At 37.1% G+C, this 57,671-nt stretch carries 46 protein-coding genes and 1 tRNA gene (1 of these 47 running past the window's edge); 30 read left to right on the forward strand and 17 right to left on the reverse strand.

Annotated elements, in window-relative coordinates:
- Positions 1-669 precede the first annotated feature (669 nt).
- The 6 genes from ABIL69_03980 to nrdD all read left to right on the forward strand — a co-directional run bounded on the left by ABIL69_03980 (position 670) and on the right by nrdD (position 7,080).
- Positions 670-1,092: a hydrogenase iron-sulfur subunit gene (locus ABIL69_03980; GenBank protein ID MEO0123144.1), complete on the forward strand. Its 423-nt coding sequence runs from the start codon at positions 670-672 to the stop codon at positions 1,090-1,092.
- Entirely contained in the window at positions 1,092-2,057 is a 966-nt protein-coding gene (locus ABIL69_03985; GenBank protein MEO0123145.1) for an oxidoreductase, read from the forward strand. The genes ABIL69_03980 and ABIL69_03985 overlap by 1 nt, the downstream gene beginning before the upstream one ends.
- 1 nt (position 2,058) lies before the next feature.
- Entirely contained in the window at positions 2,059-3,519 is a 1,461-nt protein-coding gene (locus ABIL69_03990; GenBank protein ID MEO0123146.1) for a Ni/Fe hydrogenase subunit alpha, read from the forward strand.
- Between the two features lie 132 nt (positions 3,520-3,651).
- On the forward strand, positions 3,652-4,095 hold the full coding sequence (locus ABIL69_03995; protein ID MEO0123147.1) for a hydrogenase maturation protease: 444 nt from the start codon (positions 3,652-3,654) through the stop codon (positions 4,093-4,095).
- A gap of 106 nt (positions 4,096-4,201) precedes the next feature.
- Positions 4,202-4,675, forward strand: coding sequence for a transcriptional regulator NrdR (gene nrdR, locus ABIL69_04000; GenBank protein MEO0123148.1), 474 nt, complete (start codon positions 4,202-4,204; stop codon positions 4,673-4,675).
- Complete coding sequence (gene nrdD, locus ABIL69_04005) at positions 4,657-7,080, forward strand: anaerobic ribonucleoside-triphosphate reductase (GenBank protein ID MEO0123149.1); 2,424 nt, start codon at positions 4,657-4,659, stop codon at positions 7,078-7,080. The genes nrdR and nrdD overlap by 19 nt, the downstream gene beginning before the upstream one ends.
- On the opposite strand, the gene lspA is transcribed toward nrdD, so the two are convergent.
- The 9 genes from lspA to ABIL69_04050 form a co-directional block, all read right to left on the reverse strand.
- On the reverse strand, positions 7,070-7,573 hold the full coding sequence (gene lspA / locus ABIL69_04010) for a signal peptidase II (protein MEO0123150.1): 504 nt from the start codon (positions 7,571-7,573) through the stop codon (positions 7,070-7,072). The two genes, nrdD and lspA, sit on opposite strands and share 11 nt — an antisense overlap.
- A complete protein-coding gene (locus tag ABIL69_04015) occupies positions 7,539-7,907 on the reverse strand; it encodes a TraR/DksA C4-type zinc finger protein (GenBank protein ID MEO0123151.1) in 369 nt (122 codons plus the stop codon). The genes lspA and ABIL69_04015 overlap by 35 nt, the downstream gene beginning before the upstream one ends.
- Positions 7,900-8,607: a tetratricopeptide repeat protein gene (locus ABIL69_04020; GenBank protein MEO0123152.1), complete on the reverse strand. Its 708-nt coding sequence runs from the start codon at positions 8,605-8,607 to the stop codon at positions 7,900-7,902. Before ABIL69_04020 ends, ABIL69_04015 begins: the two co-directional genes overlap by 8 nt.
- A 144-nt stretch (positions 8,608-8,751) precedes the next feature.
- Complete coding sequence (locus tag ABIL69_04025) at positions 8,752-9,195, reverse strand: cytidine/deoxycytidylate deaminase family protein (GenBank protein ID MEO0123153.1); 444 nt, start codon at positions 9,193-9,195, stop codon at positions 8,752-8,754.
- A gap of 80 nt (positions 9,196-9,275) precedes the next feature.
- Positions 9,276-11,696, reverse strand: coding sequence for a DNA gyrase subunit A (gene gyrA / locus ABIL69_04030; protein MEO0123154.1), 2,421 nt, complete (start codon positions 11,694-11,696; stop codon positions 9,276-9,278).
- Between the two features lie 51 nt (positions 11,697-11,747).
- A complete protein-coding gene (locus ABIL69_04035) occupies positions 11,748-13,403 on the reverse strand; it encodes an adenylate/guanylate cyclase domain-containing protein (protein MEO0123155.1) in 1,656 nt (551 codons plus the stop codon).
- A complete protein-coding gene (locus ABIL69_04040; GenBank protein ID MEO0123156.1) occupies positions 13,403-14,290 on the reverse strand; it encodes a carboxypeptidase-like regulatory domain-containing protein in 888 nt (295 codons plus the stop codon). The genes ABIL69_04035 and ABIL69_04040 overlap by 1 nt, the downstream gene beginning before the upstream one ends.
- A 24-nt stretch (positions 14,291-14,314) precedes the next feature.
- Positions 14,315-15,154 (reverse strand): tetratricopeptide repeat protein, encoded by an 840-nt coding sequence (locus tag ABIL69_04045; protein MEO0123157.1) that lies wholly within the window; start codon positions 15,152-15,154, stop codon positions 14,315-14,317.
- Positions 15,155-15,176: 22 nt separating this feature from the next.
- Positions 15,177-17,081, reverse strand: coding sequence for a protein kinase (locus ABIL69_04050; GenBank protein MEO0123158.1), 1,905 nt, complete (start codon positions 17,079-17,081; stop codon positions 15,177-15,179).
- 90 nt (positions 17,082-17,171) lie between these two features.
- Here ABIL69_04050 and ABIL69_04055 point away from each other — a divergent pair, with 90 nt between their 5' ends.
- On the forward strand, positions 17,172-19,232 hold the full coding sequence (locus ABIL69_04055; protein ID MEO0123159.1) for a GreA/GreB family elongation factor: 2,061 nt from the start codon (positions 17,172-17,174) through the stop codon (positions 19,230-19,232).
- A 2-nt stretch (positions 19,233-19,234) separates the two neighbouring features.
- Here ABIL69_04055 and ABIL69_04060 read toward each other — a convergent pair.
- A tRNA-Glu gene (locus tag ABIL69_04060) sits at positions 19,235-19,310 on the reverse strand.
- A gap of 116 nt (positions 19,311-19,426) precedes the next feature.
- Between ABIL69_04060 and ABIL69_04065 the strand changes: the two genes are divergently transcribed.
- The 3 genes from ABIL69_04065 to ABIL69_04075 all read left to right on the forward strand — a co-directional run bounded on the left by ABIL69_04065 (position 19,427) and on the right by ABIL69_04075 (position 23,685).
- Entirely contained in the window at positions 19,427-19,684 is a 258-nt protein-coding gene (locus tag ABIL69_04065; GenBank protein ID MEO0123160.1) for a hypothetical protein, read from the forward strand.
- 222 nt (positions 19,685-19,906) lie between these two features.
- The gene (locus tag ABIL69_04070) at positions 19,907-21,334 is read left to right on the forward strand and encodes a glycosyltransferase family 39 protein (GenBank protein MEO0123161.1); all 1,428 of its coding nucleotides are present in this window, start codon (positions 19,907-19,909) and stop codon (positions 21,332-21,334) included.
- Entirely contained in the window at positions 21,334-23,685 is a 2,352-nt protein-coding gene (locus ABIL69_04075; protein MEO0123162.1) for a hypothetical protein, read from the forward strand. The genes ABIL69_04070 and ABIL69_04075 overlap by 1 nt, the downstream gene beginning before the upstream one ends.
- On the opposite strand, the gene ABIL69_04080 is transcribed toward ABIL69_04075, so the two are convergent.
- Together ABIL69_04080 and ABIL69_04085 are read right to left on the reverse strand one after the other, a co-directional pair.
- A complete protein-coding gene (locus ABIL69_04080; GenBank protein ID MEO0123163.1) occupies positions 23,674-24,318 on the reverse strand; it encodes a hypothetical protein in 645 nt (214 codons plus the stop codon). The genes ABIL69_04075 and ABIL69_04080 overlap by 12 nt on opposite strands.
- A gap of 1 nt (position 24,319) precedes the next feature.
- Positions 24,320-25,633, reverse strand: a complete 1,314-nt coding sequence (locus ABIL69_04085) for a sugar transferase (GenBank protein ID MEO0123164.1) — start codon at positions 25,631-25,633, stop codon at positions 24,320-24,322.
- Between the two features lie 121 nt (positions 25,634-25,754).
- Here ABIL69_04085 and ABIL69_04090 point away from each other — a divergent pair, with 121 nt between their 5' ends.
- The 20 genes from ABIL69_04090 (at position 25,755) to ABIL69_04185 (ending at position 48,832) form a co-directional block, all read left to right on the forward strand.
- A complete protein-coding gene (locus tag ABIL69_04090) occupies positions 25,755-26,492 on the forward strand; it encodes a geranylgeranylglyceryl/heptaprenylglyceryl phosphate synthase (protein ID MEO0123165.1) in 738 nt (245 codons plus the stop codon).
- A gap of 47 nt (positions 26,493-26,539) precedes the next feature.
- Positions 26,540-27,829, forward strand: a complete 1,290-nt coding sequence (gene purD, locus ABIL69_04095) for a phosphoribosylamine--glycine ligase (protein ID MEO0123166.1) — start codon at positions 26,540-26,542, stop codon at positions 27,827-27,829.
- Between the two features lie 9 nt (positions 27,830-27,838).
- On the forward strand, positions 27,839-28,912 hold the full coding sequence (locus ABIL69_04100; GenBank protein ID MEO0123167.1) for an L-threonylcarbamoyladenylate synthase: 1,074 nt from the start codon (positions 27,839-27,841) through the stop codon (positions 28,910-28,912).
- Entirely contained in the window at positions 28,909-30,384 is a 1,476-nt protein-coding gene (gene thyX, locus ABIL69_04105; GenBank protein ID MEO0123168.1) for an FAD-dependent thymidylate synthase, read from the forward strand. Before ABIL69_04100 ends, thyX begins: the two co-directional genes overlap by 4 nt.
- A 15-nt stretch (positions 30,385-30,399) precedes the next feature.
- The gene (gene recJ, locus ABIL69_04110) at positions 30,400-32,097 is read left to right on the forward strand and encodes a single-stranded-DNA-specific exonuclease RecJ (GenBank protein MEO0123169.1); all 1,698 of its coding nucleotides are present in this window, start codon (positions 30,400-30,402) and stop codon (positions 32,095-32,097) included.
- On the forward strand, positions 32,081-32,707 hold the full coding sequence (locus ABIL69_04115) for a polyphenol oxidase family protein (protein MEO0123170.1): 627 nt from the start codon (positions 32,081-32,083) through the stop codon (positions 32,705-32,707). The genes recJ and ABIL69_04115 overlap by 17 nt, the downstream gene beginning before the upstream one ends.
- A 231-nt stretch (positions 32,708-32,938) precedes the next feature.
- Positions 32,939-34,639: a glutamate-cysteine ligase family protein gene (locus ABIL69_04120; protein ID MEO0123171.1), complete on the forward strand. Its 1,701-nt coding sequence runs from the start codon at positions 32,939-32,941 to the stop codon at positions 34,637-34,639.
- Between the two features lie 11 nt (positions 34,640-34,650).
- Positions 34,651-36,042, forward strand: a complete 1,392-nt coding sequence (locus ABIL69_04125; protein ID MEO0123172.1) for an aminotransferase class I/II-fold pyridoxal phosphate-dependent enzyme — start codon at positions 34,651-34,653, stop codon at positions 36,040-36,042.
- Positions 36,039-37,214, forward strand: a complete 1,176-nt coding sequence (locus tag ABIL69_04130; GenBank protein MEO0123173.1) for a M20/M25/M40 family metallo-hydrolase — start codon at positions 36,039-36,041, stop codon at positions 37,212-37,214. Before ABIL69_04125 ends, ABIL69_04130 begins: the two co-directional genes overlap by 4 nt.
- A 133-nt stretch (positions 37,215-37,347) precedes the next feature.
- Positions 37,348-37,752, forward strand: coding sequence for an EamA family transporter (locus ABIL69_04135; GenBank protein ID MEO0123174.1), 405 nt, complete (start codon positions 37,348-37,350; stop codon positions 37,750-37,752).
- Positions 37,749-38,894 (forward strand): putative sugar nucleotidyl transferase, encoded by a 1,146-nt coding sequence (locus ABIL69_04140; GenBank protein MEO0123175.1) that lies wholly within the window; start codon positions 37,749-37,751, stop codon positions 38,892-38,894. The genes ABIL69_04135 and ABIL69_04140 overlap by 4 nt, the downstream gene beginning before the upstream one ends.
- Positions 38,891-39,820, forward strand: a complete 930-nt coding sequence (locus ABIL69_04145; GenBank protein MEO0123176.1) for an ROK family protein — start codon at positions 38,891-38,893, stop codon at positions 39,818-39,820. The genes ABIL69_04140 and ABIL69_04145 overlap by 4 nt, the downstream gene beginning before the upstream one ends.
- Positions 39,821-39,920: 100 nt before the next feature.
- Positions 39,921-41,573: a FlgD immunoglobulin-like domain containing protein gene (locus tag ABIL69_04150; protein ID MEO0123177.1), complete on the forward strand. Its 1,653-nt coding sequence runs from the start codon at positions 39,921-39,923 to the stop codon at positions 41,571-41,573.
- Positions 41,567-42,994 (forward strand): PorV/PorQ family protein, encoded by a 1,428-nt coding sequence (locus ABIL69_04155; GenBank protein MEO0123178.1) that lies wholly within the window; start codon positions 41,567-41,569, stop codon positions 42,992-42,994. The genes ABIL69_04150 and ABIL69_04155 overlap by 7 nt, the downstream gene beginning before the upstream one ends.
- 2 nt (positions 42,995-42,996) lie before the next feature.
- Positions 42,997-45,450, forward strand: a complete 2,454-nt coding sequence (locus ABIL69_04160; GenBank protein MEO0123179.1) for a tetratricopeptide repeat protein — start codon at positions 42,997-42,999, stop codon at positions 45,448-45,450.
- Between the two features lie 89 nt (positions 45,451-45,539).
- Positions 45,540-46,250 (forward strand): MotA/TolQ/ExbB proton channel family protein, encoded by a 711-nt coding sequence (locus tag ABIL69_04165; protein MEO0123180.1) that lies wholly within the window; start codon positions 45,540-45,542, stop codon positions 46,248-46,250.
- Positions 46,251-46,253: 3 nt separating this feature from the next.
- The gene (locus tag ABIL69_04170; GenBank protein ID MEO0123181.1) at positions 46,254-46,667 is read left to right on the forward strand and encodes a biopolymer transporter ExbD; all 414 of its coding nucleotides are present in this window, start codon (positions 46,254-46,256) and stop codon (positions 46,665-46,667) included.
- Positions 46,664-47,053 carry a biopolymer transporter ExbD gene (locus tag ABIL69_04175; GenBank protein ID MEO0123182.1) on the forward strand — a complete coding sequence of 130 codons (390 nt, stop codon included), beginning with the start codon at positions 46,664-46,666 and terminating at the stop codon, positions 47,051-47,053. Before ABIL69_04170 ends, ABIL69_04175 begins: the two co-directional genes overlap by 4 nt.
- 2 nt (positions 47,054-47,055) lie before the next feature.
- Entirely contained in the window at positions 47,056-47,961 is a 906-nt protein-coding gene (locus tag ABIL69_04180) for a TonB family protein (GenBank protein ID MEO0123183.1), read from the forward strand.
- A 13-nt stretch (positions 47,962-47,974) separates the two neighbouring features.
- A complete protein-coding gene (locus tag ABIL69_04185; GenBank protein MEO0123184.1) occupies positions 47,975-48,832 on the forward strand; it encodes a hypothetical protein in 858 nt (285 codons plus the stop codon).
- 3 nt (positions 48,833-48,835) lie between these two features.
- Here ABIL69_04185 and ABIL69_04190 read toward each other — a convergent pair whose 3' ends face one another.
- The 5 genes from ABIL69_04190 to ABIL69_04210 form a co-directional block, all read right to left on the reverse strand.
- Positions 48,836-53,548 carry an alpha-2-macroglobulin family protein gene (locus ABIL69_04190; protein ID MEO0123185.1) on the reverse strand — a complete coding sequence of 1,571 codons (4,713 nt, stop codon included), beginning with the start codon at positions 53,546-53,548 and terminating at the stop codon, positions 48,836-48,838.
- Positions 53,549-53,601: 53 nt separating this feature from the next.
- Positions 53,602-54,903 carry an EAL domain-containing protein gene (locus tag ABIL69_04195; protein MEO0123186.1) on the reverse strand — a complete coding sequence of 434 codons (1,302 nt, stop codon included), beginning with the start codon at positions 54,901-54,903 and terminating at the stop codon, positions 53,602-53,604.
- On the reverse strand, positions 54,900-55,286 hold the full coding sequence (locus tag ABIL69_04200) for a response regulator (GenBank protein ID MEO0123187.1): 387 nt from the start codon (positions 55,284-55,286) through the stop codon (positions 54,900-54,902). The genes ABIL69_04195 and ABIL69_04200 overlap by 4 nt, the downstream gene beginning before the upstream one ends.
- 1 nt (position 55,287) lies before the next feature.
- Complete coding sequence (locus ABIL69_04205; GenBank protein MEO0123188.1) at positions 55,288-56,676, reverse strand: HAMP domain-containing sensor histidine kinase; 1,389 nt, start codon at positions 56,674-56,676, stop codon at positions 55,288-55,290.
- Positions 56,677-56,753: 77 nt separating this feature from the next.
- Positions 56,754-57,671, reverse strand: the 3' portion of a protein-coding gene (locus tag ABIL69_04210) for an ABC transporter substrate-binding protein (protein ID MEO0123189.1). It continues 558 nt past the right edge of the window; 918 of the gene's 1,476 nt are visible here — the last part of the coding sequence; the start codon falls outside the window, past its right edge; the stop codon is at positions 56,754-56,756.

A 57,671-nucleotide genomic window follows, 5' to 3' on the forward strand; every position in this document is an offset into this window, starting at 1 on the left:
CAATGTCATGCCGAATCTATTTCGGCATCTCATGCCATTTTCCGTATTCCAATTTTCATCGGGACAATGCTCGAAAAATCATAAAACTTTTTAAGACCCTGAAATAAATTCAGTGTGACAGAGTATTGTAGGGCAAACCTTTAGGTTTGCTTATTTTTGTTGCAAGGCTCAAGCCTTGCCCTACATTTAACAAAACCACTAACCAAACCCTATCTTATTTCCAATCCCAAACCCCACATCATACTGCCCCAAGCGATAGCGATAATTATGTTCGTGGGTGGATAGTTTTATGGTTGGAATTAATGCGTAAGCCTTTTATAAAATTCTTACGAATTAAATACACTCCCATGGTATCCCTTGATTTCCCTTTATATCCCCTAACTCGGACAAAACCGAAACCAAATAAGATATCAATATAAAATCCTCTGTTTCGTTTGTCGGTTGCGAAAAGCGCTTCGTCCGTCGTTGGTCGTGAAACGAAACCGACTTTCTAAGCCGTTACGCATTTCGCAACCGTTTTCCGAGTTTCAATTTACCCCACCCCTTTCCCTTTATATCCCCGGATAACGCATGCTTTAATTGCTGTATGCTTGAATATCATATCAGTCTTATCCAAAATTTTTGCTTGACTTTTTCTATAAATTAAATAAAATTGTCCTTAGGAGAAATATTATGAATGAAAATTTTGAACCAAAAATCATTGGATTTATGTGTAAATGGTGTACATATGCGGCAGCGGATCTTGCAGGCGTTAGCAGACTCCAGTATCCACCTAATATAGTTCCAATAAGATTGATGTGCTCGGGCGGGCTGGAACCTTCTTTTATATTAAAGGCATTACAAGAAGGTGCGGATGGTGTTTTCATTGGTGGTTGCCATTTTGGAGATTGCCATTATCAGACTGGTAATTACCAAACCAATAAGCGTATCGCCATTTTACAAAAACTTCTTGAAGAGATGGGTATAGATAAACGGAGAGTACGCTTGGAATGGATATCTGCGGCTGAGGGGACAAAATTTGCACGTACAATAAAAGAATTTGTTGAGGATATCAAAAAGTTAGGTCCCAATCCTCTAAAAAAGGAGGCGTAATGGCAAAACCTAAAGTTGCCTTATACTGGTGTGCCTCTTGTGGCGGATGCGAAGAGGCGGTTGTTGATCTTGCTGAAGATATATTAAAAGTAGTTGATGCAGTTGATATAATCCTCTGGCCTGTAGCAATGGATTTCAAATATAAAGATATTGAAGCAATGCCGGATAAATCCATTCTTGTTAGTTTTATCAATGGTTCGGTCCGAAATTCAGAACAGGAGCACATCGTTAAACTTTTGAGACAGAAGTCTCAACTCGTCGTTGCCTTCGGTGCCTGTGCCCACCTCGGTGGTATCCCGGGATTGGCAAATGTCGCTAACAGAAAAGAGATTTTTGAAACTGCATACAAATTGACCCACACAACGGTCAATCCTAATAATGTCTATCCACAACCAGTTACAGAAATCCCGCAGGGGAAATTGACCCTCCCTGAATTCTATGATACAGTGAAATCCCTTGATCAAACAATAGATGTTGATTACTATCTTCCAGGTTGCGCGCCGCCGCCAGATTTAATAATGAAAGGGGTTTTAACCCTGTTGTCGGGGAACCTACCGCCCAAAGGAACAGTGATCGCCTCCGAAAAATCTTTGTGTGAAACCTGTCCGAGAAATAAAACAAAACCAGACAAGATGGTCATAAAAGAGATAAAAAGAATCCATGAAGTCATTGCTGACCCTGAAAAATGTTTTCTTGCTGAAGGGATAATCTGTGTTGGACCGGCAACCCGCGGTGGCTGTGGTGAAAGATGTATCAATGCAAATATTCCCTGCCGGGGATGTTTTGGTCCAACAAAGGAAGTGATTGACCAGGGTGCAAAATTCTTATCTGCCCTTGCCTCAATCATTGATGCGAATACCGAAGAAGAGGCTAAGAAGATAACAGAACAAATCATTGACCCCATAGGCCTTTTCTATATGTATTCTCTGCCCACTTCAATTTTGCGCAGAAAGCAGGGGGTGTAGTATGTATAAAGAAATTACAATTGACCCAATAACAAGATTAGAAGGACACGGTAAGATAGATATATTCCTTGATGATGCTGGGAATGTTGCCCATGCCTGTCTCCAGATTCCAGAATTACGCGGCTACGAAAGATTTGCGATTGGAAGACTTGCTGAAGAGATGCCGAGAATCACCGAGACAATTTGCGGGGTCTGTCCAACTGCCCATCATATGTGTTCAACCAAGGCACTCGATGATTTATACGGAGTAGAACCACCACCTGCTGCAAGAAAGATTAGGGAATTTCAGTATAATACATTTATGTTTGAAGACCATAATCTCCATTTTTATTTCCTCGGTGGTCCGGATTTTATTGTTGGACCTGACGCGCCTGCAGGACAGCGTAATGTGCTTGGTGTTATTGCAAAGGTTGGATTGGAAATCGGCAAAAAGGTGATTGATATAAGAAAACGGACAAGAAATATTATTCAAACACTTGGTGGCAGGGTTGTCCATCCGGTCAATGGACTTCCCGGCGGTGTCTCCAAGGGTATCACAAAAGAACAGCAGGAAGAATGGAAGAAGATTGCCGAAGATGCAGTGGAGTTCGCCAAGTTCACACTAAAGGCATTTGATGATATTGTCTTAAAGAATAAAGCCTATGTTGATCTGATCGTCGGCGATATCTACAAGCACAAGACTTACTATATGGGACTCGTTGATGACAATAACAGAGTAAATTTCTATGATGGTTGGATTCGTGTCGTTGACCCGGATGGAAAAGAATTTGCAAAATTCAAGGTAAGGGATTATCTCAACCACATTGCCGAAGGAGTTGAATCCTGGACTTATATTAAATTCCCTTATCTAAAGAATGTGGGCTGGAAAGGATTTGTTGATGGCAAGGACAGTGGGGTTTACAGGGTTGCACCTCTGGGCAGGCTCAATGCATCAGATGGAATGGCTACACCCATTGCCCAGGAACACTATGAAAAATTCTATGCAACTTTGGGTGGAAAACCGGTTCATAATACACTTGCAACGCACTGGGCAAGGGTCATTGAAGCGATGCAGGCTGCAGAAAAAATGGTAGAGTTGATAAATGACCCAGAGATAGTTGACCCAAAGATCAGGAATATGGATTTCAAGACTCCAAAGGTAGGAATCGGTGTGATTGAGGCACCAAGAGGAACGCTTTACCACCATTATGAAACCGACGAAAAAGGAAGATTGACCAAAGCAAACTTAATAGTTGCAACAGTCAATAACTCCGCGGCAATCAATATGTCCATTGAAAAGGCAGCAAGAAATTTGATTAAAAATGGTGTTGTAAATGATGGCTTATTGAATATGATTGAAATGGCATTCCGTGCCTATGACCCATGTTTTGCCTGTGCCACGCATAATCTACCGGGACAGGTGCCAATTGAGATAAATATCCATAATAAAGATGGTGAGGTTATCAGAACGATAAAAAACTAACCGATTGATATTTTTATAATCTCCCTAAGTCCCCCTTTTTCAAGGGGGACTTTGTTTTGGTTATTTTGTCGTGTTCTTTGATTGTCTGGTAAATCTCTTGATTATATAAACTTTTGGAATATAATTACCAAGATGAAAAAATTGCTTTTAGGACTTGGTAATGAATATTGTGGCAATGATGCTTTGGGTATAATCATTGCTCAAAGATTAAAAGACATTTTTCCTGATTATGAACTAAAGACCGGTGCCTTCAGTGGCATTGATTTTCTTGAGGCAATAGAAGGTTTCGATGAAGTAATTGTAATTGATAGTTTTTTAAAACCTGATTTACCACCGGGCAGTTTAATAGAATTAAGACTTGAAGATTTTGCGGGGTTAAAAAGTTTTTCTTATTTACACAGCTTGAATTTTGCTAATGCTGTTGAACTCGGTAGACAATTAAATATTAAATTGCCCGAAAAAATAAAAATTTTTGGCATTGTTGTTGATAAAAAAGGAACGATTGGAGAAGAAATAAGTGTTGGATTAAAAAAAAATTTGGATAAAATAATGCATAGCCTTAAGTCAAAAATTTAACTTTTAACTTCCCTCTTGACATAATTGAAATTATGGATATAATGGGTGCGTGGCTCTATATGTAGTGTTTTTTATTGGTAGGGATACCATATAAAAGAAGGAGATTATGAAGTGTCCGAGATGTGGTCACAATCGTGATAAAGTACTTGAAACAAGAGGTTCGCAGGCAGGTTCTGTAACAAGAAGGAGAAGGGAATGTCTAAAATGCCATTTTCGTTTTACCACCTATGAAACAGTTGAAAGAATGCCGTTGGTTATTATAAAACGAGATGGCACAAGGGAACCTTATGATCGTTCAAAACTTTTGGGTGGTATTGCGCTTGCCTGTCGAAAAAGACCCATCTCAGCACAAAAGATTGAATCTATCGTTAACGAAATAGAAGATTCTCTTTCAGACCGTTATAAAATGGAGGTGAAATCTTCAGAGATTGGGCAGATGGTTTTAGACCGTTTATTAAAAATAGATGAGGTTGCTTATGTAAGATTTGCATCCGTTTACAAAAAATTTAAAAATATAGACTATTTTGCTCAAGAATTACAAAAATTAAAAAAGGAGCGAAGATGGAAGAAAAAGCATTAAGACTCAGCCTTGGTGAGGATATTCCTAAGGAAAAAATTTTTCAATATGTTATAAAAAGGGATGGAAAGGTTGTTCCGTTTGACAAATCAAAGATTGCCAATGCAATATTCAAGGCGGCAAGGGCAGTAGGTGGAGAAAATAGAAAGATTGCGGAGGCATTAGCGGATGAGGTGGTTTTATTCCTTTATACAATAAAGGGGGATAAACCACCGACAGTAGAAGAAATTCAGGATGCAGTTGAAAAAGTTCTAATTGAAAATGGTAATGCCCGAACTGCAAAGGCATTTATTTTATATAGGAAACAAAGAGAAATATTAAGAAAGAAAAGATTATTAGAAAAAAAACCCGAAGAACGGGAAACTACAGATTATGCATTATTTGTGCGTACTTCGGATGATGATTTTATATCCTGGGACCGTTCCAAGATAGTTGATGCTTTATTAAATGAAACAAATATTGACCGTGATACTGCGGAAAAGATTGCCCGGGAGACTGAAGAAACGATATTAAATTCAAATGTTGAGTTACTATCTTCAGCCCTTATAAGAGAAATTGTAAATATGAAACTCATTGAACACGGGCTTGAGCATGCCCGTTTGCGCCATATGCGTCTCGGTGTGCCACTATATGATGCAGAAAAGATTATTCTTTATGCAAACCGTGAAAATGCCAATATTCCCCATAATCCGGAAGCAACGAATATGACCCTTGCCGAAACGATAAAAAAACAATATATGCTGTCTCAGATATTCAGCCGTGAGGTCGCCGATGCCCATATAAGGGGTGATATTCATCTTCATGATTTGGGGTTTGGGGACCGTCCTTATTGCTCAGGACAATCCCTTGAATATGTAAAAAAATTCGGTTTGAATTTGCCGAATGCATTATCAATTGCAAAACCCGCGAAACACCCTGATACACTTCTTGCCCATATGGTGAAATTCTCGGCAGCACTCCAGGGACATTTTGCCGGTGCTATTGGCTGGGATGCAGTAAATATATTCTTCGCTCCTTTTTTAATTGGAATGTCTGACAAAGAAATCCATCAGGTCGCCCAGATGATGGTCTTTGAATATTCCCAGCAATCGGTAGCCCGCGGCGGACAGGCAATATTCTCAGATTTAAATATTTACTGGGAAATCCCAAAGCACTTTAGAGAGGTTGATGCCATTGGTCCTGGTGGTCAATATACCGGAAAGAAATATATTGATTATCAGACTGAAGCACAAAAATTTGCCTGGGCATTATTTGATATATATCTTGATGGAGATGGAACCGGTAGACCATTCTTCTTCCCCAAGCCACTTGTCCATATTACCGAAGATTTTTTCCGCACCCCTGGATGGCAGGATTTTCTAAATCACATTGCCGAAGTTTCTTCAAAACGTGGTAATACCTATTATGTCTTTGACCGTGGTGAAACCGCAAAGATTTCAGAATGTTGTAGATTATCATTTAAACTGGAACAAAGCGACATAGATGACGCCAAAACACCGTGGAAAATGCGTTATACAGCATTACAGAATGTCACTCTAAATCTTCCCCGTGCAGCATATTTCGCAAAAGGTAATGATGAATTATTATTCAAAAAGATTGACCAGTTGCTTGATTACGCAGTTAAGGCACATATTCAGAAAAAGTTATTTATTGAAAAATTGATAAATCTCAAGGACGAAGGACCGCTTGCCCTTTTAACAATGGAACAGGATGGCGAACCCTATCTTCGTCTGCACCGAGCAACTTTTCTCATTGGCCTTTTAGGATTAAACGAACTCGTTCAGTATCATACCGGTAAAGAAATGCATGAAGATATAGAGAGCTTAAAATTTGGATTAAAAGTTATATCTTATATGTATCATAAAGTAAAGGAACTTTCTAAGCAATATAATATGCGGTTTGTTATGGAACAGACACCTGCTGAGTCTGCTGCCCACCGTATGGCGCGTCTTGACCTTGAGCATTTCCCCAATGAAGCACTATCTGTTGTCAAAGGCGACATTAAAACGAATTCCGTATATTATACAAACTCAACTTATCTGAATATCGGTATGGCTATTGATCCGATTGAGCGCGTAAAGGTTGAAGGGAAATTCCATGATATGATTGAGGCTGGCGCATTGACCCATGTCTGGTTGGGCGAGTCACAACCACCAAAAGAATCTATTGCAAATTTTGTAGTAAAGACATTTAACAATACGCGCAATGCCCAGATTGCATTCTCTCCAGAATTTACAACCTGCAATTCTTGTTTCCGAACATCGCGGGGGCTGGCGGAATCTTGTCCATTATGCGGGAGCAAAAAGATTGACCATATCACAAGGGTAACCGGTTATTTCAGTAAAGTATCGGGTTGGAATAAAGGTAAGAAAGCTGAGTTAAAAGACCGATTTAGATCTAAGTTTTAGGATTCTTACTGCGGTTCCAGAAAAGTTCGTTTATAATCAATAAAATAGCACTTACTACGACAAATGCATCTGCAAGATTATAGGTAAACCATCTCAGGTTACCTATGCCCATATCAATGAAATCTATTACATATTTCAATCTGATGCGGTCGGCAATATTACCAATGGCACCACCTACAATTAATCCAAAAAGGACAACTCGGAATTTTGAATTCTGTGAAAGTCCCAAGATTGTGAATATTATAATACCAATCATATGGAATAAATAATATAAGTACGGAGGACCAAAAGAGATGCTGAAAACACCATAGGGATTATACGCGAGATTGAATCTAAGGATTGAGCCGATTACTTCATACGGTGGATCAAATGGTGTTAAATAATTTACGACTAATATTTTTGAAATCTGGTCTAAAAATAATGCAAGAACGACCGGGATTAAAAAATATTTAATATTTTTACTTCGCGGTGCATTTGATACAGAATCTTGCATAGGGGACTATCTTTAAACGTCTTTTCTCAATCAATTTTCCGCATTTTTCACAAATACCATAACGGCCCTGGACAATCTTTCTCAATGCATGGTCAATATTAAATAATGTCTCTCTTTGACGGGTAATATTTAAAGAAGATAACTCCCTCTTTTCTGTTTCTGTTCCCTGATCAGCCATATGGTTTGCATACGCTGAAAGGTCACCCGATGCCTCAGTCTGGGTAGTAGAAATCTGTCCAGTTCCATAATCTATCCCCTTCAATATTTTTTCTCGCTCCTTGAGTAATATCTTTTCAAATTCTTTTAATTCTGACTTTTTGAATTTTTTAACCATTCTTTTTCTCCTTTAGCATATTTAAATATGCCTTTGCCTTGATATTCGTAGGATCTATCTTCAAAACCTCTTCCCACTCTTTTTTTGCATTATCGTGTTTACGCTGCTGATAATAGCATAAACCCAAAAGAACTCTTGCCTCAAGATATTTTTTGTTACGATTTAATATATCGTGGAGCAATTTTTCTGCTGCTTTATGGTCACCAAGCTGGTTATAGGTTTTAGCCAGTTTCAATTTGATATCAAGAAAGTTTGGGCTAACTTCCATTGCCCTCTGGTATTCATCTCTTGCCTTTTTATATTCCTGTAATTCATAATAGGTATCACCGAGCTGCATATAGGTATTGGCAAGTTTGATCTTTAACTGAGGCGAATATCCTTTTTCCTTTGTTTCAAGGGCGGCTGCTTTCTCAAATGACTTTATAGCCTCATCAAACTGACATTGCTCATTATAGACAATCGCCATATTTACATATGCCTCAATGTATTCAGGATTGATTTCTATTGCCTTTTTAAAACTTTCAATCGCATATTTGTAATTTCCGGCGAGCGAATAAGCAAGCCCAAGGGCATTATGGACATCAGGATAATTGGGATATGCTGAAGCCACCTTTCTGAGACCTTCAATTGCCTCCCTAACCTGTCCTTTTTCATAAGCCTGGAGGGCGTCGCTGTATATCTTTGCCATTGCCTGGTCCATGGTGAATTATATTTATAAATTAATAGATGTCAATATGCCAATTAAAAAGTTTCTTTCCTAACACAATAAATCCAAAAATTATAATAAATTTTTTCATTCCAAATACTACATTTATTTAATGAATTAAATCACCAAAATTTGCTTTTATTTCTTAAGCTTACTGAATTTTATGCCGGATTGTTTGAGCATTTGAATCGCCAATTTATCCGGGTATGGCTCTTTGAATATTATCTTTTTGATCTTTGCATTTATCAACATCTTTGTGCAGATAAAACAGGGCTGATGCGTAGTATAGATTGTAGAACCTTCAATGTTTACCCCAAAATTTGCTGCCTGGATAATTGCATTCTGTTCAGCATGGACACCACGGCATAATTCGTGTCTTTCACCTGATGCAATACCCATCTTCCCGCGCAAGCACCCTACCTCTTCACAATGGGCAATCCCGCTCGGTGCACCATTATAGCCGGTTGCAAGGATTCTCTTATCTTTCACAATGACCGCCCCCACCTGCCTGCGTAAACAGGTGGAACGTTTTGCGACAAGTTCTGCAATCGCCATAAAATATTCATCCCAGGATTGCCTCATAGAATCCCGTAAATCGTCATACGGTTTCGCAGCCCGTTTCGTTGATCGTCTTCGTTTCACGGTATGCGTTGCACGCCTGGCTATACCTCAGCCTTTATCCTTGCAACTGAAGCGACCTTATCGCCCTTTTCAAGACTGATGATTTTTACGCCCTTTGCTGCCCTTCCCATTACCCTTATCGCATTCACTGGGGTCCTTATGCCTTTACCACTCTTGGTCATTGCAATCAAATCATCTTCGTCATTAACATTTACTGCACCCGCAACCTTTCCAGTCTTTTCATCAATTGTCATTGCCCGAACACCCTTACCACCTCTTCCTTTCTCATTCACATCAGCAAATTTTATCCTCTTTCCAAGCCCATTTTCACCAATAATTAGCATATCCTCTTCTTCACGGGCGATATTAAAACTCACAACCTCATCACCCTTTTCAAGTTTCATTCCCCTGACACCGCTTGCATTCCTTCCCATCGGTCTTATCTTCTTTTCAGAAAATCTCAGCGTCTGGCCATCCCGTGTCGTCAATAATACAGAATCCTTTCCGGTTGTGAGTTCCGCAGCGATCAATTTATCGTCTTCTTCTAATTTTATTGCAATAATCCCTTTCTTCCTGACATTCTCATACTCATCAAGCGCGGTCTTTTTCACTTTGCCAAATTTTGTCGTCATAAAGATAAAGAATTTATTTGAAAATTCTTTTATACCAAGACAGGCGGTGACCTTCTCACCCTCACCCATTTCAATCAAATTTGCAATTGACCTGCCTTTTGAAAATGGACCTGCCTCAGGAATTTCATATACCTTTGTCGCATATACCTTTCCCGTATCGGTAAAGAATAAAAGGGTATCGGTGGTCTTTGAAATCAACAATTGATTTGCAAAATCCTCTTCTCCGGTCTCAACAAGTTTTCTCCCCTGTCCCCCACGGGTCTGATTGCGATAAGTTGTGATAGGCTGTCTCTTTATATATCCACGCTGGGTAAGGGTAATAACCATATCCTCTTCCGCGATCAGGTCTTCAATCGTGAGTTCTTCAGGCTCCATTTCTGTAATCGTGGTCCTGCGGCTATCCTGATACTTTGCGGCAAGGTCGTTCAATTCTTTTTTTATTACACCATATACCCCTTTTGGTGATGAAAGAATTGATTTCAATCGAGCAATTTCTTTTATTAATCCTAAGTATTCTTTTTCCAGTGCCTCTTTCTCAAGATTGGTCAATCGGGCAAGCCGCATATCAAGTATTGCCTGCGCCTGAACCTCGGTGAGTGAAAATCTCTTCATCAATCTTTCTTTTGCAGTCTTTACATCTGCAGATTTTTTAATAATATTTACTACCTCATCTATATTCTCTATCGCAATCTTCAATCCTTCAAGGATATGTGCCTTTTTCTCTGCCTCGGCAAGTTCAAACTTTGTCCTGCGGGTTATGACCTCAAAACGGAAATCAAGGAAATACCTTAGTGCCTGTTTTAGAGTGATAGTCTTAGGAACTCCATCAACCAATGCAAGAATTTGAATGCTATATGTTGTTTGTAAATTTGTATATTTATAGAGATTATTCAAAACAATTTCAGGATTGGCATCCCTTTTTAATTCAACAACGACCCTTATCCCATCCTTATCTGATTCATCCCTTAAGTCCGAAATGTCTTCAATCTTTTTCTCTTTGACCAGTTGCGCCATCTTTTCAAGGAGTGCTGCCTTGTTTACCTGATACGGAATCTCCATTATCACAATCGCCTGTTTTCCACCCTTTAAATCTTCAACCTTTATCTTTCCCCTTACAAAGATTCTACCCCTGCCGGTTAAATATGCATCTTCAATACCCTTTTTTCCAGCGATGATTCCACCGGTTGGGAAATCCGGTCCCGGAATGTATTTTAAAAGTTTTTTATCTTCTATCTCAGGGTCATCTATCATTGCGTTTAGCGCATTAATAACTTCACCAAGATTATGGGGTGGGATATTCGTTGCCATTCCGACTGCAATACCTGAAGCACCATTACACAGTAGATTTGGAAAACCAGCAGGCAGGACGACAGGTTCCTTTAACCTGCCGTCAAAATTCGGAATAAAATCTACCGTATCTTTTTCTAAGTCTCTTAAAAGTTCTTCGGCAATCGGTGTAAAACGAACTTCGGTATAACGATATGCCGCTGCTGCATCACCATCTATTGAACCAAAATTACCCTGGCCATCAACCAAGGGATAGCGCATTGAAAAATCCTGTGCCATTCTGACCAGGGCATCGTATATTGCCATATCACCGTGGGGGTGGTATTTACCAAGCACATCACCGATCACCGTAGCACTCTTTTTATGGGCACGGTTTGAAGCAAGCCCTGCCTCATTCATTGCATATAGAATCCGGCGCTGGACTGGTTTTAAGCCATCGCGAGCATCGGGCAAAGCCCGACCCACAATGACGCTCATTGCGTAATCAAGATAACTTGATTTTATCTCTTCTTCGATATATACGGTATTTATGCGTTCTTCCATATTTAATTATACCCAGAAAACGCACCGAGTCAAGGTTTAACGAGGTTTAATTCACACCAACCCAATAAGTTCAAAAATTTCAACGGGCTGACTTATATTCTTTAATTTGACGGGTGATAATGGAGCAACCTTTACATTTCCTTTTACCAGTTCATAGGTGTTTCTACTGATTAAAATCTGACCCGGCTTTGCAATATCTTCAAGCCTTGATGCAATATTCACTGCGGTAGAAACGACTGTGTATTCAAGCCTTTTTTCGCTTCCAATATTACCGGCAATAACCTCACCGGTATTAATCCCGATTCCGATTTCAAATGATGCAACATCTTTTATATTTAGTTTTTCCTTCCATCTCTTCTTTAATTCTTCAACCCTGCTCTTCATTCCTAAGGCACACTTTATCGCCCTCAGTGGGTCATCGGGATGGACAACCGGTGCACCAAATATCGCCATTACACAATCTCCGATATATTTATCAAGGGTCCCTTCATGTACAAATACCTCTTCGGTCATACTGCTCAAAAAATCATTCAAAATCTCAAGTGCAATAACCGTATCAATCCTTTCGGTAAGCGATGTATAACCACGGATATCACAAAAAAGAATTGTAGCGATGCAGTGCTCACCGCCCGGTTTTATTGCCTTTTCTTCAGCAATAATTTTTTTTACAACTTCGGGCGAGAAGAATCTCTGTAATCTTTCCGTAATCCTTTCTTCTTTTTTTATCTTCTCATATAACTGGGCATTTTCAATCGCTATCGCTGCCTGACTCGCAAAAGACTCAATGAACTGAATATCATCTTCAGAAAATCTATTTAAACCAACTGGATTATCAAGATAAATAACGCCGAGGATATCTTTTTCTTTTGTGAGAAGCGGGGCACATATGACCGAACCAATGGCATAGGTGATAACACTCTCCTGGGTCTTGAATCTATTATCTTTTGTTGCATCCTCAGTTGTAATAATATTCTTGGTTTTGAAGGATTCAAGAGCAATGCCCTGGCTGATTCCAGAAGATTTTTTAGGATCAATCTCACCACCCATATTCCTTGCAACCTTGGTCTTAAGGGCATTAGATTTTTCATCATACAACATTATAAATCCCCTTTTTGCCTGGATTATTCTTAATGCGAGGTCCATCAAGAGATTCAAAAGGACATTCAGATCAAAGACAAAATTTATAACCTTGCCTACTTCACACAGGGTTGAAGCAATTTCCCTTGATTTTTCAGCCTCAACGAGATTCTGTTGGTACAAATCTACTGTCTGTTTTATTTCATCTGTAATTTTTAATAATTTGTCCTTTTTTTCACCCTTTGCAATAAGCGTCTTTAATTCTTCTAATTTTTTATCAATACCAACAAAATCCCCGAATCTTCTTTTTACAGTCTTTCGTTCAGGAATAGGACCGAGTCGCTTTTCGTCAACAAATGTAATCAAGACATTCCCCAGTTGTATCTCATCACCATAATCTAATTTCTTTTCGGTTATTCGAATCCCATTTACATAGGTCCCATAGCGACTCTTCTGGTCTCTGATTATGTATGTTTCTCCTTTTTTGACCACCTCAGCATGATGTCTTGAGACAAAAATATCATCAAGGACTATGTCATTATCTTCGCGTCTGCCTATCGTGAAAAATTCCTTTTCTAATTTTACTACCTGGGTCTCTTCATTACTTTTATGGATTAAAAATGTTGCCACTATCTGCAGATAATTACATCATCAAAGTTTACTGATATCGGGGGTGCCGTTTCTCGGCTTATAAATAGCCCAACCTTGCCTTGAGAGAATTCTGTATCGCTCTTTTCAATCTTTAAATCGCCATCAAAGTATATTTTAAATTCGCTGCCGATTGCATCAACCCACAATTCATACCACTGGTTTTGATTGATAAATAATGGGTAATAATCAAGAGGAATTGGATTTCCATTCTTTATTTTAGCAAAAATCAAAGCCTTTCTTGATACAGAAACAGAATAATAGTTTATAGTATCCTTCATCCTTAAAATAACACCTGCATAACTGAATGTATCCACCGGGGTTAGAAACTTGAAATTTAATCCGATTGAGAAATCAGAAACCGTTTTAGCATAGTTAGATATTCCAATCTGGCTGAAGCAATTATATGCGTTTGGTTGAGATGGGGCAGTGCTGTCATTAACCACCCGCCAGTTGCCATAAAGTCTCTTAAAGTCTGTTGGCTCGACAGTACCGGTATCTTCTTCATCAAAGGTATATTTCACTGCGTTGAAGTAAAGTTCAACTGTATCAGAAGAACCTGCAGGAAGGCTCTCCGGTGAATATTCGGTGGGAATAAAATTACGGGCAAAGGCAATTAATTTATAGATTCCCGGGTTAACATTTGTAAATTCATACCAACCTGCGGAATTCGATGATGTTATCGAATATATAGAATCATCCATAGTCAGCAGTTTTACCTCTGCACCAGAAATTTTACCATCTGCAGAACTAACATAACCAGCCAAATATGCCTTATTTGGGTTATCTGGGTCGTATGGATTATCCCTCGGTGGTTTTAAACAACCGGCGAATAGGGTAATCATTGCAATAACTATAATTTTCTTCATTTTATCCCCCTTAATTTAAAAAATTTATTTTATCTTAAAATTGTATCCAACGTCCAATTCTTCACCATTAAATCTACAGTAAATTCTATTATTATCTTCTATCATCGAGGATCTGATTCCAGGTTTTGAAGTTATAACATCATAAATATTATAACCATAAAATCCAAGATAACCGAGCCAGCAGATTGCAGAGATATTGTACCATGCCCTGTATTCTTTATAAGCGCGGTCCATTTCATCTTCATTGCCTGGCTCAATCTTAAGATAATTTTCGTGTTTTACATTTTGAATTGAAGTCGCAATAAGCGTGGTGGGAAAAAGAATTGCCGTGGTGATGAGCATTATCTTTCCCTTTGAATCTTCACCTTTATACATCTGTCCCCAGCCCGGGAGGCAGCAGCTGCGTAATAGTGCGCCAGAGGTACTCACACTCTTTGGTTTTACAACTGGCTCAACCGGTTTAGGTGGGGTGGGTTGAACCGGTTGAGGAACAGGTGTAATAGCGATCATTTCAGCCTTTGCTTCTTCAAATACTTTTATGATTTTCGGTGAGACAGTAGCAGGGTCTAATTCTAACTTAGGGTCAAGACTGAGTGCCTTTTTAAATTGTTCTTTTGCCTTTTCTTTATCACCAAATGCAACATAACTGAATCCAAGATATTTGTATGCCTCAACCTGTTCATTTTTGTTTAACTGTTTAAGATACTGAAGTGCACCTTCCAATTGTTTGATTGCATTCTCATATTCACCATTATTATAATATAATTTTGCACTGTCCAGCATTCTTAACAAAGAATCTCCAGTCACCTGCTGTCCAAAACAAATGCCAGATAAAATAGCAAAGAGAATAAGTTTTTTGAACATAAACTCTCCTTTCTAAAACTTTTTATTTTTTCTCAAGTTCAATATCCTTTTTCAAAACCTGATTCGGCTTGATCGTAATAACTTCTTCATAGGTCTTACATAAAGGATTTATCAATTTTAATCTATGCTGTCCAGCAGATAATTTAATCGGCTGTGCAATCGGTGTTGTTTCATAGAATTTGCCATCTATATAGACATCTGCCCAGGGTTTAACAACGAGTTTTAAAGCTCCTTCAAGTGGTTCAAGCCGCACATTTAAATCAATGGTTTCGTTCGGAGCGAATTTAATATTTCTCTGCCATATTTTAAAATTTGGATTCTCAAGGCGTATATTATGAACCCCTGAACTGACAGTTAAATTACCGGCAATGGGTGTAGTTTCAATATACTTGCCATCAATATATATTTTTGCCCAGGGTTCAACCTTCACTTTTAAATAACTCGTTCCCTGAACCGGAGGCAATGGCTTTTTGTTGGCCGGATTTTTAACTTCAATTACAGTATCTTGTTTTGCAATTTCAGTTATTAGCGTTATGTCAAGTCTTACTGTGTCATTGCCCTTGATTTCAAACTTCTGAACAAATGGTTTATAACCTTCTTTTTTTAATTCAATTTGATGCTCTCCGACCTTTAAACTTTCCAACTCTGCAGGGGTTATCTTCCCTGTGCTATCATCATCAAGGATTATTAAAGCTCCATAAGGTATCGTATTGACTATTGCGAGACCCTTCAATTCTTTCACTGGAATATTTCTAAAAGAATGGAATATAAAATAAACTATTAGTGCGATAACGATTAACCCCAAAAATAGTCCTGTAAAAACAGGTGTCATTCTTGTCGGTTTTTTCTCTTTAATCTTCTTAGATGATGGTATCCTCTCTTTCTTTTTCTTTAATTCTTCAAGATAACCCTTTGCCCTTTTGTCATTGGGATCTAACAATATAACTTTTTCAAATTCTGCAATTGCGTCATCAATTTTTTCATAGCCAGAATTCATAAAATATATACCACGCTCAAAATGGCGCTCTTTTCTTTTTTCCAGTAAAATTTTAATTTTTTCTTCCGGAGCAGATACAAAATCACCGATATCCTTACGGACCACTTCAATCCTTGACCGCCTCATATGAATAGTAATGTCCTCAGAGAATTCTTCAATATTCTGGTATCTTTTATCCGGGTCTTTTTCCAGAACCCGCTCAATAATTGTGCTCAATTCTTTTGAAATCAAAGGATTTGCCTCAAATGCCTTGGGCGGGGTTACTGTAAGAATCTCATGGATAACCGAAGAATAATTTTCACCCTTGAACGGCTTTGCACCTGTGAGCATTTCATAAAAAACAACCCCCAGGGAAAAGATATCCGAGCGGTTGTCCACCTTTTTTCCTGCCGCCTGTTCAGGAGACATATATGCAGGTGTTCCAACTATCGCACCGGTAACAGTGATAGTGGTCAAATCCTGTGCCTGGGCGAGTCCAAAATCTGCAATCTTAACACATCCATCATAACCGATAAGGATATTTGCTGGTTTCATATCCCGGTGCACAATTCCTTTTTGGTGGGCGTATCCAAGGCCCTTTGCAATCTCAAGGATAATACCAAGGGCAATTTCTTGAGGAATAAATTTTACCTGATTCAATAAATCCTTAAGACTCTTACCATCTACATACTCCATTGCAATGAAATAAACTTCTTCTTCCTGTCCAAAATCAATGATATTTACAATATTCTCATGCTGTAAATTTGCCGCAGCCTTTGCCTCTCTTTCAAAACGGATTATAAAATCTTTATCCTGAGCAAGATGGCCATGAAGAATTTTTACAGCAACAATCCGATCAAGGGTTGTTTGGTTTGCTTTATATATTGCCGCCATGCCACCGGTAGCGATGAGTTCTTTTATCTCAAAATTTCTTATTCTGCGGGCTATCATAGAAATCAAAATATTATATAGAAATATTATATTTAGTCAAGAAAAGATTAAATCCCTTGCCCATTTCAATTTTTTAAATATAATATCCCGATGATTGAGAAAGCAAAAAAGTTGATTGAAGAAAAAAATTTTTCAGAACTTGAAAACCTCTGGATGGAGATGCTTGATGATAAAAGCATTCCCATAAAAGATTTTTTAAGTATTGCTGATGGACTAAAGTCAATAAAGGAAACATCCAGAGGATTTATGCTTCTTGAAATCCTTGCCTGCCACCTTATTAACCAGAATGATATTCACGGGGCGATAGAGGTATATAAACATATGCCTTATTTCACCGAAGATGATAATATTATTAGAAGGACACTCGTTGATTTATATAAAAAAAGATATGGGGATAACGACCGAATTGAAAGATATATTGAGCTATCTCGGATTGAAAAAGGTGAACATCTTTTCAGGTGTCTCGAGCGGCTTGACGAATTCTTAAAATACGACATCGGCAGGGTGTTCTATTTCGAAAAATATGGAATTGGTGAGGTCGTGGCGATGAATCCCGAGAAGAAAGAACTTGTTCTGGATTTTCAGAAGCAAAAGGGCTATTTTGTAAAATTTGATGTAGCCAATAAACTATTAATACCCGCACCCGAAGGTCATTATCTTTATAGGAAGTTTAAAAATATAGAAGAATTAAAAATATACGCTAAGGAAGATCCATACGGACTGGTTATTTATCTATTAAAGAGCTTTAAAGAACCATTGAGTTCAAGCGAGATCAAAAATCATTTAAGAGATGTAATAACAGAAGATGAAATTGATAAATTCTGGGAAAAAGTAAGAAAGAAATTAGAGAAAAATGAGCATATAAAAATAGAGTTAAAAAAAGGACAGAAGACCTATCATTTTATTGAAGGTCTTAATAAAAAAGAAGCATATATTGAAACTTTCAAAAAGGCAAATATTGATGAGAAATATTTACTCACTGAAAAATGCGCCCGCGAGAATCCTGAAATATTTAGCGAAATGATTGATCTGCTTATTACATTCGCTAATGAAAATTACCAAAAAGAACCAGCATTGGCGCTTGATATTCTGTATCTCTGCAATGAATATAGAAAAAGCGGAATTAATTATACGATTGATGACCTACTGCGGATTAAGGGCATTAAGGAATTACTATTAGATTTGAAAGATTATGACCATAAAATAAAATTTCTTGACGAAGTCAAAAAGCGCGAACCACAGGACTGGCAAAAAATATTTCAACAGATACTCACAGACTCTGATGATACGAAACTTATTGAGGAGATTGAAGGACAATTAACAGCCTCAGGATTTGAACTAAGGGATTTTTATAAGTCAGTAATTTTAATGCCCCAAAAATTTCCTGGAATTTTTTTATACATATTGAAGAAAATTGCAAACGGTGCTTTTAAGGAATTCACGGACTCAAAATATATGTCACGCTTGATAAATAGCCTTGAACATATCAAGGGGGCAAAACAGCTATTTATTAAATCTTTTCCTTTGGAAAAATTTGATGAAATTATAAAGACCGGAGAGATTAATGAAATTCTGAAGATAAAAGATTCCCTTATTAAATCAAGTGCACTCAAGGATTATGAAAAGAACGATTATTTAAGAATCATCAATTACCATTTTCCTCAACTATTTGAGAAAAAAGAAGATTACATATATACGACACAGGAGTCACTTATTCGCAAAAAAAACGAACTTGAGCACTTGCTGAACGTTGAAATACCCGAGAATAAAAAAGAGATAAGCAGGGCAAGAGAATATGGGGATCTTAGCGAAAATTTTGAATATAAGGCAGCCAAGGAAAGACAGGATCAATTATACCAGAGACTAAGAACGCTTGAATCCGAACTTCAGAAGGCAAAATTAATTGATTTCAATAATATTGACATATCAAAAGTCGGTATTGGGACAAAAGTAATCCTGAAAAATCTTCAGGGAGACAATATCCTTGAATATACAATCCTCGGTCCCTGGGATTCTGATCTTTCAAAAAATGTCATATCCTATGAATCTCCACTGGCAAAGGAAATGTTATTAGAAAAAAAGATAGGTGATAGGATAAATCTGGAAGATAAAATCTACGAAATAATCAGAATTGAAATCGCAAAAAATTAAACTGGCGCCAACGGGATTCGAACCCGTAGTCTTCGCCTTGAGAGGGCGATGTCCTGAACCAAGTTAGACGATGGCGCCGTGCGGAATTATATATAAATTATTGACTATTGTCAATGAAATATTTATCAGATATTAAGACTTTCTTTTTCTTGACAAAACTTTCATAATGAATACAATTAAAGAAAGGAGCCAAAATGGAGAAATTGATTGGTAGGGTTACCCATTTTTTTAATAAAATCGGCGTGGCGGTTATTGAAATAACTGATGACGAATTGAATGTTGGCGACACTATACACATAAAGGGTCATACGACTGATTTTAAACAAGTTGTAAACTCTATGCAAATTGAACATAAGCCGGTTGAAAAGGCAAAAAAGGGCGAGAGCATAGGCATGAAGGTCGATTCAACTGTTCATGAGAAAGACCAGGTTTATAAGATAATACCCGAATAGGACAAATATATATAATAAATCCATAAGTTATAAATCATCCAGAGTATTAAAAATTTTTTAGTGGGTTTTCGGTTGCGAAATGCGATACTTCTGGAAAATTGATTTCGTTTTAGAGACAAACGATAGACGCATCGCTTTTCCAAAACCGACAGGCAATAGCGCATATCCGTGAATAGAAATAATATATTGATTTTTGTAGCCTTAATCGCTATTCTTCCCCGTTTGTTCCGAATTTTCTATCCTTATGCCTGGTTTGAAGATTCTGTATATTTATACCATGCATTTGCCTTCAAATCAGGATTAAAACCATTCATCCAGACACTCTGTGTCCAACCACCAACGATTGAATACCTGCTTGCTGGATTATATAGTATCTTTGGAGTTTCTTATCGGGTTGCCGAAATTCTAACCGCAATAATTGTATTAATTTCAACAGTTTTACTTTTTGATATCGCCCGCAGGCTTTTTGATAAATATATCGCTCTATTCGTTATCGCTATTTTTAGCTTTTCTTCTCTGCTTTTTCGCTATCATATTTTTGAAAGAGAGCTCTTCACACTTTTCATTGCAATATTAGTAATGTGGTTCATTGTTTGCAGGGATTCTAAACCATTGAACTGGTTTTTTATCGGCCTCCTTGCAGGTATTGGAGCAAGCATTAAATTATCAGGATTATTTATTCTGCCCGCGGCAGTAATATATTGGGTGGTTGAAAAAAAATTTAAAGCCATACTATATCTCTTATCAGGGTTTCTAATCATTACTATTGGTCTCTATGGCTATTTTTTGATTACCTACAAAAACCCTGCTTTTTATCAAATTTTTCATTTTCATTTTTTTAAAGGTTATGACACTGCAATCAGTTTAAGGTTTTTTGACCCATTTTTGATAAGTTTGAATTATATGTGGATTTTAGGTGCAAGTGGCATTATTTTATGCTTTTTCTTTGCTAACAAATTTCTTATTTTTCCGCTGGCAATATTCTTTGAATACTCATTATTCTTTCTTTTCATAAGTTCAACTTGCTGGCCACATAATATGATTGATTTATTGTTGCCACTGGCAATCGCTAATGGATTAACCATTTATTGTTTAAAAAATATTTCCTTAAGAAAGAAGAAAAATATGATACAATTAATTATTATTATATTCCTGTCAGGTTTTTTTATATATGCCGGAAGTTTAAATCCTCTTTATTATCAGGGATTGGGTTATATCCCGCGCAATGAAGTAAGAAAATGTGCAGAGATTATTGAATCCAAAACACCACCCAATAGGCCGGTTCATATCTCAAATTATCTTGCGGTTGAATCACAGCGATTAAAGCTCATAGATTATGAAGAATGTATCGGTCCGTATCGGCTGATGTTGAAAATTATACAAGATAAAAATGACCCGACAGTAAAAAATATTAGATTTCATAGTTGGGGACATTTGATTGAAGAGACTCTGATATTATGGCGATATGAAATTGACGAAGCGGTAAGGAAAAAGCACATTTCCTGCGTTATCTGGGATAAGATATTTCCAGAATGGTCGTTAATGTATAAGTTGGATAAATACCTTGAAACCGAAACCAAGTTTTTATCTGGCTCAGGTTATAAGGTCATATATGATAGCCCGTATTATACAATATGGATAAACGAATAATGAATTTAAGAAATATTTTTGTCTTAATCATATTATTGATAATTTATGCAATCTCAATTCAATATCGGATACGCTTGAGTAAAAATCCTGAATATTATGACCCTGAAGACCCCACTGCCTTTTACTGGACCGAAAATGCATTACAGTACCATTATGCAGAACTTATTGGTGATGGTAAACCAATTCCTGCCTTTGACCCAAAACTACAGGCACCCGAGGGTGTAAAAGTTTTTGAAAATCTCACAATCTTAATGGAATATCCCTGTGGCTGGTTATATAGATTTTTGAAACTAAAAGAAAGAAGTATTCTTTTTCATACCTGGGCGATAATATTTATTGCCGGTTGTGCAAGTTTAAGTATATTTGCAGTTTATTTTCTCAGTAGAGCAATAGGCATAAACCATTTTTATTCAATAATGGCGGGTTTATTATTTAATTTCTCCCTTGTTGCAGTGGGTCGTTCAACATTTGGCTTTCTTAATGAAGACTTCGCCCTGCCCTTTATTATATTTGGAATTGCTGGATATTTTTATGCATTAAATAATCCGAAGAATAAAGTCTTTTTTTCAATTTTATCTGGCGTATGTTTCCTTATCAGTCTTTGTTCATGGCATTTCTCAAGATTTGTTTTTCTTACGTTTATTCTTATATCAATCTTTAACATCTGGATATTTGAAAAAAACTCAAAGATAAAAGAAAATTCCATTGTGCTTCTTTATACACTTCTGATACCCTTCTTAGGAAGTTTCTTCATACCTGTATTAAAGAGCAGACTTTATTTCATTTCAGTCCCATTTGCATTGGGTTTCGGAGCGATATCAGGTATTTTTCTCTTTGCAGTAAAATCCGAGAAACCTTTAACATATTCACTAAAGGGCTGGTATTCAGTCATAATCGGTTTGCTATTTCTTATTGCGAGTGTAATAATATCAAAAAGTTTAAATATTGAGGCTGAATATACTCATGTCTGGTCTTTGATTATAAACAAGATCAAATTTTTCGGGATTAAACCTACGAATCCGGAACTCCTTGATTATCCTGCAAGGTCATTATGGATTGAGGCATTTAATAGCCCTCATCCTGTGAGTCTATTCAAAAATCTATTTCCTATTATTATCCCTGCAGTATTTGGTTTTATCTATTTGATAAAAAACAGATTTTCGGAATCAGTCATCAGGCAATTTATTTTTTTATGCATAATATTTTTCTTAAGTTATATTATGATTGAAAGGATGGGAATAGTAAACAACTATTTCGTTTCAATCCTCGGTGTAATAATCGGAATGATAAGATTAAAGAAAAACCAGAAATTTTATAAATATCTTATACCCTCGGTCATTATGCTAATATTTCTATTTAATTTTCATCAGGGATATAATCTTCACAATCCAACCGGATATATAAAATTACTCCGCAAAATATTTGGTGATGAAACCAAAACAGAGATATACAACTGGCGGTTGAATAACATTGAAGTTGTTAGATTTATAAAATACAAAACTACTGACGATGCAATATTCTTATCTTCATTTGGTGTGGGACCACTTATCTTTACTTATGCCCATCGCGCCATTGTCCTCCAGCCAAAATTTGAAGTAAAAAATTGTCAGAAGCGCGTAAGAGAATTTTTTGAATCCATTTACAGTGCAGAAAATGATTTTTATAATTTCTGTAAAAAATATAAAGTCAATTACTTTTTATATGACATAAAAATTCTACTTGATAAATCAGGTGATGGAGGTCGCTGGATCGCAGGGAAAATTAAGATTAAGCCAAATTCTGTTGCTTTTCTTATGCATTTCTTCCCTGAAGAATTAAAACATTTTGAATTAATATATCAAAATAACTTTTATCGGTTGTACCGGGTTATTGGCGAAAATGAATCCAAAACTTTTATTAATTTTGCTTACCAGCCAGTTTATGACCTAAAGGCTTTCGGACAGCAAACAAAAGAAATAGAATTTTTTGATGACCGATATACCAATGAGGTCATTGAAAGAATTAGAAAGGCAAAATCTTTATTACAGCAGGCAAATGCAATTTTAATAAAGGATCCGGAAAAGGCATACCAGTTGATGGAAAAATCAATTACTTTGTATCCCTCTTTAATTGGTTCTGCCACAACATTTGGAATAGCCAGTGCCCTGACCGGCAGAATTGAAATGGGTTTAACCTTATGCAAAAAAGAAGTAGAAATAAATCCTTTATTCCCACTTGGACACTACAACCTTGCTTATTGTCTTTATCTCAATAATGATCTTACTGGAGCAATCAAAGAATTAAAAGAAACCCTGAAATTAGAACCTAATTTTTCTCCTGCCCTTGAGATGTTAAAGCAACTACAATATTGAAATTTTAGCATTAACACCCAGTCCGAATTGATTGACCATATATTTTGTTCCTTCATTATTACCCCAGAGCCAGTTAACTTCTGGAATAAATTCTATATCTCTACCAATTTTTAATCCTAAACAATGACCAAAATGGGATATATATCTGGGCGGTCTATCAGTATGCTCCTGGCGGTCGCGATAGTGCATTGAATAGATAAATTTCGGTGTATATAAGAATCTGATATTTTTAATTAAATGTTTTTCTAATAAGAAATAACCATAAAAATCATAGACATAATCGGTTATATAACCTATCCTTGTGCCTTTCATATATCCAAAACCAAATTTAAAAGCACTCCAAATCGGTGTATCTGTTATCTGGTATTTTATTGCAATAAGTCCGGCAGTTGGATATGAGTATTTTAATTCAAATTCTAATTTCTTTATAACACCGGACTTTGCCCAGAGATCAAATCTCCTTTCATCATAGGCAATTGTATCATTGGTACTGCTGTAAATACAATAATTGTCAATTCCAAAGCCAATACTATATTCAGCAGGGTTCAAACATTCTGCTTTATCAAATGTAGAATAACTCTGAGACCAGGTAAAGGGTAAATTCTGACTTATGATATACAAAATCAAAATCATTTCAATGTGCTCCCTGTCTTTTTAGTACCGTAAGAACTGTTTTCAAAAATATTTTTAAATCCATTCTTAATGAAATATTATTTATGTATTCAAGGTCATATTCAAGTTTTTTCTTCACATCTTCAATCGTGCGGTCGTAAGAATATTTTACCTGAGCAAGTCCAGTAATACCCGGATGGACTGTATGACGCAAAGGATAAAGGGATATTTGATTGACAAATTTTGATACGAAATGCGGTCTTTCAGGCCTTGGACCGACAAAACTCATATCTCCTTTAAGGACATTAATTAATTGCGGTAATTCATCCAACCTGAACGGCCTCATTATCTTTCCCATCCGAGTGATTCTTTTATCATCCTTTTTTGCCCAGACTGGTCCTGTATATTTTTCAGCATCTTTAATCATCGAACGGAATTTAATCAAAGAAAATTTCCTTCCTCTAAAACCTACCCTTTTTTGTGTATAGAAGACCGGCCCTGGAGAATCAATCTTTATCAAAAATGCAATCACTCCTATTAAAGGAGACAAAATTATTAATGCAATTGATGCCAGCAATATGTCAGTTAGTCTCTTTAAAAATCTATCCCAGGCAGAAAGTGGATGGAATATTATCTGAAGAAGATTTGAATCTGGAACTTTTTTTATGAGAAAATGTTGATACACAATGGGATAAAGTTTTGGGGAAACAAAGATATCATAATTACTCTCTGTGAACTGAGATATCAACTGTAAAATATCCACCTGCGTATGCCCATTGCTTTCAATCACAATCCCCTCTATTCGGTTTTCTTTAAAAATTTTTCGGGGAACATCCGCGGTCATTTCTGAAAATTTTATCTCTTTTACCTTGGAAAACCCATGATATTCACAATCTGATAAACCATCGCCATTTTTAAAGAGAATAACCTTTTTGGGCATTTTCTTTACATATTCTCCAATCAAACCCCACAAAAGGAATCGCCATAGTATCAATGAAGAAAACATTATGCAATAAGCAGGTAAAAACCCTTTTGCCTTGAAGAAATCCACATTCATTAAATAGGCAAACGAAAGGAGTATTGCCATTCCCAATATAATTGATTTGAGCAGGCTAAAAAGGCCGTTTATTATCTGAATCTCTGAACGAGTTTTATATAAATCAAAAGACCGGAAAATGAATAGCCAGAAAAGCATAAGTGCAATGTTTGCTATAATAGCGTGTTCACTTGTGGCTGACTGATTTATTTCTGATGACTGCCACGCAATAAAAAATGACCCCAATAAAAGTAGAATATCACCTATGAGGGTTATTGATAATTCATATTTTCGTGCCATCTAACATCTTAGGCGCCGCTATCTAACCTCCCAATCATACTATCATTATATCCAAAATCTGAAAACTGTCAATAGGCAAAAATACCTTGATTTTTTCAAAAATTGGGTTATAATCTTATCAATGACAAAAAAAGAAGTTTGGAAGAAATTAATTAGCGTAAAACCTGGAATAATTGCGTTATTTGACCCAGACCGTATTCCAAACAAAGCTTTATCAAGGTTGACGAAATTTGTTTCTAATTGTGATGTAAATGCCATTCTTGTTGGAAGTTCTTTGTTAAAGAATGAAAATTTTGATGGATTTGTGTTGGGTGTAAAAAAAGAAGCCAAATGTCCGGTTATATTATTCCCGGGTGGTTCACATCAAATTTCAAGATACGCAGATGGCATATTCTTTCTTTCTCTTTTGAGTGGTCGTAATCCGGAATTTCTTATTGGAGAACATGTAAAATCTGTATTTTTAATAAAATCGTTCGGGCTTGAGGTAATTCCTGTTGGTTATATCTTGATTTCCTCGGGGGGTTATACTGCGGTAGAGTTTATTTCAAATACCCGTTCCATACCCAAAAATAAACCAGAGATAGTCGTTGCCCATGCCCTTGCTGGAGAATACCTTGGAATGAAAGCAATTTACCTTGAGGCAGGCAGTGGCGCAGATGAACCAGTATCTGAAAAAATAGTTAAAGAAGTGAAACAACAGATTTCTATTCCATTAATCGTTGGGGGCGGAATAAGAAAGGAGAGCGATGCAATGAAATTATTTGATGTGGGTGCGGATTTTATCGTACTCGGAAGTATTATAGAAAAGTCTCCATCAAAATTTAAAAAAATTGTTGATTTTGTTAAAAGTCGGCTATAATATAACTTTGCAATAAACAAACTATTATTTTTAAATAAAGGAGCAGTATGAATATTCTAATCATTGGTAGTGGCGGAAGGGAACATGCCCTCGCCTGGAAGATAAATAAATCAAAAAAAGTAAAAAATCTGTATGCAGCGCCGGGGAACCCGGGTATCGCAAAGATTGCAACCTGCGTAAACATACTTCCTACGGATATAAATGGGTTGATTCGTTTTGCGAAAGAAAAAAATATTGACCTTACAGTCGTTGGTCCGGAATTACCTCTATCTTTGGGTATCGTTGATGAATTCAACAGAAATGGTCTGAAGATCTTTGGACCCACCAAGGCTGCAAGCAAGATTGAAGCAGATAAATCCTTTGCCCGTGAATTTATGGCTCAATATGGGATTCCTTCTCCTAAATTTCAAATTTATGATAGTGCGCTGCAAGCACTTAAATATTTAAAAACGACCAACACCTTTCCTGTGGTAATAAAAGCAGCGGGACTTGCCAGTGGAAAGGGTGTATTTATTGTAAACAATAAGAATGAATACGAAAAAATCGTGGATGAAATTTTTGTCCAGCATAAACTTGGTGAAGCGGGCAAAAAGATAGTTGTTGAGGAATTTTTAACTGGACAGGAATGTTCCATTTTTGTTCTAACCGATGGCTTAAGGGCATTGTATCTTCCCTCAGCACAGGACCACAAAAGGCTTTATGATGGAAACCGCGGACCCAACACAGGTGGTATGGGTGCTTACTCTCCTTATCCCACGAGTAAAGTCGTAAGTGACTTTATAAGGGAATTAATTATTCAACCCACAATCTTGTGTATGCATGAAAATGGATTTCCGTTCAAGGGTGTCCTTTATGCCGGTTTGATCATAACTGCATCGGGTCCAAAAGTTCTTGAATTTAACTGTCGATTTGGCGATCCGGAGACACAGGCAATGATCCCCCTGATTGAGAATGATATAGTTGAACTCTTTCTTGGCGTTGTAGAAAACAACCTGCAAGAGATGCAGGTAAAAATTAAAAATTTATGGTCTATATGTGTCGTCATTGTATCGGCGGGTTATCCATTTGATTATAAGATTGGTGAAGAAATACAATTTAAGGAATCATTTGAATCTGGAACACTTCTCTTCCATGCAGGAACCAAGATGGAAGATGGTAAACTTGTGACTGCAGGTGGCAGGGTATTAAATCTGGTGTGCACTGCCGACAACCTGAGGGTCGCCAAACAAAAGGCATACGAAGAGATTAAAAAGATTCATTTCAATGGTATGTTTTACAGAAAAGATATTGGAAGCAGTGGGATGAAAAAGATGAAACGCAAAAGGAAGGTGCGATAAGGTTTTATTATGATAGTAAAAATCTCCGACGACACAGAGATTTATAAAAAGACCGCAGAGATATTAAATAGTAATGGCATAGTTGCCATTCCTACCGATACTATTTACGGATTGGCTGTAGATGGCACGAACTATGAGGCAATAGAGCGACTGAGAAATTTAAAGAAAAGGACGAATAAACCATTTACTTATTTCATTCCAAGGCGTTTACTACAAAATTATGCAATCATTACCAAAAAGAAAATAATTGACTATTTTATTCCTGGGCCAGTTACCGTTATATTAAAAAAGAACCCGGAATGTAATCTGGGAGATGAAGAAGAAAAAATTGGAGTGCGAATTCCTGCGCTTGATTTTATAATCAACTTCCTTGATTATTATAATAAACCGATTGCAGTCACAAGTGCCAATATTTCAGGTGAACCAGAATTACATAGTCCGTCTGAGATATCCGAAAAATTTCCTGAAATTGAATTGATAATAGATGCAGGACCTTTATATGGAAAGTCCTCCACGGTCATTGATTTAACTACACCGGTTCCCGTTATTAGACGTAAAGGTGCGGTACCAATCCTTGAGATTGAAAAAATCTATGGCCGAAGGATAAAACTTGACCCATCATTAAAATTTAATCTGCTATTTGTCTGCTCGGGCAATTCCTGTCGTAGTCCTATGGCTCAGGGAATTATAAAAACCATGTTGAATGAAAGATATGTTGATGTAAAATCAGCTGGTACCGCAGCAATAGACGGACTTCCGGCAAGTGAAAATGCACGTGTTGTAGTAAAAGAATTTGGTGGCGATATCACAGACCATAGAACAAGATATATAACAAAAGAATTGATTGATGAAGCGGATTTGATACTTGTTATGGAATTTAAACATTACGAAACAATTTTAGAACTTTCACCTGATTCCGCAATAAAAACATTTTTATTGAAGGAGTATAAAAGAAGAACAAAATATAATGAGGTATCAGATCCCGTAGGTAAGGATTTATCCGCCTATCGTGATACTGCGCTGGAAATGTTTCCTTCCCTGAAGTTTGTTGCCGAAGATATAAAAAGGCGGTTAATGGAATGAAGGTTACTCTCGCCGGGTATAATATTGATACAGAGCTGATTAAAATATTAAAAAATAATAAAAAGAGTTTTGTCTTTACCCCGGAAACAATTTCTGCGGCCTATGCAAGGATAAGTCGGAGTCCAAAATCTGTCGGTGCTTTAAGAAAAGAGGCATTAAGAGAGATTGAAAAGGCAAGACGTTCAAATAGAAGAATTATCTTTGAAATGAGCCATCACTCCATCGCTGAGCATGCGGTATTCAACTTTGATATAGTCGGCATATCACGCCGGGCAGTAGAAGAATTTGAAAGGTTCAGGCTCTGTTCCTATACAGAGAAATCTCAGCGTTATGTTACATTAAAAGGCGATTTTGTAATTCCAGAAGAAATTAAAAAGACAAATCTGTTGAATGAATATTGCGAGGTCATTGAACTCCAGAACAACCTTTATAAAAAATTATTTGAAAAGTTAAAATCTTTTAAATTGAAAAATTGTCCAATTTCAAATGACCCTAAGTCACTCAAGTTTATTGAAAATTCGGCAAAAGAGGATGCAAGGTATATACTTTCCTTTGCAACCCAGACCCAGCTCGGAACAACAATAAATGCACGTAACCTTGAGCTTATGATTCGCAGATTCGCCAGCCACCAACTTAAAGAAATTCAGGAACTGGGCAGAAAATTATTTAAAGAAGTTAAGCATATTGCTCCATCAATTATTCTTTTCTATAAGGCTAATGATTACGACCAGAAGACTTACTTAGAATTAGAGAAATATTGCAAAAAACTTCAAATAAAAGAAAATAATATTGCTGAAGTTGCACTTGAAGATTACACAAAAAATAGCGATGACAAAATACTCGCTACTTTACTATTTCGGGTTAAAAAATCTTCTTTTGGTAAATGTTTGGATACTGTAAAAAAAATGACCAAAGATGAAAAAATAGAATTATTTAAGACTGCCTGTCAGTATCTTGAATTATATGATACGGTTTTGAGGGAATTTGAGGTGGTAAATTACACATTCTCGGCAGTGGTATCGGGTGGGTGTTTTGGCCAGTTAAAACGCCATCGCATAATGACCTTGATAAATCAGGATTACGACCCGGAATTGGGTATCACTATTCCTCCCTCTATCGTCGAAATCAAAATGGTTGATGAATTCAAAAAGGTTATCAATAAAACCGAGAAATTATACAAAAAGTTCATTAAAATTGCTCCGATTGCGGGGTCTTATATTCTTACCAATGCCCACAGAAAAAGGGTGCTTCTAAATTTAAATTTAAGAGAATTGTATCATTTCGCACGCCTGCGTGAAGATCCAACTGCCCAGTGGGATATCCAAAATCTTGCCCGGGCAATGAGCAAAGAGGCAAAGAAGGTATCACCAATCACAACCTTGCTCTTATGCAGTAAGACAGAATATCCAGAATTTTATCATAAATTATATAGAAAATACCCAAAGGTTACAGAAGTTCCACCACCTGGTTAGTTCACAATCTAAAATATGTCAAAATGGTTGAGTAAACATAAAGGTGAAATTGGAGAAGATTTAATCATTCGTGGGAAGAAAATTCCCGCAGTGATAGTTCAAATTTTAAAAAACCGTGGCTACAAAACACCTGAAGAGATTGAATCTTTTTTTGCTCCCACAATCAACAATCTCTACGACCCTTTTTTAATCTCTGATATGGAAAAGGCTGTGGCAAGAATAGATACTGCAATTAAAAAAAATGAAAAGATTTTAATACATGGTGATTATGATACAGATGGGATTACAGGCATTTCTCTTCTCTATAGTCATTTAAATAAATTGGGTCTAAATGTAGAATATTATATCCCGCACAGATTATATGAAGGTTATGGTGTTTCAAAGGCAGGGATCGATTTTGCAATAGATAGAGGATGTTCATTGATTATTACTGTTGATTGCGGAATCACGGCATTTGAAGAACTACATTATGCAAAATCAAAAAAAATAGATGTTATCGTCTGCGACCATCATAATCCGAAATCCGAACTTCCCGAGGCATATGCCCTGCTCAATCCTAAATTGCCCCAATCCAATTATCCATTTAGGGAACTCGCTGGAGTAGGTGTTGCATTTAAATTTCTTCAGGCGATATACAGAAGGCTCGGACGAAATGAAGACGAACTATTTGCGGACCTTGACCTTGTTGCCTTGGGTAGTGTTGTTGATGTTGTTCCATTGATTGATGAAAACCGGTATCTTGTAAAATTGGGATTAAAGAAAATATCAAAGACCAAAAAACCTGGCATACAGGCTTTAATAAACGTAGCCGGACTCAGTGGAGAATTGACTGCCTACCATCTCGGGTTCATCATTGGACCGCGAATCAATGCCTGTGGCAGATTGCGTGACGCAAAGACGGCAATTGAACTTTTGATAACGAATGATTATTCTAAGGCATTGAATCTTGCCCAGGAGCTTTCTGCAGACAATCAAAGACGCCAGCAGATAGAAGACGAAATTCTTAGAGAAGCAATAAAAATCATTGAAGAAAATAAATTGTTTGAAAGACGCATTATCGCCTTAGGCAAAGAGACCTGGCATGAAGGGGTCATAGGAATTGTTGCCTCAAGGATTGTTGAAGAATATGCTAAACCAGCGATAGTCTTCACCCTAAAACAGGATACTGCCAAGGGCTCTGCCCGTTCGGTCAGTGGATTTGATATTGCTGCAGCATTGAATTTTTGTTCTGAACTATTATTAAAATTTGGTGGTCATAAACAGGCAGCAGGGCTTGAATTATCAAGAAAGAATCTTGAAGATTTTGTGGAAAAAATAAATCAATATGCACAAAACTTTGATGAGAATATATTTACGAAAAAGCATTATTATGATATGGAACTTGATTTAAAAGATATAACAGAAGATGTCGTATATTTTCTGAAGTACTTTGAACCCACAGGCACAGAAAATCCCCAGCCGGTATTTTTGGGTAAAAATTTTGAAGTCGTGGGTGTTCCAATCATAGTGGGAGAAGAACATCTCAAATTTTCATTGAGAAAGGATAAGGTTGTCTTTCCTGCAATTGCCTTTTATCACGCCGATAAAATACTCAAAATGGTTCCTGGAAAGACACGCATTGATTGCCTGTATACAATTTTTGAAGATTCACTCGTGGGTAAGAAGAAGGTCGTCCTGAAAATAAAAGAGTTAAAAAATGTGGAAGTTGATTGAAGAATCTGATTTAAAATATTTTAAATTTATTTTTGAAGATAAAATATTTCTTTATTCAACAAAATACGGAACTGAAAAGTTTTTAGAAAAATTCAAACCCATTATGCTGAAACAGATACATTCTGATATAATCGTTGATATTGACGAAGAACAGAATACCACAGGGGACGGTTTGATCACCTCGGGTAACAAATGTATTGGGGTTAAAATCGCTGATTGTCTGCCGGTATATCTATTTTCCAAAGAAAGAATCGCAATACTGCATTGTGGATGGCGTTCAATAATCAAAGGTATTGTAAAAAAAGCAAAAGATATTCTAAGAGATTACAGATATGTTCTCGGTGCCAGTATTGGTCCCTGCTGTTATGAAATCAAATCAGACCTTGAATCTTTATATCAAAAACATTATCCTGAAGCAGTGATAAAGAAAAATTATAAAATTTATCTAAATTTAAAAAAAGCAGTCATAATTGAACTTGGTGAGAAAAATCTTGTTGCTGATTTAGATTACTGTACCTATTGTAATACATTATATTTCTATTCTCATCGACGCGGGGACAAAGCACGAAATTACGCAGCATTTATGAGAGACCACCAGACATTTCAGTAATTGTCTTTCTAAATTGTATTACAAAGATTTCCTTTTAATATCTATATTGACTTTTTTCAAAAAATTTATATAATGGAGTCATGGAATTGAGACTAATATCAAGTTCTTCCCACCATATTATGAGAGATAATAAGAATAAGGGTCCGGGCTTTCTGCTTTTATGAGTCTTTGCTTTAGCGGAAAGCCCACCAAAATTGGTGGGCTTTTTTATTTTATGAAAGGAGGTATAGTTTGCGATTAAGGTTGGAGAAAATAAAGACCCGGCAAGTTCTTAAGGCATTAGAACTTGCAGAAAGAGAAGGTGAGACGAATCTTTATGGCATTGAGAAAGAATTTGCATTTATCAATGCATCAAGTCTTTATGCGGTCCAGAAGATAGGGAGACAATCTGCCTATAAATTCATAACTACATATGGTGATATTCCGTTTGAATTTCGCAGTAGAATAATGCCTGAGGTCTTTGATTACATGATTGAAGTCATTACTGAACCCGAATTTACTTATCAACAGGCAGTTGAAGAGATATTAAGAGCAGAGGCAAGTTTATGGTCTTCACTTAACCATATCCAGAATGAATTTCCCAATATGGAAGAGATACTTTTAAGCAGTGGCACATTATATAAACCAGCACAGATTGAGAATGAAAACATCCCTGAAGTCTGGGGTAAAGATAAGAAGGCATACCTTGAAGAAATGGTAAGACGCTATGGTGAGAAATTGACACCGCAGGGTATGCACGGAAATATCTCTATTCCCGAACCCCTGATTGCATACCAGTACCACCGTTCTAATGCAAAAAAAGAGCGTGGAAGCACAGGTTATATTGATTTCAAGAATGAAATTTATATCTGGCTCGCCTGTAGGTTAAGGGCATTTGTAAGTCTGTTCATTGCGATTGAAGCAAATTCTCCCTTTGATTATGTTATAGAAAATGGAAATATCTATACCGTCTTGACTGGTTATCAATCTAATCGCTGGATGAAATTGCCCCGGATTGAGAGCACCAATCATCCATCTATTTTAAGTGATTATACACATTTTCAAAAAATCTCATTAATGTTGATTAACCAGGGGATTATCATCGGTGCCAATAATTATATGCCGGTAAGGCCCAAAGGTGAAAGAAGGCTCGGCGAAATGCCATTATCATTTGAACGGGCATGCTGGTTCCATGACATTGTTCTCGATAAAAATGAAATAGAATCAGACCCATTGCTATGCGATTTACAGGGTTATGACGATTTAACATTTATAGAAAAATTAGCGATTGCCGAAAAAACCGGATGGTTGAAAAAGAAAGGATTTACCTTAAATGATTTAATAAAATTATGGCAGAGAGATAATGTTCGGAGGCTGTTAGGTGTTCCATTAAGCCGACTGGAAATCAGGTGTGAAGAAGCGGGTGGAGATTATTACTTTGAACGGGCAAAATCTGGTTTCATATTTACCCTTGCACTTTATCTATTTGCGAACCCAGAATTTGGCGTTGAATTCACCTATGACCGAAAAGATCTAAAAAAGGCAGAATTCAACGAAAATCAAGCAATGAAGCAAGGATTGAATAGTGAGATAATACATCCTTTCCTCAATAAAAATATTAAGATGCGTGAATTCCTTTCTATGATACTGAATACACTTAAAGACTTTGCCTGTGAGTTGGGAACATACGAGGATTTAAAACCACTTTATGAATTGAGTAAAGGTAAAGAAAATGAAGCCGAGAAAAAGATAAATAGAGTCCTTAAAACTTTAGGAAAAAATCCGCAAAAAACAAAAAATGGTTTTATCATTGTTCCTGATGAAATAATCAGGCACGATCTAATAGAGCGAAAGAAATATCTGCTTGAAGACCTGTCAGAAAAATTAGACTGGGATATCTACGAATTTAAAGATTATCCCCAGGATAATATAATTATTAAATCATATAAATAAGGGGGTAGTTTATGAGAAATTATAATGTTTGTTATCCAGACCAGGACATTTCAAAAAATCTCATCCCTCAATTTTGCGACAAAGAAGAAAATCTGATTCCTGTTTCAAAATACAATCGCCGTGATGTCTGGCCCTCCAAAATGTTTACCATAAAACTGGAACTCGATGAATTCTCTAAAAATAATCCGAACATACCTGTTTATGATGCATCCCAGGGTGATGGTGGAATGAGCCTCGGTGGCATTCCAAAACAGGAGATTGCTGAGGCGTTATTGAAATACCTACCTGATAATAGAACTACTAAATACGGGGAACCAAATGGAAGTTTCATATTGCGCAAGGCGATATATGAAAATTACTACAGATTTGATTCCGATACCGGGCTGACACCAGAAAATATTTTGGTCGGTGATGGTGGTAGGGATATATTACAGAAATGGTATCAGGCTATTTCCCAGGATACGGGTGGAAACGGTGATTTTATTCTCGTCTCTGCCGCACCATGGGGTTCTTATCCTGAAGGCACTTATATCAATGGATTTAATATGGTGTGTGCTCCAGGAAATCCGGACAATGCCTTCAAGATAACCCCAGAAGGGATCGACCTTTCAATAGAATTTGTCCAAGAACATTCGCGGAAAATAATCGGCCTTATCATTACAAGTCCTGATAACCCCACAGGAAATTATCTCAGCGAAGATGAAATGGTTACACTAATTGAACATGCCTCCGCAAGAAAAATCAAACATATCTTCGTCGACCTTATATATCAGGCAGTGACCGACCCTGAAATCGGTTGTTATAATGTGAATAGAATCTATAAAAAATTGAGTTTTGAGGCAAAGCAGAAAGTTTGTTTTATGGATGGATTAACAAAGATGGCCGGTGCATCTAATATCAGGAATGCCCACCTTGTCTGTGGTTCAACTGAAATAGCAAAGAAGTTAAAGGGAATCTCTACACATACCATTCTTCCCAATGTTGCCGGTGAGGCCGTCGCATACGAAATTTATAGGCTGGAAAAACCACTTGAACATCCATGGGTAAAAAGGGTCATTGAACCCACTGCGAAGAGCCGAGCAATTGTGAAAAAAAGATTAAAAGAACTTGGATTCAAATCCATTTGTGACCAGGGGTATTATGCATTTATCAATATTTATCCCTGGCTTGGCAAAAAGATTCCTGCTGGAAAAGAATTGATTGAGGAATCTCAGAGAAAGATTATAAATATTGAAAATGTGGAAGTGCTGAAATCGTATCTTTCTGCAAAATGTGGTATTGCAGTGATACATGGTTCGGTCTTCAGACAACCCCATTTCATAAGATTTTCTTATGCAAATTCACCCGAATATACTGATGGCGCAATCACAAGGCTTGATGCAAGTCTAAAGGAGCTTAAATGAATAATCTTAACATTGAGAAAAAGGAAAAAGAGATTTTGAACGTAGCAATGCATTTGATAAAAATTCCTGCGTTCAGTATTGGTAGATTTAAGAACCTTAAAGGAATTTCTGAGTGTTTTGATTTTATCGTTGATTACTTTAAAAAAGCAGGTTTAAGGGTGATTGAATTTAAAGATAAAAAGACCATACCGGGTTTATATTGTGATCTGGGCAATAAAGAAAAACTTTCGGGTAAAATGCTTTTTGCCGGGCATTATGACCGTGTTTCCCCGATATCTGAAGAACAGATGAACCCAATGATTGATGGAGAATGGCTTAAGGCACGCGGTGCTACAGATATGCTCTGCACCGTTGCCACAATTATGGTATTGTTTAAAGATTTGAAACTTGCAAAAGAAGATTTAGAATGTGGATTGCTCCTTGTTGGAAATGAAGAGCCCGGTGAGACTGAAAAATGGGGCACACATTATATCCTTGAAGAATTGAAAAATAGAAATGATTATTATCCTGATTTTGTTATTGTGGGTGAAAGAACCGGCGAAGGAGGTCAGAAGTTCGGAAAATTGGAATATAAAAATCGTGGGCTCGTAAGGATAAAGATGGAAGCATCAGGCAGTGCTGTTCATACTGCCCAACTAAGGGGGTTAACCGTGGTTGAAAGAATAATGGAATTTAGAAAAAGAATTAATGATTACCTTGCAGAATCTTTTGATAATGAATGGAAGACGACATTTACTTTTCCTTATTTTATCACTGGTGAAGATGGGAATTTTAATACTACACCGACAGGTGCAAAGGCAGGGTTGGAAATAAGACCAATCCCTGAGCAGGATTTTAATGGGATAATAAAATATATCGAAGAAACATCTAAAGAGTTTAATCTTGAGATAGATTTCGTCAATAAAGAACCAGGAATAATAACATCTTTAGAAAATCAATACATTCATAAACTTATCCAATCAATTGTGAAGATTACTGGTGGAAATCCATCTGATTATCTTGGGGTGGGCAAACCCCACGCTACACAGGCAAGATTCATAAAATCACCGGTGATTATTTTTGGTCAATCGGGCATTAATCCCCACGGTGATAACGAAGCTCATTACATTCCAAGTATAATGCCGTATTATCGTGTGCTCCATGAATTTTTATTAACAACGGGTCAAACATAAATTCATTTATTTCTTGTGGATAAAAGGCTTACGTCTTAACTCCAGAAGGGATAAAAACCTCACGCCTTAACTCCAGAAAGTTAGATAAATCACTCTTATCTTGACTTAATGCGGTTAATCAATATAATCTATCATGGATTATATAAAATATGCGTATATTGCATTACTCGGTTGGGGATTGTGGGCGATTGGTAGTAAGGTCATTAGCCAGCATTTGAACACGGTAAGCACTTCCTTCTGGATTTCATTGTGGTCTTTAATATTTTTGATTTTTTACATAATTTTTTTCAAAAATTCACTTCAATTTAATAATCATTCTTTATATGCAATTCCAGTGGGTTTTGTTTCGCTCATTGCGATACTTGCATTTTATCAGGCATTAAAAACCGGTCCTGCCTCGGTTGTTATTCCATTAACCAACCTTTATGTGCTATTTCCCGTCGTTTTTGGTTTTATAATACTTAAAGAGCCCGTCACTATAAATAGGATTCTCGGCATTGCCTTTGCTATTATTGCAAGTTTTCTCCTTTCAAAATGAGAATAATTATCTACGAAGACGAACCTGAAAAATTCTTTCCGCTTATTAATTTCTTCCCTCAATTCAATCTCCGCATAGGTATGAAAACCATAGTTGAACACATTGCCTATCATTTTCCCAAATTTAGATTTGATTATATTGGAAGAGAATTATTTAACTTCAAATTAAATTTAAAGAATGAGCCGACAATATATCTCTCTGCAAGATTGCTTTTAAAAGAAAGAATCCATTTGCCATATGAAGAAACAAGATTTATAGTTGATGACTTTAATGCAGGATTTTTAAAGGTGAATCCGCCATTCCCGCATAATTTTGAAGAGCTCAAAAATGTCTTGAATGATATAAAAAAGAAAAAAGAAATTTCTGGAAGACTGATTCAATATCCTTGGGACATTATAAAATTCAATACGGAAATGATTGCTGAACATTTTAAACAAATTAAAAAGCCCAGCAGGATTTCAAGGAAAATAGATTTTATTGGTCCAAAAAAATCACTTTTTATTGCCCGCGATGCATCAATTCATAAATTTGTCTTCCTTGATTGTTCAGCCGGTCCGATATATATTGATAGAAAGGCGGAAATAAGACCATTTACTACAATTGTAGGACCATCATATATCGGTGAAGGAACGATCTTAGATCGAGCAAAGGTTACCAAATCAACCATCGGTCCTTATTGTCGTATTGGTGGCGAAGTTGAAGAATGTATATTTCAAGGTTTTTCTAATAAATACCACGAAGGATTCATTGGACATTCTTTTATTGGAGAATGGGTAAATATCGGTTCACTTACTACAAATTCGGATTTAAAAAATAATTATTCAAGTGTTCGCATAAAAATTGGTAAAGAGATCTATGATACTGGAATGATAAAACTTGGATGCTTTATCGGTGATCATACAAAATTAGGTATTGGCACATTAATACCCACTGGTGCAGTTATTGGAAGTTTTGTAAACTTCTTCGGCGGTGGAATGATGCCCGTCTATGTGCCTTCCTTTAGATGGATAGGACCGGGAATCAATCAGGAATATGATTTAGACAAGGCAATAAAAACTGCGCGGGCAGTAATGGAGCGCAGAGGGATAATCCTATCCCGAGAATTTGAAGAGTTGATAAAATGGAATTATAAAAATAAATGAAATTTGCTATCGGGATAGATGTGGGGGGGACAAATATAAAGGCAGGACTGGTATTTAAAGGCAGGGTGATTAAAAAAGAAAAACTTCCAACGCTTGCTGATGCCGGTCCTGAAGAGTGTATAAACCAGATAAAGAATGCAATAAAAAATTTTGTTAAAGCATCCTCATCAATTGGAATAGGAATTGCGGGAATTATTGATTCAAGAAATGGCATTGTAAGATATTCACCAAACCTGAAAGGATGGTATGATATTGAGCTTGCCCGAATACTAAAAAAAGAATTCAAAAGGTCAGTAAAAATTCTTAATGATGTTAATGCAATACTTTTAGGCGAATGGATTTATGGGGCAGGAAAGGGATATAAAAATATTTTTCTTTTTACGCTCGGCACCGGTGTTGGTGGTGCGGCGATTTGTGAAGGAAAAATGTTATTCGGTGCAAATGGCTTTGCTGGCGAATTTGGACATACGGTGATAAATTTTAATGGACCAAAATGTGTCTGTGGCAATTTTGGATGTCTGGAGCGTTATGTTGGTTCAAGATATATTGTAGAACTTGCGTTACGAAAGTTAGCAAGAAAAAAAAGTAGTTTAAGAAAATATAATAACTTAACGCCAAAGATAATAGCAAGTGAAGCAAGGAAAGGGGATTCTGTGGCAAGAGAAGTTTTTGAAGAAATTGGATATTATATTGGAATTGGGGTTAGTAATATCATAAATCTATTTGACCCTGATATCGTTATAATATCAGGTGGAATATCTAATGCCGGGAAAATTTTATTTGAACCAATCAAAAAAACCGTAAAAAGACTTATTCTTGGACCAGAATACCGTAATGTGAAGATAGTTCCTGCAAAACTTGGAGATGATGCAGGAATTCTGGGTTCAGCGCATTTTGCAAATGCGAAAATCCCCTTGACAAAGTAAAAAATATGGATATAATCTCACTATCAATAATGGATAGTTATTTATTTAGACTTAAATCTTTAATATACAATCAAATCAGATTCCAATCGGGGAGGTTTCTTTGATAAACTTATTGACCTTTTTATTAATTGGTCAACTTGACCATTTTGGGTTTGATAACATTACATCACCTAAAACTGCGGGTGTATCGTTTCCCATTACAATATATGCCCTGAATTCCTCAGGACAACCAGTGCCGTACTATGGTTCAGCACGAATTTATATTTCAAGCGTGAGTTATCCGGTAAGCCCCGATACAACGGTCTACTTCAATGGAAATAGTTCCTGGCAGGGAAATATAACAGTTTCAATTGCAGGTGACAATATAAGGTTAAGATGCGAAGGAAGTGGTGCAAGTGGTGAATCAAATCCATTCCAGGTAGTTCCCAATACCCCATACCGACTCATTTCAATCTTACCGGGTCAGACTTATGCTCCAGGGAATCAAACCGGCAAGCTTGGCACCCCTTCAAGCCAGCAGGCTGGTTCATTTTTCAATATCTCAATATATCTCACTGACCGCTGGTGTAATCAGATAACCACAGGGAGTGATTCCATACTATTAGTAAGTTCCGATGGATTCAGTAATACAATCGGCATTCGGCTAAATAATGGCAATGCAAACATAAATTACGCCTTCAGGACTGCAAACACACATAGGTTTTTTGTATATGATATCACAAATTCCGGGATAAAAACAGATACATCAAGCAACCTCTATATCTATCCAGGAAATTATGCAAAATTACTTGTCTTACTTCCTGGTGAAACACACCTGCCCGGGGATACAACAATAAACACAAATAATACACCCGGCAAATCAGGTAGTGCTCTTAATCAATATGTGCTTGAAGATTTTCCAATCACAGTCTATGCCACAGATTCAATGTGGAATAAAACGAGTGTATCAGGTTATCCAATCCAGCTCGCTGGCTCTTCAGGCTTTTCAAATCCATCACCTCAGAATTTATTAAATGGTGAAGCAAATTTCAGCGCAAACTTTTCATCTAAGGGTGATAAGTCAATATACGCCCGTGATTTAACTAATAATATTTTTAGTTATGATAATCCACTGACATTGGTTCAGAGGGCAACTAATTTTGATATATCGGTTTCTCCTGATACAATCTCACCTGGAGAGATTGCTTATATAAATGTTACGGTCTACGATAGGAATAACGACCCGATTGCGGGAAAATGGGTAGGATTCTCGGTCATAGGTGGTAATGGCTATATCGTTAATCAGTATGATTCAGTTCAGACGAATACGCAAGGGGTATGTCAATCTCAGTTCACTGCTGTAAGTGGTTATTTCAATGAACTCGATTCAATCGAAATCCGTGCCGATAATTATGCCGAGACAACCACGGTCTATGTCATTATACCTGATTCTTCAGTGATGGAAGGCAATATCGTTGCCTATCCCAATCCTTTTGGAAAGATAAATCAACCATATACAAGGTTTGTATACTATCTCCATCAGAATTGCAATGTCATTTTTGCTATTTACGATGCTTTCGGGAACCGTGTGCACCATGAAGAAATACCTTCGGGGCAGAATGGTGCAAGGATGGGCATAAATAATCTTACCTGGGATGGCAGAAATGATAAAGGGAAGAAAGTCGCAAGCGGTGTCTATTATGTATTGATCAAAGGTTATCTCCATACGAATGTATTTTTGGAGAAACATATAAGGGTAGGTGTGATATGGTAGAACTTAACTTCGCAGGATCATTTCATTCGCAGGATCATTTCATTCACAGGATCATTTCATTCGCTCGAAAGGTCAGCAAGTTAACGGCGATACTGCAGGCGCAGCGATACTGCAAATCCCGATATTCTTGTCAGGATGATACTGCAATTTTCAGGACAGGCGTTATACTTTCTACTCTCTACTTTCTACTTTCTACTTTTACCTTTGCCCAGGATGGTGGCTTGCCTGGTGCGGTTTTTAATTATGGAATGAGCCCGAGGACTACCGCGATAGGTAAGGCATTCACCGGGCTTGCGGATGATGCAGAGGCAGTTTATTTCAATCCGGCAGGGCTTGCCCAATTATATTCTCACAATATAAAATCATCATACCTTGACCTCTATGGTCATCAGCTCGGTTATCTCGGCTATGCCCTTCCCACAAGAAAGTTTGGAACATTTGGTGGAAATATAATCCATTTCCGTTCCAAAGGTATTGATTCACGCGATGTCAATATGGATCCATACGGAACCTATTATTTCTCCCAGAGTTGTGTGTTGCTTTCATATGCATATCTTCTTTCTGATGCGCTGAGCATAGGAACAAATTTAAAATTTCTTACCAGCAAAATTGCCCAGTATGGCGCAATAGGTGTTGGTGGAGATTTAGGAATTCTTCTCTTTCCCAGACATAATTATACATTTGGTATTTCTGTTCAAAATATCTTGGGACCGAAGCTTCAGTATTTAGAAAATGGAGAAACCGAAGAATCTCCACCCACATTCAGATTTGGTGGGGCAATAAAGCTATATCAGGGCAGGGCAATTATTGTCGGAGACCTGGTTAAAAATATCCTTGAATACTCAGGTGTAAAACCCCATCTTGGTTTTGAATTTATCCCTGTATATCCAATCTTAATTCTCCGTGCTGGCTTTGATGAAAATACATTGAATGCTGGACTGGGGGTGAGAAAACTTTTTGGTAATATGTCAACCGGTATTGATTATGCTATAGAGTTACACCACAGGTCAAATTATTTGCTTCCTTACCGTCATAAAGTCGGGGTATTCATTGAATTTGGTGGATTCAGAACATGGGTCACTGCAACTCCCAAGGAATTTTCACCTGCACCAGGGAGAAAAGAGAATGTTGCCTGGCTTGATTTACATTATACGACAAAAAGAGAAATTGAAAGGTGGCAATTATTGATTAAAAATCAATATGGTGAGGTCGTGAGAACCTATTCAGGCTGGGATGCACCTCCATTGAGACTTTCCTGGGACGGACTTGATGATGTGGGTAGATTGGTTTCAGATGGAAGATATTATTATGAAATAATCATAATTGATAAAGGAAAGGAGCGTATAACATTCAGTGATTATCTTGTGAAGATTGTTACCCTTGGACCAAAAGGCGAGATAGAGTTCATTCCCCAGGAGTGATTATGCTTATCATTACCCTACTTTTTGCGCTAACCGACTATAATCAACTCGTAATGGATTATGAAATTGCCCACAGACTATTTTTGCAGGAGAATTATGCTCAGGCATTGCAATATTTTTCAGCAATGTTAAAAAAATATGGTGGTACTGATTTTGAAGATGAAATAAGATTCAGGGTAGCTGAATGTTATTTTAACATAAAGGACTATGACCGCGCAAAAGAACATTTTGAGACAATTTTGAAAAGAAAGAAATACGCATACCTTGAACCCGAATGTCTTTATGCAATTGGCATAATAGACATCTTGCAGGGAAATTATAGAGAGGCAGAACAGATTCTCCAGAGATTGTTGAAAAATCCTGCGTATGCGGAGGAAGACAGGGCAAATTTTGCCCTGGGGGTTTTATATTATTTTAGAGGTAGTTATCAGGAAGCAAAAGAAAAACTTGAAGGTTTGAAACTTCTTGAGGCAAAATTTTATTATGGTAAAGCATTATCCCGTCTTGGCAGCCCCCTTGAGGCGATAAAATCATTTAAAGAAATTCTTGATGAAGCACCAAATACACCAATTGCCACCCTTGCTGAATTTTCAAGGGCTGAGGCTTTATTCTTTAATAAAGATTTTGATGGGGCAAAAGTAAAATTCAGGGATTTCATTGCCTATTATCCTAAGTCTCCTTTGATTGATTATGCCCATTTCTTCTATGCTGCGTCTTTGATTCACTATGGTGAATATGCAGGTGCTGCGGAGCATCTTATCCCGTTGACAAGACATTCAGATAACCTCCTCGCTGCACATGCAGGGTATTTTTTAGGGATATGCAGAATGAATTTAAATGATGGACTTGGTGCGGTAAGTGCATTCCAGAGGGTAAGAGCCAATTATCCCAACACAATGATCTCATCCTATGCCAATCTCCAGTTGACCAAGGCATTGCTTGCCTATGGTGATACAATCCAGGCATTGACATCTTCAGCCCAGTTGGCAACAATGTTTGCATCCGGCGAACTCGCAAGTATTGGTGAATATCTGACCGGTATGATTTATTTTCAGAAAAAGGATTATGTAAACGCAATTAGATTCTTTGAATCATTATTATCTAAATACCCCAAGTCTCCATTAAGAGAACCAGGCGCAACAATGCTCTTATATGCACTTTATAATTTAAAGAATTTTGACTATGCGGTTACATTTGGCAGTAAATATATCAAAGACTTCCCTGATGAACAAAATGAATGGCGGGGAAGGACACTATATTTCCTTGCCGAGTCATACTATTATCTGAATAATTTTAGTGAAGCGGAAAAGGCATATCTTGCAGTTACAAAAGATTATTTTGGAATTGAAGTGTCTCCTTATGCCCGATTAGGACTTGCATATTCATTGTATAATCAGGACCGCCCCAAAGAAGCCCGGGATATATTTGAGAATATGAGCAAGGTTCCTTATGAAGATTCATCTCTTGTAATGGCAATATATCTCGGACTTGGTTATACACAGTTCAATCAACGCGATTATATGAAGTCAAGGGAGACATTTGAGGCATTATACAACACATTCCCAAAAGATGAGAGATGCGCTGTCCCTTCACTATTTTATGCCGGGATGTCATATTACAATCTTGAATACTATGCAAATGCAATAGAATCCTGGGAAAAGTTGATCGGTAATTTCCCAATGGCAAAAAAATCTGCTGAAGCTGGATTTCGTGCTGGAGATACATATTTTAAGGCGCTTGAATATGAAAAGGCACGAAGCCTCTTTCGCTGGGTCGTTGAAAACCATCCCAATGATGATTTCGCCCGCTCTTCACAATTAGCGATTGCCCAGAGTTATTATAATCAGAAAAATTATGATGAGGCAATAAGAGAGTTCCAAAAGTTTCTTGACCTGTATCCTACCTCTGATGAGGCAACCGCAGCCAGAAAAGGCATGGAGATGTGTTATTATCAAAAAGGGCTTGAGTCCACCGAAGCAATGCAGTATTTTGTTGAAAGATTTCCACAAAGTGAACTTGCCGCGGACGGGCAATACCAGATCGCCCAGAAATTCTTTGATGATAAAAAATATGCCCAGGCAATGGAAGAGTTTATTAAAGTTGTAATAAATTTTCCTTCTTCTTCTTACGCACCTGATGCCTTACTACTGGCAGCAGAATGTGCGGTGAATATAGAAGAATGGCAAAAGTCTACTGAATTATATGAAAGATATCTGAGCTACTTCCCGAAAGGGAAAGAGAAGGATGCGGTCTATTTTAATTTAGGCACCGCCTATTTTAATTTAAAAGAATATGGAAAGGCAATGAAGAGTTTTCAGGTCGTTGTAGACTCCTTCCCTTCATCCCAGTACCTGACCAATGCCCGACATAATATTGGAGTTTGCAAAAAATATCTTGGGGAGGCAGGCAGTGGTTCCGAAGGTATTCAGACTGAAGGACCAAAAGGAGAAAAATGAAAAAATCCGTGTTAATCCGTGTCTGCCATTCTTTCTGGCAGTTCATCCGTGCAATTCAGTGTGTTGCAAAGCAACAAGGAGGTTAAAAAATGATACTGGGTCAACCATTGATTGACATATTTAAAAACAGTATTGTAATGATAATCCTTTTATTATGCTCAATAATCGCCCTGGCTTTAATAATAGAAAGATTTTTGTATTTTGTAAGAAATAGTTTTGATACGCGTACTGGGTTTTTGCGTTTCAGCCAGGTTTTGCGAAATCAGGGCACAAGTGCCGCACTGGCTTATGCAAATCAGAAAAAAAATCCATTATTTGGATTATTTGCGGTTGCCCTGCAGAACCAGCATCTTGATGGAGACAATCTTTATGATGTTTTATCAAGTTATGTGATTGAAGAAAAATTGAAATTTGATAGGTATCTCGGTGGTATGGGCACACTCGCAAATGCAGCCACATTATTGGGTTTACTCGGAACCGTGACCGGTCTAATCCGCGCATTCCATAATATATCAATCACCGGTTCAGGCGGTCCTGCAGTAATATCAGCTGGCATTGCCGAGGCACTTCTAACAACTGCATTCGGTTTATTCATTGGTATTCCAACCCTTTTCTTTTACAATTATTACACAAAAAAGAGCAATGAACTGGCAATGAGTCTTGAAGGTGTATGCGACAAAATTATTGTACTATTGGATACAATTAAGAAAAAATCAGGTATTGCAAATCCTGAGCCAGTTGCGACAGCAAAGCCGACGCCACCGCCCCCACCACCAGAAGATACTTCCTGGAAGTTCTGAGATATGAGAAAGAGAAGACGCATCTATTTTGGAACAGAACCGCAGGGATTGATACTGAATTCACTCGTTGATATTGCTCTATCACTTGTCATAGGATTCATTGTTGCAATTCCTCTATTTTTTGAATCTGGAATTTTTGTGAATGCACCAGGTGTGGCAGCGGGTTCAGCAACTGAAGTAAGTGACATAAAGGTTAATATTCATCTCTTGAATGATGGTGGCATATTATTGAATGAAGAATTAGTAACATACGAAAGATTAGAAGAATTATTACCACAGTTGCTGGCGAGGAGTCTTGAGAAAAGAGTGATTGTTTCAACTGATACCGAAGTAACCTATGAAAGGGTAATACAGATACTTGATCTGGCAAAACAAAAAGGTGCAGGTGAACTTGCCTTATTGAGGAGTAGAAGATGAAACGCATGGAGAATGTAGACATTCTGCCAATGGCAGCAGTCGCCCTTATGGTTGTTTTAATGATGATGATAATCGCTCCTATGACAATGACACATACCAATACACCGGTCGAAGTACCAAAGGCACACACTGCTGAAGCAAAGACTGAAGAAAATTTCACAATCACATATACAATTGATAAAAAGTTATTTATAAATGACCAGCCCATTTCGCCCGATGATTTTGACAGCATTGTCCAACAGGCAGTAGAAAAAGACCCTTATCAATTGATAGTAATCCGCGCGGATAAAGATGTTCTTCACAAAGATGTTCTTGAAATTCTTGCCCGGGTAAAACAGGCAGGTGCAAAGCGCATTGCCTGTGCAACTAAAAAACCAAAGGAATAGTTATGTTCAGGGATAAAAGACTTGATATCGGTATTGCTATATCAATAGTCGTGCATATATTATTATTTTTACTCTTCTCCCGTTCCAGTTCTGCCTCCACCGCCAATTATGAAGATATAAAAGAGGTTACTTTCCTTGACCAATCTTATCGCCCCGAAGTAGCAAAGGTTGTATCAAAAGGTTCAATATGGGGTGAAGTAAGTGAAACTCCCGCACCTTCCACCGGCACTTATGGTGGTAGCGATATTGTGACTCCAGCGATTGACCTGAATGTAAAACTTGACCGTAGCCAGGCAAAGATAGATTTAAATCGTTATACACCGCAGGAAGGGGTTGGTGAAGTGATAAAGATCGGCAGTGCCAAAAATGGAACGATGAAATCAACCGAAGAAATTCTTGCCGAAAAACCAATTTCGCTTGCAAAAAATCTACCACGAGGTGCTGGGACAGAAGGTGGAACGGGTATTGGTGTCTATGGTGGTATTGGAAAACAAGCAGAAACACCTACAATAAAGATTGATAAAAAACCACCACCCACGACCCCCACTTCGCAGATTGGGAAACAGGTTGAAACAAAGGTTGAAGAAAAATTGAAGGTAGAAGCAAAAGGGACTGCTATTTCACTTGCCGGACCAATTGCCGACCGCGAGATAATGAAAAAGATACTGCCGCAGTACCCTGCCTGGTGTCTACAAAAAGGTATTTCGGGCGTGGTGAAGATAAGGGTGGAGGTCAATCCCGAAGGAAGTGTGAGGGAAAATATTAGAATTGAAATTTCTTCAGGTTATCCCGACCTTGACCAGAGTGTAGTAAATGCAGTTAAGGCATGGCTATTTGCTCCATTGCCTTCAGGCGTTAAACAAGAAATCCAATGGGGAATTATTACATTTAGATTTGTCTGTGGTTAATAAGGAGTGATAAATGAATATATTCTTTGTCTTATTTTTGTTCACCCAGGAGGCAAAAAAATCCGAACATGAGATTGGTGAAGAGGTCATAAAGGGTGAATTGAAATATAAGATAAGTGAACCAAAAATATATTTACAGGTCTCTTTAAATCCATTCGCCCCTCTGGATTCGGTGATTTCAAAGGAGCAGTATATATTTGATGAAAAACTTTATTCTACCATAGATGGATTAAATACACCAATCCTTTATCTTCACAGCGAGTATTTAAGAATGCCGCTTGTAGCAAGATTTATGTACGGCAGTATCGCCCTTTTCATACCACGATTTGAAAAAACAGTCTCTTCCTGGGAACTTGTAATCACTGACGCGAAAGGTGAAGTTATTAGACGCTATGCCCAGCGAGGAATGCCTCCGCCAGTCCTTTCCTGGGATGGCAGGACTGATAAAGGAGAAATGTGTAATATGGGTGAAGTATATAATTATGTTTTCACTGCCTTTGATGCAGTCGGCAATCCAACAAGAATAACCGGTCGGGCATATAAATTCAATGGCGTGGTATACGAAGAAAAAGGAAGCACAATAATTGCAGTATCCGCAAATGCATTATTTAACGAAAATTCATCAAATTTGCACAGTGAGTCAGGACCATATATTGAAGAGATTGCCAATATTGTAAAAGAAAAATTTAAAAAAGAAGTTGTTGTCTATTCTTATTCACAATCTGAAGCACTTGCCCGCTCTCGTGGGGAAATAATATTAAACGAAATTACAAAAAGGGCTGTGTTACAGAATAAGGCAGTAAGCACAGCCCCCCGTTTTATACCCGGACTTTTGCCTAAATATTCAAAGATCGAGATAGTAGTCCAGTAAAGATTATTTTGTAACTTTAATTTCAAACGGCTCAGCAATAACCTCTTTATCGGTATTGTAGTATTCATATACCCGTGAAGACTGGACCTTTGCCCGAACCGGATATTTCGCCTTGAGGCTGTAAGATAATTTAATCGGTTTGTCTGAAGAGATTGATTCAATATAGATAATTATCTGGCGCGAAGTCAAACTGTATTTCTGAATAACTTTTTTGTTAACATACTCATCAAGGGTCGGAGTTTGGACTTCAAATCCCGGTGGAATTCCTAAGTCAATCATCACCATCTGGGCAGTACCACTCTTTAATAATTTGATAGCAACATCAACATTGACCAAATCATTGATTGCCAGTTGCTTACGGTCATAGTTCAGGTCAATGGCAAAGAGGGGCATCGGTGGCTTTGGCAAATCCTTCCAGGGAATATAATAAGTACTCGTAAGCTCATACAGAAAACTGCCTTCGCCTTTGAGCTGGATCTCAATAGTATTTTCACCCCCTCCTTTATCCTCCCCCTTCAAGGGGGCGGAAAGGAGCGTGGGGGTCAAATCAACCTGCTGCATTACATCTGCATTGCTTTTATCAACTTTTATTTCAGTCACCTTTTTACCATTATTAAAGACAATAACCGTTGCATTCACATCTTCACTGACACTACCAAGTGCACCAACAAGTGCACGCAGGGCAATTATCGTTCCCTGGGTTGTATACCATGTTCCACTTGGGTCTTTAGAACGAATCAGATATGTCAATGCCTTGGTTGTCACATCGGCGAATTTGCCGGATTTTACCAATGCGTAGGTAGCAAGACCGCTTGCCTCAATATCCGCACCCTTACCACGGGTAAAAGTAATTGAGGGAAGTTCTGATTCCCAGTATATCGCACCATTATCTTCCTTTGCCATATCAATGAGTTTGCGCAAAACTTTTATAGTGATTTCGGATTTTGGTTCCATTGATACAAAGGCATTGGCAACAAGAGCAAGGATATAGGCATCGTTAACTTTTTCCCATTTACCTTTCAAATAATCAAGTCCCTTTTGTGCCGAGCCATCTTTCTGACCAATCTCTGCAAGTGCCCAGACAATATAAGCCGTTGGCATTATTTCATTATTTTGGATCCTTCCCCAGGCTTCAGCATGAAGATATTGCTTATCCGGTGACCAGGAACCATCTTTATTCTGTTGATTCTTTAACCACTGCGCAGTTCTTTCAATTACCCTTTCATCAATATTATATACCTTGCCCATATCATTGAATTCCATAAGACCATATGCGCTAAGAATCTTATTTGCCGGTGCGTCACCAAACCAGGAGAATCCACCACCCTTTACTTCAAACGATAGCAATCGCTGATAGCCAATGCTGATATACTCTTCCGCCTTCATTTCGGTCTCGGGTTTTATCTGCTGGGTCTGACGCAGATAGTTTAAAATCAAAATATTGGGATAAGTGATTGAAGATGTCTGTTCAAAACAACCATACGGCATTCCGAGCATTTTATCCAGCCCTTCCACAACCTGGGAATAGATTCCGGGATAGAGTTTAAGAATCAGAGAATTCGCACCTGAAATTGCGTTTGCCGGGAAACTCACCTTCTTAACTACATTTCCTTCAAGTCGGTCTGATATTATACTCTCAAATCTTTTGCCATCAGGCAATACCGCAATCTGCCTTTTAATTGCATCGGACTTTACTTCACCATATGCCTTTACGGTTATAGAATGATATCCAAGTTCCCTTACCTTTATCGGAAAGTATACAACCGATACTTCATCTTTATTTAGCATCTTTGTAACTTCTTTGTCGCCAAGAATCTCAAACCAATCTCCTCTTTCCAATACCAATTTGATCTTCTGCTCTTTAGGTAGATAATTATAAATTGCAATTGGAATTGATATTTCATCACCCTGGGTCAAGGCAACTGGTAAGTCTATATCAACAAAGAAATCCTGGAATACCCTTATCTGGGATAGTTCCGAACCCAATCCACCCTGCTGGGTAGATGCGAACATTGTGAGTCGCCAGGTCGTTATTGCATCGGGCATGGTTATCGAAATCTTTGCCTTTCCCTGGGCATCGGTAATCAGTGCAGGTTCAAAGATAAATGTTTCAGGGAAGTATTCACGCACCCGTGGCTCCTCGGGGCTTGCTTTTGGTTCAGTTTTATCCATTGTCGTCTTAACCTTCGCCGCACTCGGAACCGGCATTGCGCCACCCGGAGCAAATACCCTTTCTTCCATTACCTCAAACCTTCTCCAGCCCCATTCATTTATATCATCTTCAGTATCAAACACACCATCAGGGCCAGCACTAACAATTGTAAAGTAAGAAAAATATTCATTTTCGCAGGTTATACGATATTTTCTATTCCATGGGTCTAAAAGGTCGCTTTCTTTTAACAATCCTTCTTTTATGAATATCTCAATTGCCTTCTCGGTTTTCGGATAGTTGTCGTATTTGTCATAGTATTTGTTTATTGCGGTATACAATTTCTCGCGCACCTTTGAAATCTTTGTGTAGAATGCCTGAGCAATCTTTTCATTTATTTCTATCGGCGTAGTGTAATTAACCGGGAATGGCTCTTTTGGCGTAAGCGTTGAAAACATTACAACTTCTGCCCTTTCGTCAATTGCTGGTTGTTTAACAATGTTTGCTGGTTCAAATCCGTGGATTTCATAACGCGGGGTCATTATCTCTTTTTCCAGAGTAAAATAGACCTTCTCCAGCCCCGGTTGTAATTCACTCACTGCAAAGACTGCCTCATCAACGATTGCCAGACAGAGTGCTGCGATCTTAGGTCTGCCATTTCTGTCGGTAATCTTAAAGACGATCTCACCATCCTCACCGGGTAAATACTCTTTTTTATTTGGTTCTGCTTTTATCACCAAATCATTTGCCCCGTGAATATAGCAGAATCTTGTATCACGAATGATATCTGACCCCGGAGTAACTATATATGCGTGCAGCCAGATTGAACCCGTAATATCTGGTGTCAGTTGCAGTTGATAATTTCCCCTGCCATTTTTAATCTCAACTGATTTGGTGAGAATAGTTTGATTATCTTTGACAATATCAAGATAAACTCTACCTGTTTTTTTCGTTGTTAGAAATTCTAAATTGATATTATCACCAACTTTATATATTCCCCGTTTCATGCGTATTATTATCTGTTCCTGTTCAGTATTTAGTGCAAATTCCTTTTTCACCTCTGCAGTTTCGCCTTTATTATCGGTAACCTTCGCACTAATCTTTAATTCGGCATCTTTTGGTTTATATACAAATTCTGCAACACCATAATCATCGGTCTTGCTGATCAGTTTTGTTCCTTCTATATTTAATTCAACCTGTGCCAGACAGGGAGAACCATCAGGATAATTCGCCACGACATATATTCTGTTTTCAAGATTCGGTTTTAATTGACCACCTTCCGGCACAATTGCAATATTTATCAGATTCTGCACAACCTTTTTTGTCAAAGATATCTTTTCACTGTGATTTGCTTTATCAATTACCTCTACATCAAGACGGACAAAGGCATCTCCTTTTTCCAGTGGCTCACCAACAAAGTATTCAGGAAGTCTATAACTGAGATGATATAAACCATCTTTATTAGTCCTGCCTTCAATGACTGCTTCTTCATTGAAGCCAATATCAAATTTATATACTGTGATCTTTACCTTTCCATCCACGACCGGCTTGCCAAAGAAATACTGAACATCAATGTCTCCTTCAATTCTTTCACCAGGGAGATAGAATTCTTTATCGGTCTTCAGCGTGATTTTGAATTTGGGCAGGACATATTTTTCAATCTTTACTGTTTTCTCAGTCTTTTCATTATCAAGGATTGCACGAATCACCCAGTTGCCAAAGTTTACTTCATCGGCAAGTAGAAAAGGTGTATATGCTACACCGAATCCATCAGTCTTTACTGCTTTTTTAAAAACCTTATTTCCCTTTGCATCCTCAATCTCAAATATCACTTCTTTATTCTTCACTGCATTTAGTTTAGGCTTATGGAGAGATAATGTTCTTATATGAATTGTTTGCCCGGGTTGATAAATTGGTTTATCTGTAACGAGATATGTTAAATTGCCTGTATTAATTTTAAAACTTGTATTGTATTCGTCTTTGCCTAAATCAGAATTTACAATGAATTTTAATTCACCACCCTTTACATCCTCTGGTAAATTAAAAGAAACTTCACAGTTACCAAAATAGTCTGTGCTGCCTTCATAAACGGTGCGGTCAGTCTTTTGCCCCTGTAAAACTACCTTTATTTTTGCCCCGGTAATAGGCTCTTCAGTTCTTTGATTTTTTACGATAACGCGATATTTTATTAAAGTACCGGAAATAAAATTATCCTGCCCTAAAATCTTAACAATCATCTTATCTTGAAGTTGGAATAAAGAATAAACCTTTTCGGTTTTCTTAAATTTTACCTTTATCCTTAAAAGGTCCGGGTCTTCAACTTCTTTTTTTAATCTTATTTTTGTCGAAAATGAATAATAATCCTTGTTTATGTATATCCATTGGCTGAATTCCCCTATAACATTATCTTCAGGGTCCAATACCCAGACTTCACACTTGCCGATTTCTCCTTTTAATCCTTCAAACGGTATATTTAAGGTAAGTTCAGTGCCTTTACCATTGGAACCATTACCGGATATTAGTCCTAAAGCAAGTATTCCAATGCTCAATGGTAAAAATGATTTCATTATTCCTCCTTATCTATAATTAATTACAAATTTTCTTAAAAAAAATTCCTTTTTTATAACTTTATTTTATTTAGTTCATTCACCGGTTTTGGTCTGCAAAGATAAAATCCCTGTCCATATTTAATTCCAAGGTTTTTCAAAAATTGTAATTCATTTTCGTTTTCTATCCCTTCAGCAATTATTGTAGAATTAATACGATTAGCAAAATTTACAAATGATTTTATCAATTCCTGGCGAATGAGATTTTTATCAATATCCCTTACGAGGGTACGGTCGTATTTCAAATAATCAGGTCCTATCTCGCTAATCCTTTCCAGCGTTGAATACCCCACACCTACATCATCAAGGGCGATCTTTAATCCCCTGCCTTTTGTCCTGACCAGTATCTCCTGATAGACACCATAGTGGGGAATAGCAAATTTCTCAGTGATCTCAATGACGACACGATTATCTTTAACTCTACATTCAGAAAGAAAATCAACAAAATGGTTATCAAGCAATCTCGGTATCTGGTCCGGAGTAATATTCAAAAATATTAATGAATTAGAATTAAGTTTGGATGCCTCCCTTATTGCATTATAGAGACACAATTCTTCAATCTTTGGTAGTAATTCATACCTTGCCGCAAATGTAAATATGGTATCAGGGTCTTCAAAGAAAGAATCTTTTGGCCCACGACTGAGTGCCTCATAACCATAGATTGTTCCATCTCTTAAGTTAAATATAGGTTGATAAACCGTATAGATTGCCTTATTATCCAGCATCTTCATTAATTCCGAGTAAAGTTCTTTTTCTTTCAATTTATCGGGATAATGGGCGGCATATTTTAAATCCTCAATCGCATGATAAAGAAGTCTCTCGGTTCTAACCATTGGGTCAAGCCTTATGATTTGATAACTTGTATGCAAATCAATCCTTTCTATTACCTCCTTATGTTGAAATTCATGTTTTATTCTTTCAACCCTGTCTTTGAATTGTTCAGAGAGAACATTTAAATACGCTTTATCAACCAATCCACCGGATGAATTTTTGGTCAAAAAGATAAAAAAACCATCACCCATTATTGAAGAAATGGCGATCAATGCTGAACGGGGAATTAGTTTGCCAATTTCTCCCATTACACATATTGTAAAAAGTTTTATGAGTTCGTCATAAACCTCCCATCCAAACACAGGTTCAATCCTCTCTTGATCACCTATCGAAAGATACAATACTCCAATTATCTTCTCCTGTTCAATAATCCTTCTCAAGTCCTCCAATACCCCATAGACTGTTGGCAGACCACTTGCGCGATCATAAAGATTAACGCGATATTTATACAATTCAGATTGAACCTTTTCTATTTCGTTATTCATAGATTATTTCTTTCAATATAAAGAAAAATGTCGTTAATCCTCTTAAGTAACTCGTCGGCTGTGAACGGTTTACAAATATAATCAACCGCACCTTCTTTTAATCCAATGATCTTATCATAGGCATCCACTCTTGCAGTTAGCATTGCAACCGGTATCTTTTTTAATTTTTCATCTGACTTCAACATTTGCATTACGCCCCAACCATCTATCTCGGGAAGCATAATGTCAAGTAGAATAAGATCAATTTTTTCGGTCTGGAGTAATGCAAAACCCTGCTTGGCATCCTTCGCCCTATAGACATTGTAACCCACATCCTTCAACACCCTTTCCACAAAATCAAGGATGTCGTCTTCATCATCAATGACCAAAATGTTTTTGTTCATTCTACCCTCCCCTGGGTATTATAAAATAAAAAGTTGTCAATCCATCTTTGCTCTCTGCCCATATTTTGCCTTGATGGGCTTCAATTATATTTTGAGCAATGGATAAACCCAAACCAATCCCCCCATATTTTCTTGAAGTTGTAGCATCGACCTGATAAAAGGGTTCAAAAATTTTTCCGACCTGATCTGGAGGGATCGTTGCACCATAATTTGAAATTTTAAATCTATAATATTCTTGCCCTTCTCTATTCTCTACATCAGTAACTATTTTTATTTCTGTTTCCCGATTTGAAAATTTTATACTGTTGTTTATTAAATTTTCAACCACAGTCCTTATATTTTCCTTATCACCGAAAAAGGTTGTTGTAGTCAATGATTTTTGTATAGTAAGTCCTCTCAATTTAATCTCGGGCAAAAAATTTTTTATAACATTTTCTATTAGTTCCGAGATATCAAACTCCTCGGGTTTTAACTTGACTCCTTCAAGGGTATATTTTGATACTAAAAGCAAGGAATGAATTTCTTTGTTTAGTCGTTCTAAATTTCTGTGAATTATCTCAAGACTATGTTTTTGGTCCTGGTTTAGAGGACCCATTTTTTCTTTCTCTATATAATCTACATACCCGATTGAGGCGGTGAGGGGCGTTCTAAGTTCATGTGAGATATTAGCGATAAACTGGGTTTTCTGCATATCCCTCTTTTTCAATTCTTCAACCAGGCCATTTAATTCTCTTATATTATCCCTTATCTTTTCAGTCATAAAATTAAATGCATTTGCAAGGTCTTCAAATTCATCACCGGTTTTTATTTTAATGAATTGATTGAAATCACCTTGGGCAATCTCTCTTGCCGCATTGGTTAATACTTTTAAATGACCGGTGATTCTATTAGAAGCAATTATTGAAAGTATTATACTCAAAATTATTGTTGATACCCCCATCAATACACTATTTATTATAACTGCGGATAATTCTTTCTTCAATCGTGCACGCGAGAAATGATAAACAACAGAATAATTATGCACACCGTATTCATCTATATATGGGGCAACAATGCATACTTGATCATCAGTATGGATATTTATCTCCATCTTCTTTGTATTATCAAGAACAAATTTATCTTCAGTATATTTATTATCTGATGGATAGAAAAAACCTTTTTCATATAATTCCATATCGTATAGGATTCTACCCGAAAGATCAACGACCTGTATATTTTTTAGATCGTGATTCAAATCCTTCTGACTTATGACAATTGAACGGAATTTAAAAAATGCATTTTTAAAATAGCGTAAAAATGCCTCACCAATTTTATCGTTTGATAATCTGACAAAGACTTCTGCACCGGTAACAATTTCGGTCTGCAACTCCCTTACCCGTGATGATGCCATAAATATCCCCATTATACTGAAGATTACTATAATTATACAGGATATAATAAATATCAATTTAGTTTTAAATGAAAATTTCATCTGCTAAATTTTATTTCTTTCAATCGTATTGTTTGATCAATTCTGGGTTTGAATTTAATATTCTTTGAAATACCGTATATCCTCGGTTCCCATACTATTGGAACAATCGGCATATCCTTCAATAGGAGCATTTGTATATCTTTAATAAGACTCAGTCTTTGCTCAGGGTCCTCAATTTTGAAAGCAAAGTCAATTAGACTATCAATTGTGGGGTTGGAAAAACCTGAACGATTCATCAAGCCGGTCTTCTTATCAGGATTATATGTATATAAAAAAGTTAAGAGTATTCCAGCAAGCCCATCCAAATTTGTTGCCAGAGAAGAAATCAAATACAAATCAAATTTTCTTTTTTCAACACCACTCCAGAATTCACCAATCTCAAGGGGGTTTTCATTTACTTCTATACCTGCAGCACAAAGATAACAGGCAATTTTATTCCCCAACCTTTGAAGTGGCTTACCATAGTAAAGATTTATTTTTATCTTATTAAATTTTTTAATCAGTAACCCTGCACTATCAGGATTATATTCCAGTGGAGGTAAATCAGGGCAATAGCCAATCAACCCCTTGGGAACGAATTGATTCGCAGGTTCAGCAAGTCCATAATATAACTCATTATCAATCTCCTGCCTATTTATTGCCATTGACAATGCCCTACGGAAATCTTTATTATCAAAAGGGTGCTTTTTTAAATTAAATTGAAGATACCTTGTTGCTACATTAGCTATAATTTCCATTTTTATACTATCTTTCAGTTTATAGTATAAATCTACGGGCACACCATAAATAATACAGGATTCAGAACTTTTAAGCAACTTTATCCGCTCTTCTAATTCAGGGATAAATTTAAATACGCCCTTTACAATCATCGGTTTTTTCCCCCAATAATTTTGATATAAATCACAAATGATAGA

Source organism: candidate division WOR-3 bacterium (genome assembly GCA_039802005.1).
Taxonomy (GTDB): domain Bacteria; phylum Hydrothermota; class Tepidihabitantia; order SM23-42; family JAOAFX01; genus JAOAFX01.

Coding starts and splice junctions, on each gene's coding strand:
- ABIL69_04185 (MEO0123184.1), top strand. CDS start 47,975: ATGAATATATTCTTTGTCTTATTTTTGTTCACCCAGGAGGCAAAAAAA.
- ABIL69_04200 (MEO0123187.1), bottom strand. CDS start 55,286: ATGAACAAAAACATTTTGGTCATTGATGATGAAGACGACATCCTTGAT.
- nrdD (MEO0123149.1), top strand. CDS start 4,657: ATGGAAGAAAAAGCATTAAGACTCAGCCTTGGTGAGGATATTCCTAAG.
- ABIL69_04180 (MEO0123183.1), top strand. CDS start 47,056: ATGTTCAGGGATAAAAGACTTGATATCGGTATTGCTATATCAATAGTC.
- ABIL69_04065 (MEO0123160.1), top strand. CDS start 19,427: ATGGAGAAATTGATTGGTAGGGTTACCCATTTTTTTAATAAAATCGGC.
- ABIL69_03990 (MEO0123146.1), top strand. CDS start 2,059: ATGTATAAAGAAATTACAATTGACCCAATAACAAGATTAGAAGGACAC.
- purD (MEO0123166.1), top strand. CDS start 26,540: ATGAATATTCTAATCATTGGTAGTGGCGGAAGGGAACATGCCCTCGCC.
- ABIL69_03985 (MEO0123145.1), top strand. CDS start 1,092: ATGGCAAAACCTAAAGTTGCCTTATACTGGTGTGCCTCTTGTGGCGGA.
- ABIL69_04140 (MEO0123175.1), top strand. CDS start 37,749: ATGAGAATAATTATCTACGAAGACGAACCTGAAAAATTCTTTCCGCTT.
- ABIL69_04155 (MEO0123178.1), top strand. CDS start 41,567: ATGGTAGAACTTAACTTCGCAGGATCATTTCATTCGCAGGATCATTTC.
- ABIL69_04075 (MEO0123162.1), top strand. CDS start 21,334: ATGAATTTAAGAAATATTTTTGTCTTAATCATATTATTGATAATTTAT.
- ABIL69_04080 (MEO0123163.1), bottom strand. CDS start 24,318: ATGATTTTGATTTTGTATATCATAAGTCAGAATTTACCCTTTACCTGG.
- ABIL69_04100 (MEO0123167.1), top strand. CDS start 27,839: ATGATAGTAAAAATCTCCGACGACACAGAGATTTATAAAAAGACCGCA.
- ABIL69_04115 (MEO0123170.1), top strand. CDS start 32,081: ATGTGGAAGTTGATTGAAGAATCTGATTTAAAATATTTTAAATTTATT.
- ABIL69_03995 (MEO0123147.1), top strand. CDS start 3,652: ATGAAAAAATTGCTTTTAGGACTTGGTAATGAATATTGTGGCAATGAT.
- ABIL69_04025 (MEO0123153.1), bottom strand. CDS start 9,195: ATGAGGCAATCCTGGGATGAATATTTTATGGCGATTGCAGAACTTGTC.
- gyrA (MEO0123154.1), bottom strand. CDS start 11,696: ATGGAAGAACGCATAAATACCGTATATATCGAAGAAGAGATAAAATCA.
- ABIL69_04130 (MEO0123173.1), top strand. CDS start 36,039: ATGAATAATCTTAACATTGAGAAAAAGGAAAAAGAGATTTTGAACGTA.
- ABIL69_04165 (MEO0123180.1), top strand. CDS start 45,540: ATGATACTGGGTCAACCATTGATTGACATATTTAAAAACAGTATTGTA.
- ABIL69_04055 (MEO0123159.1), top strand. CDS start 17,172: ATGATTGAGAAAGCAAAAAAGTTGATTGAAGAAAAAAATTTTTCAGAA.
- ABIL69_04170 (MEO0123181.1), top strand. CDS start 46,254: ATGAGAAAGAGAAGACGCATCTATTTTGGAACAGAACCGCAGGGATTG.
- ABIL69_04050 (MEO0123158.1), bottom strand. CDS start 17,081: ATGATAGCCCGCAGAATAAGAAATTTTGAGATAAAAGAACTCATCGCT.
- ABIL69_04045 (MEO0123157.1), bottom strand. CDS start 15,154: ATGTTCAAAAAACTTATTCTCTTTGCTATTTTATCTGGCATTTGTTTT.
- ABIL69_04015 (MEO0123151.1), bottom strand. CDS start 7,907: ATGGTTAAAAAATTCAAAAAGTCAGAATTAAAAGAATTTGAAAAGATA.
- ABIL69_04145 (MEO0123176.1), top strand. CDS start 38,891: ATGAAATTTGCTATCGGGATAGATGTGGGGGGGACAAATATAAAGGCA.
- ABIL69_04190 (MEO0123185.1), bottom strand. CDS start 53,548: ATGAAATCATTTTTACCATTGAGCATTGGAATACTTGCTTTAGGACTA.
- nrdR (MEO0123148.1), top strand. CDS start 4,202: ATGAAGTGTCCGAGATGTGGTCACAATCGTGATAAAGTACTTGAAACA.
- ABIL69_04020 (MEO0123152.1), bottom strand. CDS start 8,607: ATGGACCAGGCAATGGCAAAGATATACAGCGACGCCCTCCAGGCTTAT.
- thyX (MEO0123168.1), top strand. CDS start 28,909: ATGAAGGTTACTCTCGCCGGGTATAATATTGATACAGAGCTGATTAAA.
- ABIL69_04040 (MEO0123156.1), bottom strand. CDS start 14,290: ATGAAGAAAATTATAGTTATTGCAATGATTACCCTATTCGCCGGTTGT.
- ABIL69_04090 (MEO0123165.1), top strand. CDS start 25,755: ATGACAAAAAAAGAAGTTTGGAAGAAATTAATTAGCGTAAAACCTGGA.
- ABIL69_04160 (MEO0123179.1), top strand. CDS start 42,997: ATGCTTATCATTACCCTACTTTTTGCGCTAACCGACTATAATCAACTC.
- ABIL69_04195 (MEO0123186.1), bottom strand. CDS start 54,903: ATGAATAACGAAATAGAAAAGGTTCAATCTGAATTGTATAAATATCGC.
- lspA (MEO0123150.1), bottom strand. CDS start 7,573: ATGCAAGATTCTGTATCAAATGCACCGCGAAGTAAAAATATTAAATAT.
- ABIL69_04205 (MEO0123188.1), bottom strand. CDS start 56,676: ATGGCATCATCACGGGTAAGGGAGTTGCAGACCGAAATTGTTACCGGT.
- ABIL69_04085 (MEO0123164.1), bottom strand. CDS start 25,633: ATGGCACGAAAATATGAATTATCAATAACCCTCATAGGTGATATTCTA.
- ABIL69_04125 (MEO0123172.1), top strand. CDS start 34,651: ATGAGAAATTATAATGTTTGTTATCCAGACCAGGACATTTCAAAAAAT.
- ABIL69_04175 (MEO0123182.1), top strand. CDS start 46,664: ATGAAACGCATGGAGAATGTAGACATTCTGCCAATGGCAGCAGTCGCC.
- ABIL69_04135 (MEO0123174.1), top strand. CDS start 37,348: ATGGATTATATAAAATATGCGTATATTGCATTACTCGGTTGGGGATTG.
- recJ (MEO0123169.1), top strand. CDS start 30,400: ATGTCAAAATGGTTGAGTAAACATAAAGGTGAAATTGGAGAAGATTTA.